This is a genomic window from Pseudomonas sp. CVAP#3 (genome assembly GCF_018986375.1).
Lineage (GTDB): Bacteria > Pseudomonadota > Gammaproteobacteria > Pseudomonadales > Pseudomonadaceae > Aquipseudomonas > Aquipseudomonas helvetica.
Genome location: NZ_JAHMSC010000017.1, coordinates 1 through 57,472 on the forward strand (window position 1 = coordinate 1; position 57,472 = coordinate 57,472).

Sequence of the window (57,472 nt, forward strand, 5' to 3'; positions counted from 1 at the left end):
CCAGCGGGAGCAAGCTCCCTCGCCACAACTGCGGTTGTGCCTGAAACATCGGCTTAAGTGAACAGCATTGCCGAATGATTCGGGGCTTTTCGTACGTGTGTCTCAGACCTCGCTGACTTCAAACACGAACGAGATCTTGCGGCTGCTGGCGCTCTAGACGTAGCGGATGGGCGTACGCACGCCAGTGGTTGTCATCACATCGTTAAACATCGGATACCGTTGCACGGATTCTCCTGGTTCTGATGACCACCGACACATGACTTGCGTTCAGGTTGACACATGCGTCATCTGTGGCAGAAAATCGACCCGAGAGCGCGAAACCGACTGCCTTCAGGTGGTGATAGTCGGCGTTAGGAACCCCGTTGATGGCCTGAAAATCAGCGCTCGGGTGAGACCTCTCCTCCCCTGCTTGAGGGAGCACAATATCAAGCAATCTCATCAAGAAAAGCAGCCTAATCAGGCTAATGCCAGTCAGTTAAGCTGACTGGCATTTTTATTTTTGATCGGATACTTCGGTGATTTCAGCCTGATGGCCCGAGGATAAATGCGCTCCTCTCGCCGATGAGGCAGCACATAGTGCGGGGCTGAGGCATGAAGCTCAGCCAGGTATTTGGGGATGTTCCCGGAGCGGTCGGCCGAGACGCTGTTGATAAACCCTAAAATTGCCCAGGTGCACGCAGTAAAGCTCATTTCGCACGGGTAAATACCCGGACAGTGGCGACTCATCTCCACCATCTGATAACGCAACAGGTTGTAGCCCAGCAACACTCCCCACAGTTCCTGCTCAATCATTTCGGGCGTCTTGCTACGCAACGTATAGCTGCTGTTGAGCAGCGTCTGCTTCATCTCCCGAAACCCTAACTCGATCTCCCATCGCTGGCTGTACAGATCGACGATTTCGTCGGATGGAAAGCGCAGCGGGTCGGTCATCGACGTCAGTATCTGGCACACCTTGCCCTTGACGGTTTTGCTCAGGAGTCGCGCGCTCAGGCGCTCCGGTAACCCCGGCCATTGCTTGCGGGCCTGCGGCGAAGTGCTTAACGAGACCACAGCATCCTGACGCCCCAAACGCTGAACCACTTCGTACTGCGCACCTTTGCGCAGTGGCATCAGCCAATGTCGCTCGGTGCCCGCTTGCTGCCATTGGTGCAGCAACCCCAAGGAGTAGAAGCCGCGATCAAACAGCGTCAGCGAGTGATCAGGCGTGGTGTCGATCAGTTGCTCAGCCAGTTTCATTTCGTTGCTGCGATAGCCGTCAAACGCACTGCCAATGAGCAAATGACTGGTCAACTCCATCTGACACACCATGCGTACCTGAGGAAAACCGGTGTCGCCATGTTGATTACTGGCCGAGTCATAGCGTGCTCGATTTTCTGGCGTATCGGGCGTTCGCCAAACAACGCCATCGACCCCAGTAAACGCAATCCGGCCCAGGTTGGATGGGCGGCTGCTTCATGCCAACTTTTCTGAGTCAGATGGAAGACCTGTCGTACAGCCTCGCAACCCAATCTCTGACGGGCTTGAACCACTGCACTGGGCGCCACCAACGGGCGTTGCCCAGGCAGCATGATGTTCATGCGACTGACCACATCCCAAGCCGACATCCGCCGAAAGAATGCCATGGAGATAACGCACCAGAGCATCATTTCCAACGGCAAGCGCCGCTTGCGCAGGGTCGCTACGCCTGCTTGTTCAAGTGCCTGCTCGACCAAAGAAGGATCGAGCAAGGAATCCAATCCCTCGATTGAGTTGGGAGTGGAGGCAATGTTGTGGGTCAGTTCCAGTGCCCGAGCGAGACGCATAAAAAAATCCGATGCCAATTCAGGCATCGGATTTTGATTTCTTGCGGCCAAAGGTCAAGCAAGAGGGCTTAACTGATCGGCATTAGGCTTGTGGGCGGTATTATTTTCTGATTTTCGCCTTGTTTTGTTGGTTTTTAAGGCGGTTGTTCTTTTTGTCCCCCCATTTGTCCCCCCACCTAGGTCCTGCGTAGGGCGGATTGCAGGGAATAAGTGGACGGCGCCAACACTTCCCCATCCGGGCCGAGAGTGATTCGCTCCACCTATGGGGCGGCAGCTGCGCAATCGCATTCGCCCGCTGCGTTGGCAGCCGCATGAGGGTGTCCTTCAAAAGAGCGGGCGTCAGTGCTATGCGTGATTAACGGTTTTCTATCCTGGCGCCACCTTTTTCAGGTGAAGCCAGGCTGTACTCACCTTCATCACAATGACCCCCAACAGCAGCAAGCCGGTGAGCGTCATGGCGAGCCCTTCCAGCAAGATGTTTGCCGGTACCTTATCGGCCACGACGCCTGTCAGCATGACCGAAACAAGAAAGGCCGCGCCTGTGCCGGTATCCAGCAATGCAATCACACGGGCATAGAAATCCCCAGCAACCTGTTGATAGATGCGCAACAGGCTCAGGGTAATGACCAGCCCCTCCGCCAGCCCCGTCACAGCCACCAACGGCAATGCCAAACCGAGGCTGTCGACTTGCGATACAACCCAGATAGAGGCACATATCAGGGTCAGACTGATCAACATCCATGCGCCATATTGCTGCACGACACGGGACCATGACGACAAAGCAAGTCCAGCCAACATGCCGACACCATAGGCGCCGAATAGCAACCCGACATCGGCCGGTGGACGTTCGAGCACCTGGACCACATAGACAAGCGCAAGAATCTCAAAACTGCCAAGGGCCAGCATCACCAGCATACTGGCCGTCATGGGCAGTATCAGGCTGGCTCCATAGCGTGAAACCGCCGTGCGCAAATCGCGCCAGATACCTGCTTCATCGGCCTGCTCCCGCTTGACATGGGGCGAGGGCAACAACACACACAAGACACTGGCGATGAGCAGCAGCACGCCAATTACCACAACCGCCACCACATGCCCGTAGTGACTGGCCAGCACGCCAGCCAACAGCGTACCGATGGCCATCCCTGACATGCGCGCGGCCATGATGATGGCGTTGGCAGCGGGTAGCCGATCTGCCGAAACCAGTCTGGGTAATAAGGCACTGGCACCCGGCACGAAGAACCGGTTGCATGTCGCCGCCAGGGCAGCGATGGCAAGGATAGGGATAAGCTGCCCACGCATCGCCGGCAGCAAGAGTGCCAGGATGATGAACAGACGCGCCACACAGGCCCAGACCAGTACCCGTTTGAGATCGGTGCGATCGGCGACTGCACCGGCCCATGCGCCGAACAGCAGCATCGGGATCAACTCGCAAATGACCAGCAACATGATGTTGAACGCCGACTGGGTCAGATCGAATACCACGATCTGCAGCAGCACGATCAGCATCCAATCCGCCACCGAAATCACCCACTGCAGACCGGTCAAGAGCAAAAGACCGGCGCCATGTCTGTGTAGCAGCCGCTTCACCGCGGGTCTTCCACAGTCAGGTTTTCCAGCGCGAGCTTGTCCTGGTCGTGCTTGAGCACAAATCGATGCAGGAGCATGCGAAGCAGTCGTCCGAGCCACTTGGGATTGGCTTGCATCCAGGCGTAACAGGCTTGCAGGCGACAGCCCATTTCGACTTTGCCCTGCTCGTTGGAAATACCAAAGTTAATGCTGCGCAATCCTTTGCCGATGGCGTGGCGAACGATCTGGTAGCCCATTGCGCGGTGGATGGACAGGCGACTCGTTGCCTCCAGATCCACGCCGCAATAGGTGGACTCCAGATGGTCGCCCAGAACAAAACAGAGGTCGAACGCATCAATACGTCCTTCCTTGCGCAGCAGCAACCACACCGCATGGTCGAGCTGGCTCATTTGCAGAAAGAAATCTTCGGTGACCATGATTTGGTCAGGCGAGTGATGTTTGCGATACAGCTGTAACCATAAGGCGTGCAAGCGCTGCGCTTCATCAATCGACAGTGCCTGACCCTCGCGAATTTCAAGACGGTAGCCTGCCTTTTCAAGCGATCGCATATCACGGCGTATGCTTTTGCGCTTGGGGTGCTGCTCCAGATACTGCTCAAAGTCTGTCCAGGGCAGCTCCAAATGCGCGCAGCTGTAGAGCTTGTCGAGCGCCTGCTTGTGGAGGTAGTCGGATGTCGGAAAATCCCGCCCGACGAACAATCGGACGCCGCGCTTGATTGAAGCCCGCTCCAGCGCAGTCACCAGACCATATCGCAGGCTTATGGAATTCGCAGTGACCGCTAACATCAGCGGCAACCCAGTATTGACCGGCGTTCCCAGGGTCGTGACGCGCAACGACATCCCATATGGCAGATGAATCCGCCATAGGGTGGCTACAGCAGCGCCGACCAGTTCACCGTTTGAAATGGCCAGCGCATAAAGGTACTGGCATTCCAGACCGCTGGCCTCCAGGGCAGCCATATACTCATGGCTGCAAAACTGATGAGGCTTGCACAGTTGATTCCAGGACGTTCGGTCAATCGTCGCAATCGAGTCCTTGATTTCAATATGTTCCGCCGCCCAAGTGGTGTCATTTGTGCAGGCCGGCAAGCCGATCCGCACCACCTGTTCCATGCGTGTCATATGCGACTTCCTGACCTAGTTCGCTGCCGCTAGCAGACGCTCGCCCAATCGACTGGGTGAGTCATCGCAACCGAGCAGATTTTCCAGACTATGGGCGAACCTCTCGATTTCCGCGTCGGTGTGGTGCCGGTGCAGGATCAGCCGTATCAGTGCCTGATTGGGCTTGACCGCCGGATAGCGGAAGATCGGCACGCAGAAGCCTTGTTGCTCCAACTGCTCCCGAACTTGCTCGGCCTTGCTGTCCTTGCCGATCAACACGGAGGTGATGTAAGACGGTGTGCTATTGAGCTGCAGGCCACTGTCAAGCAATCGCATGCGAAACGCCAAGCTTCTGCGCAGGAAGTCATCCATGATGGAAGGGTCGCGCTTGAGGTGCTCGATGATGGATGCCGCTGCGTCTGCCGTTGGCGGTTGAATGGCGGCAGTGAAGATCGACGTTCCACTCAGTACTTCAAAGGCGTCGATGTACTCCGCGTTGGCGCTGATCGCGCCGCCTTCCAGGCCTACTGATTTCGATAATGAGATCATGATGAAATCGGCGCGGCGAAGGTGCTGGAACTCTTCATAGAAATTGCGCTGCGGCTCGCCATACACCATGAAGCCATTGGCGTCGTCGATATAGCTCAGGGCATTGAATCGTTCACACACGTCCAGGATCGTACCGATAGGCGCCACACTCCCATCGGAGGAGTAGACACTTTCGAAAACCACAATGGCCTTTCGATCTCCGATATTTTGCAGAACACGCTCAAGGTCGGCCACATCGTTATGCTTGAACGACAGCAGCGATTCGCCGTACTTAAGGTGCCCGGCTGCTTTCCAGAGACTCCAGTGGCAATCACGGTCAAAGATCAGCACGGCATCGCGGTTGTCAATGCCGCTGCTGGGGGAGAAATTGAACTTCGCCGTCATGGCATTGATGAAGCCAAGGTTGGCCAGCATGCCTGAGGCAAACGTGAGTGTTTTGTCTTTGCCATGATGCTCGCTGAGCAACGTTTCCAATCGGAAATGTGGCTCGCAGACACCCTGCGTCGCCCGCGACCCACCGGTGGAAAGCCCATAGCGCTTGACCGACTCACAGAACGCATCGAGCACTTGCGGGTCCTGTTGCCAGCCAAGGTAGTTGATCCCCGAGAAATTCACATACGGCAGGCCATTGCGCGTGATACGCGAACCAGACATTCCTTCCATAATGACCGGCTCGCGCAGGAACCCTTCGGACACCGACGACTCAACGAAGCGCTGAAAGCCCCAGCGATCTACATTTGGTGATATTTCCATATGTCCCCCCTCCATTCATCCTGACTGCCAACATTTGATAAATCTTGACAAATGACTAAAAATAAGATTGTCGATTCGTTTTCCAGTAGTAGCAGTTAGTCATCTCAACGATTTACCACCGCATTCAGAAGCGCAATTATCGTTGCACCGCAATATCAAGTAACGATCAACAATCCATCAAGATCGCATGAAGGAGTGACCTGTGAGTTTAGGACGAGTACTGATCGTCGAGGATGATTTCGATGGGGCTGAAGTACTGGAGGCCTATCTTGGCCGGGATGGATTCCAGACGCGACATGCAGCAGATGGTCATAAAGCCCTGGACTACCACGCGCGTTGGCGGCCGGATCTGGTGCTGCTGGACATCATGTTGCCGGGACTCAGCGGCAACGAGGTTTTGACTGCCATTCGCCAACACTCAGCGACCCCAGTCATTATGGTGACCGCTGTTGGGCACGAACCCAGCTGCATCAACTCCCTGCTGTACGGTGCTGATGACTATGTGGTCAAACCCTACAACCCAGGGGAAGTGGTTGCTCGCGTGCATGCGGTGCTGCGGCGTTGGCGTGGGGGTGGCCAGGGTCAGTCGACCTTGCTACGGCATAATCACCTGGTCATTGATTTGAACGCGGCACTGGCGACCATTGAAATCAATGGCACGCGTCAGCCCCTGGAGTTGACTCGCACCGAGTTCAATCTACTGTCCATGATGATGGCAGCGCCATCGCGCATGTACACACGTGCCGAGCTGCTCGCCAACTGCCTGCCCGAAAGTGATGCGATGGAGCGAGTGGTCGATGCCCACCTGTACAACCTGCGACGCAAGCTGGAGCGTGCAGGCATTCACGATGTCGTTCTGACGGTGCGGGGGCTGGGGTATCGTTTCAGCAATCCGGCATGAGCACGGCAAAGAAAGGACTCTCCCGCCAACTCTGGTACTGGATCAGCCTGCGCATGACCGGCCTGGCACTGGCGGCCATACTGGTGGTGGGTGCTGGCATGTGGCTACGCTTCTTCTCGTGGGAAACCAAGCTGCGAAACGCACTGCCCGAGGCCGTGCGCCAGGAACTCAAGGTCCTGGAAGTCGACCATGTCGCCAATGCCGAGCGCCTGCGTGAAATCTATGGGCAATACCTCTATGGCGATTACTTCACGCCAGAGGTCCTCCGGGCGGATCTGCTGTGGTTCAGCGGGCTGGCACTGATTGCGCTCCCCCTGATTATCGGCGGCGGCATCTGGGTCTCGTTGCGCCTGTCGCGCCAACTCAGCGCCGTTGCGATCTCGGCAATGCACATCGCTGGCGGAGACTTCCGGTCACGAGCAGGCAACGTGCGCGATGCACCAGCAGCGCTGCATAGCCTGATGGCCGATTTCAACCACATGGCTGAGCGCCTGGAGCGGCAGGAGCGGGAATTACAGGCATCCAGCGCCGCCATCGCCCACGAGCTGCGCACGCCCCTCACCGCTGCCAAGGGGCGGCTACAGGGTCTGATCGATGGCGTATTCGAGGCCTCACCACAACAGTTGGCCATGATCATGCGACAGCTTGATCAGCTCAATCGGCTCATTGATGATCTGTACTTATTGTCGCTGGCCACAGCAGACCAGTTGCAGTTGACGCCCTCAAGCTTTGCGCTCAAGCCCCTGATGGAAGAGCGAGTGGCCTGGGCGGCACCACGCTTGCAACAGCAACCGGTGAACATCGTCCTCGACTGTCCGGACGGTTTGATGTTGATCGCCGATCGCGACCGCTTAGGCCAGGTACTGTCTATCCTGCTCGACAATGCCCTGTGCTACGCAGCATCCGGGGGCTATCTGGCGCTGCGGGCCAGCAAGCGGCAAGACCGGTTGCTGCTCGACGTCGAGGATGCTGGCCCGGGCTTCGCACCGGAGAATATCGAGCGCTCGTGCGACCGCTTCTGGCGTGCCGAACATTCGCGCTCTCGCCATGCAGGCGGCAGCGGGCTGGGGCTGTCGGTGGCAGTAGCTATCTGCCAAGCCCATGGTGGCAAGCTGAGTGTCCATAATCGTGCCGAGGGCGGCGGTCGCATCCATATCGAGCTGCCTGGCTGATTCAAGGCAAAGGCTGCGCCAGCCTGAAAGCGGGCACAGGCAAAACCTGGCCCGCTGTCCTTGACGAAGTCTTCATCGTTTCTTGGCGCGACCTTGTATCGAGGGCGGCTCACTACCGGGGTACTAAACCTCAAAGGATGAACCGCCATGAGCAAGCCCGTTTCTCGATACAAACACAAGCGGCACATGACCAGCGCTGTCTCGGTCTTCATTGCCGGCAGCCTCTGCTTGCTGATGCCGCTGAAAAGCCAGGCCCAGCAGCAAGTCGCTGACGTATCCACCAGCTTGTTTGGCGAAAAAACCGAGGTCACGGTGGGACTGGGTGCCGCCTACACCCCCCGCTATCTGGGCGCAAAAGAATCGCGAGCCATGCTGGTGCCGACACTGAGTATTTATCGCGGCATTTTCTTTGCCGATTCCGTGCGCGGCCTTGGCGCGGAATACCTGACTCAGAGCGGGTTTTACTCCAGCGTGGCAATCGGCTACGACTTTGGCCGTACTGATGAAGACAGCGTTTGGCGTCCTGGCTCCAAGCGACTCCAGGGGATGGGTGAAGTCACAGGCGCGACCACTGCCACGTTTCTGCTGGCACAGGATCTGACCTCCTGGCTGTCGATCAAGGGTGAAGCAGAGCTGCGCGTTGCCGGTCATAAGCGTGGTAATCGTTACCGGTTGGGCCTGGAAAGCACCGTACTGGAAACGGCAGGTGACGTGATTACCCTTGGCATGAACGTGCATGCCGGGGATAAGCGCTACAACCAAACCTACTTCGGGGTGAGCGATGCCCAGGCCCAGGCTTCCCGGTTCTCTCGTTTCGATGCCGAGTCCGGCGTCTATGCCTACTCGTTGTCAGCGGACTGGCAACATAATTTCAATCAGCATTGGGCGATGTTGGTCGGGTTGAATGTCATGGAGTTCCGCGAAGAGGCGGACAAAAGTCCTGTGGTGGAAGAAAAAACCGGCGTCACCAGTTTTGCCTCATTGCACTATTCATTCTGAGGCGAATAGACATCCATCGTGCGCGCACGTAGACAGCTCATCCCGGCGCGGGGGCCATGGTGCCGGAAACTGATTTGGTTGGCCTGTACCGTGGCGGCAGTCTTGTTATTGGTGACGGGCGCTTGGCTGCTCATGAGCGAGCCGCCCGTTTCAGTGCTGACACCGCTACCGCCTCCAAAATAATCTCAGACGCTCAAGGCAAGGCTGCGCCGTGGGCGTCTGTTCCGCAGACCGGCATTTGGCCGCACTTGATGAAATCTTGATTAAACCTTGAAAGACGATTGACGCGTGAAGAGCACACTTCCCTCCATGCCTCCTATGGATCGGAAACTTCACACCATGTCACGACAGTGCAATGCAGCATTTGTGATGGTGCTGCTATCAGGCTGCACTACGCTAATACCGCCGTATACAACACCCAACAACAGCACCTTGCCTGCGCATTACCAGCAAGGGAGCGGTAAAAGATTCGAGGATGCCGCACTAACCTCGGCGGCCGATAAAACCTGGCAGAGCTATTTTCCCGATCCTCATCTACAGGCTTTGATCCGCCAGGCTCTGCTTCACAACCACGACCTGCGCAGTGCCGCTTTGCGGGTTCGGCAAGCACAGGCTGCCTACCGCATCCAGCGCAGCTCCCTGACGCCCACTGTTGCCCTGGGAGTCGATGCGCAACGCTCGCGCACGCCTGCGGATCTGTCGGAAATCGGTCAGACCTCGACTGGCAACGAATTCAAGGCAGGTGTGGGTATCAGCAGTTGGGAGATCGACTTCTGGGGGCGTATCACCAGCCTGAACGAAGAAGCCTTGCAGCAATTCCTGGCGACCCAGGCCGGGCATCGGGCAGTGACGATCAGCCTGGTGGCGCAGGTGGCCGACGCCTGGATTGGCCTCCGCGAGCTGGATGAGCGCCTGCGCCTGGCTAACGCCGCTCAGGCCAACCAGAGCGAATCGCTGCGCATCTTCACACATCGGTTTGAGATGGGGTCAGTGACCAAGCTGGAACTGACCCAGGTGCAGACGCTGCTGACCCAGGCCGAGGCATTGGCGCTGCAACTGCAACAGCAACGCGACCTGCAACGCAATGCAGTGAATCTGCTGGTCGGACAGGTTGACCTCGTCGATGCCAACGACAGGCCTGTCGCCGATCAGACCCTGGTCCAGCCCCTGGATGCCGGCCTGCCATCCGACCTGCTGATCAACCGCCCGGACATCGTCGCGGCAGAGCATCGCCTGCGTGCCGCCAACGCCCATATCGGCGCGGCCCGCGCGGCCTTCTTCCCGCGCATCAGCTTGACCGCTTTCGGCGGCCTGGCCAGCGCAGAACTGAGCGACTTATTCAACGCAAGCAGCCGTGCCTGGAACTTCGCGCCAAGCCTGTCGTTGCCGGTCTTCGATGGGGGACTGAACCAGGCCAACCTGGATTTGGCGAATGTGCGCAAACACCTTGCCGTCGTTGAGTACGAGCAAATCATCCAGAGCGCCTTTCGCGACGTAGCGGATGCCCTGGCCAACCAGCACTGGCTGCAACAGCAATTATCAGTGCAGCAGCAAGCCGTCGAGATCCAGGAAGAACGCAGTCGGCTGGCGCGCCTGAGCCATGACCGTGGCCGGTCCAGTTTCCTGGAGGTGCTTGACGCCGAACGTGATCGTCTGCAGACCCAGCAACAAGTGGTACAAGCGCAACACGCACTGCTACGCAACCGGGTGGTGCTGTATGCCGCACTGGGTGGCGGCTCACGGCATGTGCCGAGCGCCCCGTTACTCGATCAGCCGCCATCCACCCTGTTTTCAGATATCGCAGAGGAATAACCCAGCCATGAGCGCCCCCATCAAGAAGAAAATCACCGCAGTTGCCATCGTGGCGGCCATTGCCGGTGCAGCCTGGATCGGCTGGGACTGGTTCGATCAACGCGCCGTGCCGGACGGTCTGATGGTCAGCAATGGACGCATTGAAGCCACGGAGGTGGACGTGGCCGCCAAATTTGGCGGTCGCGTCGCGCAGATCCTGGCCGATGAAGGTGACGAGGTACAGGCTGGGCAGGTGTTGGCACACATGCATATCGATTCGCTGCTGGCCCAGATGCGCGAGGCCCAGGCGCAATTGCAACGGGCAGAACATGCCGTGAAGGCCACTCAGGCGCAGGCGAACATGCGCCGCAGCGAGCAGGCCGCCGCCGAGGCTGTCGTGGTTCAGCGCCATACGGAACTGAATGCCGCCCAGCGTCGACTGGTGCGCACCGAGGTATTGGTCAAGGACGGCGCCACAACAGGCCAGGAGTTGGACGATGACCGCGCCAGCGTGGCGAATACCGGGGCCGCGCTCAATGCCGCGCGCGCGCAGGCTAACGCCGCCAGATCGGCCATCGAAGCCACCGACGCCGAAGTCACCGGCGCAATATCGACCGTCGCTGCAGCGCAGGCCACGGTCGAGCGCATCCAGTCCGAGTTGGACGACAGCACTCTCAAGGCCCCGCGCACTGGCCGCGTGCAGTATCGCCTGGCCCAGCCCGGCGAAATGCTCAGCGATGGCGGCAAGGTGCTTAACCTGATCGACCTGTCAGATGTCTACATGAGCTTCTTCTTGCCCACCGAAGCCGCCGGGCAAGTGGCCCTGGGCAGTGAAGTGCGCATCGTGCTGGACACCGCGCCGGACTTGCCGATACCCGCCAAGGTCACCTTTGTCTCGCGCCAGGCCCAGTTCACCCCCAAATTCGTGGAGACCGCCAATGAGCGGCAGAAGCTGATGTTCCGGGTCAAGGCTCGGATCGACAAAGCATTGCTGCGCAAGTACCAGGATTACGTAAAGTCCGGCCTGCCCGGCGTTGCCTGGATCAGGACCGATCCACAGGCCCAATGGCCTGAAGCCTTACAGCTTAGGGACTTGCCATGAACAGCCTCGTTGAACCCGTGGTTCGCTTGCGGGACGTAAGCCTGCATTACGGCAAGACCCAGGCGCTGGCGGGCATCACCCAGGACATCCCTGGCGGTTGCATGGTAGGGCTGATCGGCCCGGATGGCGTAGGCAAGTCCAGTCTGCTGTCGTTGCTCTCCGGCGCGCGTCGGGTACAGCAAGGCACAGTAGAGGTGCTGGGCGCCGACATCGCCAGCAAGGCCCACCGCGACCAGATCTGCCCGCGTATTGCCTACATGCCCCAAGGCCTGGGCAAGAACCTGTACCCCACACTGTCAGTGGAGGAAAACCTGCAGTTCATCGCACGATTGTTCAGTCAAAACGCCAGCGAACGGCGCCGACGCATCGACGATTTGACCCGTAGCACCGGCATGTATCCATTTCTTGCGCGACCCGCCGGGAAGCTTTCGGGAGGCATGAAGCAGAAACTGAGCCTGTGCTGCGCTCTGATCCATGATCCCGACCTGCTGATCCTCGACGAACCCACTACGGGTGTCGATCCGCTGGCGCGCGCGCAGTTCTGGGAACTGATCGCCCGTATCCGTCGCCAGCGAGTCGGCATGAGCGTGATCGTCGCCACCGCCTACATGGATGAAGCACAAGGTTTTGACTGGCTGGCAGTCATGGACGAAGGTCGGGTGCGGGCCACCGGCACGCCTGCCGAACTGCTGGCACGCACCAATTGCGATTCGTTGGAGTCGGCCTTCATCAGTTTGTTGCCGGACGAGAAAAAGCAAGACCACGAGCCTGTGGTCATTCCTCCCTTGCAGACCGACCCGGACGATATCGCCATCCAGGCCCAGGGACTGACAATGCGCTTTGGCGACTTCACGGCCGTGGATCACGTGAGCTTTCGCATCCGTCGCGGAGAAATCTTCGGGTTTCTCGGCTCCAACGGCTGCGGCAAGAGCACCACGATGAAAATGCTCACCGGCCTGCTACCCGCCAGCGAAGGCTGTGCCTGGCTGTTCGGCAAGGAGATCGACTCTCACGACCTTGCCACACGCAGTCGCGTAGGCTACATGTCGCAATCGTTCTCGCTCTATAACGAATTGACGGTAAAGCAGAACCTGGTCCTGCATGCCAAGCTATTCCATGTGCCCGCCACAGAGATCGACGCTCGCGTGCAGCAAATGGCCGGGCGTTTTGAATTGCTGGACGTCATGGATAGCCTGCCGCCCAGCATCCCCATGGGCATGCGCCAGCGCCTATCGCTGGCCGTGGCGATGGTTCACAAGCCCGAACTGCTTATTCTGGACGAGCCGACTTCGGGCGTCGATCCGGTGGCGCGCGACAAGTTCTGGCGCTTGTTGGTGCAACTGTCGCGGCGCGACCACGTGACCATCTTCATCTCCACCCACTTCATGAACGAGGCCGAGCGCTGCGACCGCATGTCGATGATGCATGCGGGCAAGGTGCTCGACAGTGATGCACCGATGCAGTTGGTGGAAAAACGCGGTGCCGCCAGCCTGGAAGAGGCCTTTATCGGTTATCTGATCGAGGCCGATAACAATACCGCGCATGTGCCGGATGAGAGCGCTCCCACACAGCACGGCACGGCCACAACAGCACCCGAACAGGCTCAGTCTTTCAGCCTGCAGCGTCTACTCAGCTACGCCTGGCGCGAGTCGCTGGAACTGCGGCGCGATCCGGTACGCGCCACACTGGCGCTACTGGGATCGCTGCTGCTGATGTTTGTTATCGGCTATGGCATCAGCACCGACGTCAATGACCTGCGCTACGCCGTGCTTGACCGTGATCAGACCGGCCTGAGCCATGACTACACCCTGGCGCTCTCCGGTTCGCCGTATTTTCTTGAGCGCCCGCCGTTGCACAGTTACGCAGAGCTGGACCGACGCATGCAGACCGGCGAACTGAGTCTGGTCATCGAGATCCCGTCCGGCTTTGCCCGCGACACCACGCTGGGGCGCAACGCCCAGGTCGGTGCCTGGATCAACGGCGCCATGCCCAGCCGCGCCGAAACCGTGCAAGGCTATGTGCAGGGCATGCACCTGCTCTGGCTGACGCAAAAATCCCAGCAATTGAACGGCAAAACCTATACCAACCCGGTCGAAGTGCAGACGCGCTTTCGCTACAACCCGGACATCAAGAGCCTGCCCGCCATCGTCCCGGCGGTGGTGCCATTGCTGCTGTTGATGCTGCCGGCGATGCTGACCGCGCTAGCCGTGGTGCGCGAGAAGGAACTGGGCGCGATCATCAACTTCTACGTCACCCCTGTCACCCGCACCGAGTTCCTGCTTGGCAAGCAACTGCCCTATGTGGCGCTGGGAATGCTGAACTTCCTGTTGATGAGCGTGCTGGCGGTGACCGTACTGGATGTGCCCATGAAGGGCAGCTTTGCCACCCTGGCGCTGGCCACCCTGGTGTTTCTGGTGATCTCCACCAGCATGGGGCTGGTCGCATCGGCCGTCACACGCAGTCAGATCGCCGCGATGTTCGCCGCGCTGATCGGCACGCTGGTGCCCGCCACCCAGTTCGCCGGGCTGACTACACCCGTTTCCTCGTTGGAGGGCATCGGCAAGCTGATCGGCGAAGCCTACCCGGCCACCCATATGTTTCTCATCAGCCGTGGCGTATTCGCGAAGGCTTTGGGGCTGGCTGATCTGCAGCAGTCCTTCATTGCCTTGTTGGTGGCCGTACCGCTGGTGATGGGTCTGTCGATTGCGATGCTGCACAAACAGGAGCGCTGAGATGAAACGCACTTTTTCCAACATCTGGCAACTGAGCGTCAAGGAGCTTCGCAGTCTGTGGCGCGATCCGGTCATGCTGCTGCTGATAGTCTTCAGCTTCACGGCGATGGTCTACACGGCCGCCTCGGCCATTCCAGACACCCTGAACAACGCACCGATCGCCTTCGTCGACGAAGATGATTCGCCCCTGTCGCAGCGCATCGCCACCGCTTTCTACCCACCTCAGTTCACGCAACCAGAGCACATCAGTGTTGCCGAGATGGACGCCGGTCTGGACTCCGGCCGCTATACCTTTGTGCTGCACATGCCGCCCAACCTGCAGCGCGATGTTCTGGCGGGTCGTCCCGCGCAGGTGCAGCTCAACGTCGATGCCACACGCATGGATCAAGCCTTCAGCGGCAGCGCCTATGTCGAGCAGATCGTCACCGATGAGGTCAAGACCTTCGTGCAGCGTTATCGAGGCAATTCGGCCCTGTCGGTGGAACTGGCGCTGCGCGCACGCTTCAACCCGGCGTTGGACAAGACTTGGTTCAGCAGCCTGCTGCAAATCATCGACAACATCACCATGCTGGCGATCATTCTGACCGGAGCCGCGCTGATCCGCGAACGCGAGCACGGCACTATCGAACACCTGCTGGTGATGCCGGTCACCCCCACGCAGATCATGCTGGCCAAGGTCTTGGCGATGGGCACGGTGGTGCTGGTGGCGGCGGCGTTGTCGTTGCAGTTCGTGGTACGCGGGTTGCTCGCCGTACCCATCGAAGGCTCGGTCTGGCTGTTCCTGGTCGGCGCCGCGCTGAGTTTATTTGCCAACACTGCCCTGGGCATCTATCTCGCCACCGTGGCCCGCAGCATGCCGCAGTTCGGCCTGTTGCTGATGCTGGTGCTGTTGCCGTTGATCCTGCTCTCCGGCGGCGCCACTCCGCGCGAAAGCATGCCCACGCTGGTGCAGTACCTGATGCTGGCCGCGCCCACCACCCACTTGGTGCAGTTGGGAGAAGGCGTGCTGTACCGCGGCGCGGGGCTGGACGTCGTGTGGGTTCAACTTCTTGCGCTACTACTCATCGGCAGCGTGCTGTTCGCACTTTCGTTGCAGCGTTTTCGCCGGATGCTTGCGCAGATGGATGGAGGCTGATCGATGCCTGGCCCTTCATGGCGCCAATGTGTCATTGCTGGAGATTTAAGCGGCTAGCTCGGCATCCTACGCAATGCCTGCGTTCGGCCTGCTGGAAGGGGCAGGAAGATCAAGAGCCAAAGCGCGTTTTACGCGCTTCTTGTAGCCGCGGCCGAAGGCTGCGAACGGGCTGCGCGGTATTAGTTGACCACTACAGGTGGCGTTAAACACCATTGGATAGAGAAATGCCTTATGGCCCCTGAATAGAGAGGCTATCAGTTGATTTCTCAGAATGGATAGGATTATTTCGGACAATTAAAAAGCCGGCTTGTGGCCGGCTTCTCGGGGACGGGCTTGGTTTATTTTTGGTAAACCGTACCAGCCTTCAAAACGTACACCCGGATCTTGCGTCCGGCTGTGGGACTTGGCGAGAAAGTCATCTGCCTTGTCGGTGCGATCGGACCAGCACAGGGCGGGGCGATGCAAATGTGGGGCGCAGCATACTGATTTTTGTGGGGAATTCCCAGCGTGAAGTGCTATCCAGAGCGTTGTGTTGCTTAAAAGGACGACTTGGTTTCAACTGAACGGCACCGGTGGCCGCTGTTTGTTCAGCGTGGACCACCAGAAGACCCAGCCGAGGATCTCGATGTTTTGTTCTTCGATCTGTTTGGCGCTGAAGATTTCGTCGGGGTAGCCATTGCTGTTGTGGCTGCGCAGTCGCAGGGCACCAGAGGGGAGGCGGTGCAGGTATTTGATGCGCAGCATGCCGGCGTGTTCGAGTGCATAGATCTGGCCGTCGACGACTTGGGTCAGGCTGCGGTCGATGGCGAGGGTCGAGCCGTCTTCGATTTTCTCCGACATGCTGTCGCCGACCATGGGCACGCAGATGGCTTGGGCCGGTTCGACCTCCAGGCTCTCGAGGTGGCTTCGCGGCAGGCGGATGAACTCGCCGGGGATTTCGACGACCTCGGTTTCGCTGGCGCCAGCGGTAATAGGGACTTCTTTATACAGCGGGATTTCTACATCGAGCGAATCGATGTTCACGGTGTATACGCCGCGTGTCTCTTGCGCGTCGAAAACGTTGCCGGTCTGATCGGTCAGTTGACCCGGGCCTGGGCCTGGGTGCCTGGGGCCTTCGCCGTTGAGCAGCCACAGGCTGTTGACGCTTAACAGGCGGGCGATTTCGTCCATGCGCGGATAGGGGACGCCGCGGATGTACCAGTTGTTCACGTGCTGGGGCTCGACGTTGCAGAAAGCCGCGAATGCCGTCGGGGTGATGTTCACCTCTTTCAGGAGCGCTTTGAAGCGTGGGCCGCATTTGTGCTTTTTCATGAATACGGAGTTTACGGGCCAGGGTGGCTGGATTAAATAAACAACCGGATCAATTTTCGCGGGAATATTCTGCTGTAGTGAAGGATATTGTTAGTTCATATTAAACATGTCTAAACGTTAGACTTTGTTTCATTAAACGCACTGTTTAACTTGATGTTTTAACGCTCATAAAAAAACCCCGGATAACCGGGGTTTCTTCAAGAGGTCAGTGGCGTTCAGCCAATGCCGTCTCAGCCTTTATAGGCAGCAACCGACTTCATGATCGCAGCGCGAGCGGCATCTGCGCCGTCCCAGCCTTCGATCTTCACCCATTTGCCTTTTTCGAGATCTTTGTAGTTCGCAAAGAAGTGCTCGATCTGCTGAATCAGCAGCGCTGGCAGGTCGGTGTATTCCTTCACGTCGACGTACAGCTGGGACAGCTTGTCGTGTGGAACAGCGATGACTTTAGCGTCGCCGCCGCCGTCGTCGGTCATGTTCAGGATGCCGACTGGACGCGCGCGGATCACCGAGCCTGGAGCAACCGGGTAAGGGGTCACGACCAGCACGTCGAGGGGATCACCGTCGTCCGCCAGGGTGTTCGGGATGTAACCGTAGTTGGCCGGGTAGAACATTGGGGTGGCCATGAAACGGTCAACGAACAGGCAATCGCTGTCTTTGTCGATTTCGTATTTGATCGGCGCGTGGTTGGCCGGAATCTCGATCGCGACGTAGATGTCGTTCGGCAGGTCTTTGCCAGCCGGAATCTTGCTGTAGCTCATTGGGCGGTGCCCCCGTAAGTGGCCAAATGACTTGGCCGGATTGACCAAAAAGTGGCGGCGATTATAGGCATATTCCGTCGCCTGCGCCACGTACCAGAGGTCGTATAGACCCGGGCAGGAAGCTAGTCGTGTGCCTGATAGCCCGGATGGGTGGCTTGCAGTTGCTCGAGCCTGGCCAGCGGGTCCTGGCGGTAAAACAGCTGCAGTTGCTGATAGACCTGTGGATAAGTGGCGTGCAACAGATCCGGGGCGCTGAAGAAGTATTCGCTGGTGACGGCGAAGAACTCGGCCGGGTTTTCCGCCGCGTAAGGGTCGATGGCGGTGTTGGCGTGCGGATGGCGATCCAGTTGGCGATTAAGGTCGTCGTAGGCGTGTTGCATGACTTTCGCCCACTCACTGACGCGCATGTCGCTGTGCAGCGGCGGCAAGCCGTTGGCATTGCCGTTGAGCATGTCGAGTTTGTGCGCCAGTTCGTGGATCACCAGGTTGTAGCCTTCCCAGCCCCCACTGGCCATCACGCCCGGCCAGGCCAGAATGATCGGCCCCTGTTGCCAGGCTTCGCCGCTGTGCTCGCCGTTCCATTCATGCTCGACGCCGCTGGCATCGCGATGGCGCTGCGGGCTGAGGAAGTCGTCGGGGTAGAGCACGATTTCGTGGAAACCCTGATACCAGTTCAAGTCGCCCAGGTGCAGCAACGGCAATTGCGCCTGAGCGGCGAGCAACAGGCGCTGCTCCTGGTGCAGTTCGACGCCGGGCAGGCAGGTCAGGTGTTTTTCTTGCAGAAAGAGCACGGCGGCTTCGCGCAGCCAGCGGTCTTCGGCCTCGCTGAGGCCGTCGAGGAAACTCAGGTGTTGGCGCACCCGCTGCCAGGTTTCATCGGCAACGGGGTGTTTGGCCAGCGTACGCCGGCGGCGCCAGGCGTTGAGGAACCACATGGACGCTCAGCGCGACGCGGCTTTGGAGCTCGCGTTGGCCAGGCGGTTGCGGATCACGCCAATGATCATCGGTACCAGCGACAGCAGGATGATGCCCACTACCAGCAACGACAGGTTCTTCTTGATGAACGGTACGTTACCGAAGAAATAACCCAGGGTCACCAAGCCGCCGACCCAGAGGATGGTGCCGAACACGCTGAAGGCGAAGAAACGCGCGTAAGGCATTTTGCCTACGCCGGCGACGAACGGTGCGAAGGTCCGGATGATCGGCAGGAAGCGCGCCAGGGTTACGGTCTTGCCGCCATGCTTGTCATAGAAGTCATGGGTTTGTTGCAGGTAGTCGCGACGAAAGATCTTTGAATTCGGATTGCTGAACAACTTTTCGCCGGCTGTTCGCCCGACAAGGTAGTTGGTGCTGTCACCGAGAATCGCCGCCAGCATCAACAAGCCGCCCAGCAGCACCGGGTCCATGCCGCCACCGGCCGCTACCGCGCCGGCGATGAACAACAATGAATCGCCCGGCAGGAAAGGCATCACCACCAGGCCGGTTTCGCAGAAAATCACCATGAACAGGATGGCGTAGATCCATGGCCCGTAGTTGGTCACCAGCAAATCGAGGTAGACATCGAGATGCAGGATTAGGTCGATCGGGTTGAAATCCATGGTGGGCACCTGTGGTAACGACCCGACTCAGCAGGCCTGTGCGAATATTTTGGAAAATTGGGCTACAGGGCTGTGGAGTTTTTCTTACAGCCCGTAAGGTTCGTGATTATACGGACTGAAAGGTGAAAAGCGTGTCGAGTTTGTAGCGAGGGATTTCGAAGGGCGCTCTTGGGGACCAGCGGTTAGCGGAGGTCCTTGTGTTCTTGTGGCGAGGGGGCTTGCCCCCGTTGGAGTGCGAAGCGCTCCTCGCGGTGTGACAGATACAAAACATTGTCTGGTTTACGACTGCTTCGCAGCCGAACGGGGGCAAGCCCCCTCGCCACAAAAGTTCGCTCCCACAGTGTCTGGTGTGGATCAGAGTTCTTCGCTGATCGGCAAAACGTAGTTCTTGAACTCGGTGTCTTCGCGAAAACCGATGGATTCATAGGTTTTCTGCGCAATTTTGTTGTCGCTGCTGGTCGAGACGCGCATGCGCACAGCCTGGGTTTCCTTGGCCATTTTCTTTGCGGTGCGCATCAGGTTGTCGGCAACCAGTTGGCGGCGGGCGTCTTCGGCGACGTAGATGTCGTTGAGGATCCACACGCGCTTGAGCGACAGGGACGAAAAGCTTGGGTACAGCTGACAAAAGCCCAGCAATTTGTTGTCGTCATCATCGGGCAGGGCCAGATAGATCACCGACTCCTTGCGCCGCAGGCGCTTTTCCAGAAAGGCCCGGGATGAGTCCGGGTAAGGCAACGAGCCATAAAACTCGCGGTACTTGACGAACAACGGCGTCAGAAGGTCCAGGTGCTCGAGGGTTGCTTGAGTAATCCGCATGCTAGGCCTCAACTTTCAAGTAGATAGGGCGGCAGTTTCCAATGGATAAGACGGCATTCGGTTCACTACTCGGGCAGCCGCTCGTCGACTCTGCCTGAAAGCGGATCAAAAACGCAATTCGAATGCGGGTCAGGCATCCGGCAGACTCAGTAGGAAATTTCCTTTCATATCAGCGTCATCTTTCGACCCAATAGTCTGGATCTGGGCTTCGTCTTTCAGGTTGACCCCCGACAACTGCCGTCGACAGGCCTCGCGCATCAAGTACAGCAAACGGTGTGCCGCCATGCCATAGCTCAAACCTTCAAGGCGGACATTGGAAATACAGTTGCGATAGGCGTCCGTCAGGCCGACCTTTGGATTATAGGTGAAATACAAGCCGAGACTGTCTGGCGAGCTGAGTCCAGGGCGTTCGCCGATCAGGATCACGACCATTTTTGCGCCGAGCAATTCGCCGATTTCGTCAGCCACGGCGACGCGACCCTGTTCCACCAGAATCACCGGCGACAATGACCAGCCTTCGGCGTGAGTCTGTTCTTCCATGCGCGCCAGAAACGGCAGGGTGTGCCGATGCACCGCCAGCGCCGACAGGCCGTCGGCCACGACGATCGCCAGATCAACGCCGCCCGGGTTGGCCAACGCGTGTTCGCGCAGTTTTTGCGCGGACTCATCACTCAACTTGCGCCCCAGGTCTGGCCGCTGCAGATAACTGTGGCGATCGCTGGCGGCGCTGTGCAGCAGCAGACTGGCGCGTCCGCGCTCAGCCAGTTGCTGGCTGAGCCCGACATGATCGAAGGGCAGGTGCGCGGCATCGCGGGCCTCGGCGTGGGCGTACTGGAAATCCAGTTGCGCGCTGGTCGGCATACTGGTGCCGGTACGACCCAGGGCGATGCGTGCCGGAGTCAGGCGGCGCAGTCCCAGCCAGGGGTTTTGCGGATCGACGGTTGGTTTATCCATCAGCAGATTACTCATCCCAGTTGCGCCATGGCCTGGCGGAAGGCCGGCGGCAGGTTGTTGCCGAAGTGAACCTTGCCGTCACCTTGGGTGAAGATGCCCATTTTCGCCAGCCACACCTCGAACTCCGGCGCAGGTTTGAGCCCCAGGGTCTGGCGCGCGTAGAGCGCGTCGTGGAACGAGGTGGTCTGGTAGTTGAGCATGATGTCGTCGGAGCCGGGGATGCCCATGATGAAGTTGATCCCGGCCACGCCGAGCAGCGTCAGCAAGGTGTCCATGTCGTCCTGATCGGCTTCGGCGTGGTTGGTATAGCAGATGTCGCAGCCCATCGGCACACCGAGCAACTTGCCGCAGAAGTGGTCTTCGAGGCCGGCGCGGATGATCTGTTTGCCGTTGTACAGGTATTCCGGGCCAATGAAACCGACCACGGTGTTCACCAGAAACGGCTTGAAGTGCCGTGCCACCGCATAAGCCCGGGTTTCGCAGGTTTGCTGGTCGATGCCGTGATGGGCGTTGGCCGAGAGCGCGCTGCCCTGGCCGGTTTCGAAGTACATCAGATTTTGCCCCAGGGTGCCGCGATTGAGGCTCAAGCCTGCTTCATAACCTTCCTGCAGTACGCTCAGGCTGATGCCGAAGCTGGCATTGGCCGCTTCGGTGCCGGCAATCGACTGGAACACCAGATCCAGTGGCACGCCACGGTTGATCGCCTCGATGGAGGTGGTGACGTGGGTCAGCACGCAGGCTTGGGTCGGGATTTCGTAGCGCTGGATGACCGCATCGAGCATTTCCAGTATGGCGCAGATCGAGGCGATGCTGTCGGTGGCCGGGTTGATGCCGATCATCGCGTCGCCGTTGCCGTAGAGCAGGCCGTCGAGAATGCTCGCGGCGATCCCGGCGGGTTCGTCGGTGGGGTGGTTGGGTTGCAGGCGGGTCGACAGACGCCCGCGCAGGCCCATGGTGCCGCGAAACTGAGTCACCACGCGGATCTTCTGCGCCACCAGCACCAGGTCCTGCACGCGCATGATCTTCGACACGGCAGCGGCCATTTCCGGGGTCAGGCCAGGGGCTAGCGCCCGCAGGCTCTGCTCGTCGGCCGCATCGCTGAGCAGCCAGTCGCGAAAACCGCCAACGGTCAGGTGGCTGACGGTCTCAAAGGCGCGAGCATCGTGGGTGTCGATGATCAGCCGGGTGACTTCATCGGATTCGTAGGGGATCAGCACTTCTTGCAGGAAATGCTTGAGCGGGATGTCAGCCAAGGTCATTTGCGCGGCGACCCGCTCGCCATCGTTCAGGGCGGCGACGCCGGCTAGAAAATCCCCGGAGCGTGCCGGGCTGGCCTTGGCCATGACTTCCTTGAGGCCATCGAAACGGTAAGTCCGGGCGCCGACGGTATGGGCAAATGCAGCCATGAGCGGTGTCCTCTTGAATCTGTAAGTGATGACCCGTAGGAGCAAGGCTTGCCCGCGGTCGGATCGCCGCGGTGTCTCTGTCAGACCGCGGTGAAGCTATCGCGGGCAAGCCTCGCTCCTACGGGTGTTGCGTTGTTTCAGGGCGGGCGCCGGGAAAACTGCCCGGCGCCGGTGCGACTCAGATACCCGTGAGCATCGCGTCCGCCGGGGCGTCGAAGCGCTGTTTGGCGGTCAACTGGAAGTAGATGAAGCCTGCCACCATGAAACCGAGGAATATCATCCCGATCAGGGTGTTGAACCAGGCCATCGCCACCAGGCAGACCACCGCCAGGAACAGCGCGATGCCCGGCACGATCGGATACCCCGGGGCGCGGAAGGTACGCTCAAGGTTCGGCTCGGTTTTGCGCAGTTTGAACAGGCTGAGCATGCTGATGATGTACATCACGATAGCGCCGAACACCGACATGGTGATCATCGCGGCAGTCAGGGTCATGCCTTGCAGGTTGACCAGCCCATCGCTGTAGATCGCCGCGATGCCGATCACGCCGCCGGCCAGAATCGCCCGGTGCGGGGTCTGGAAGCGCGAGAGCTTGGCCAGGCCGCGAGGCAGGTAGCCGGCGCGAGCGAGGGCGAAGAACTGTCGCGAGTAGCCGAGGATGATCCCGTGGAAACTCGCCACCAGACCGAACAGGCCGATCCACACCAGCATGTGCATCCAGCTGGAGTTGTTGCCGACCACGGCTTTCATGGCCTGAGGCAGTGGATCGTTGATGTTTGCCAGTTGGCGCCAGTCGCCCACACCGCCGGCCATTACCATCACGCCGATGGCCAGGAACACCAGGGTCAGGATGCCGCTGACGTAGGCCCGTGGAATGGTGCGTTTCGGGTCCTTGGCTTCTTCGGCAGCCATGGCCGCGCCTTCGATGGCGAGGAAAAACCAGATGGCAAAGGGGATCGCTGCAAAGATGCCGGGGATCGAGGCGACCGTGAACTCATTGGAGCCGGACCAGCCGTTGAGCACGAAATTGCTGAAGCTGAAGCCCGGTGCAACCACGCCCATGAACACCAGCAGCTCGGCTACCGCCAGAACGGTCACCACCAGTTCGAAGGTCGCGGCAATGCTGACGCCCAGGATGTTCAGGCCCATGAACACGAAATAGGCGCCGACCGCGGCGAGTTTCGGGTCCAGATCCGGGTATTGCACGTTCAGGTAGGCGCCGATGGCCATCGCAATGGCCGGTGGCGCAAAGACGAACTCGATTAGCGTGGCGATCCCGGCGATCAAACCGCCTTTTTCACCAAAGGCCCGTCGGCTGTAGGCAAAGGGCCCGCCAGCGTGGGGAATTGCGGTGGTGAGCTCGGTGAAACTGAAGATGAAGCAGGTGTACATCGTCGCCACCATCAACGCGGTGACGAGGAACCCCAGGGTGCCTGCGGTGCCCCAGCCGTAACTCCAGCCGAAGTATTCGCCGGAAATCACCAGGCCGACGGCAATGCCCCACAAGTGCAAGGTTCCGAGTGTGGGTTTGAGCGTTGTTGAAGAAGTCATAAGTCCTCTCTGTTTTTTATTGTTCGATCTGTTGGACTTTCGGGTGTGGCGGTTTGGGTGGATCGACGCTGTTCACGCAGCGGTTAATCTGTCGAACGGGCACGCAAGGCCCGTGCCAGAGCGGCAGGGCAATGTAGGTTGTGTCAATGAAGGCGCCATCGCTGGCAATCCATGCTCCTACAGGGGGGTGTGATTTGTAGGAGCAAGGCTTACCCGCGATAGCTGTTACGCGATTTCGCGCGGGGTTAGAAGAAACCCAGTGGATTGATGTCGTAGCTCACCAGCAGGTTTTTGGTTTGCTGGTAGTGGTCGAGCATCATTTTGTGGGTTTCACGGCCGACACCGGACTTCTTGTAACCACCGAACGCGGCGTGGGCCGGGTACAGGTGGTAGCAGTTGGTCCAGACGCGCCCGGCCTTGATCGCCCGGCCCATGCGGTAGGCGCGGTTGATGTCGCGGGTCCAGAGACCGGCACCAAGGCCGAACTCGGTGTCGTTGGCAATCGCCAGGGCTTCGGCTTCGTCCTTGAAGGTGGTGATGCTCACCACCGGGCCAAAGATTTCTTCCTGGAACACGCGCATTTTGTTGGTGCCCTTGAGCAGCGTTGGCTGGATGTAATACCCGGTCGCCAGGTTGCCCTCGAGTTTTTCTACCTTGCCGCCGGTCAGCAACTCGGCACCTTCGCCTTTGGCGATTTCCAGGTACGAGAGGATCTTGTCGAATTGCTGCTCGGACGCTTGGGCGCCGACCATGGTGTCGGTGTCCAGCGGGTCGCCACGTTTGATTTGCAGGACTTTCTTCATCACCACTTTCATGAAGTCGTCGTAGATCGACTCTTGCACCAGTGCGCGGGACGGGCAGGTGCAGACTTCGCCCTGGTTGAAGAACGCCAGCACCAGGCCTTCGGCAGCTTTTTCGATGAAGGTCGGCTCGGCTTGCATGATGTCGGCGAAGAAGATGTTCGGCGATTTGCCGCCCAGTTCCACGGTGGATGGAATGATGTTTTCGGCAGCGCATTTCATGATGTGCGAGCCGACCGGCGTCGAGCCGGTAAAGGCAATTTTGGCAATGCGTTTGCTGGTGGCCAGGGCTTCACCGGCTTCTTTGCCGAAACCTTGCACGACGTTCAGCACGCCGGGCGGCAGCAGGTCGCCGATCAGTTCCAGCAGGACGGTAATGCCCAGCGGGGTTTGCTCGGCGGGCTTGAGCACCACGCAGTTGCCGGCGGCCAGTGCCGGGGCGAGTTTCCAGGCGGCCATCAGGATCGGGAAGTTCCACGGGATGATCTGCCCGACCACGCCCAGCGGTTCGTGAATGTGATAAGCCACGGTGTTGCCGTCGATTTCCGCGGCGCTGCCTTCCTGAGCACGCAGGCAACCGGCGAAGTAGCGGAAGTGGTCAGCGGCCAGCGGGATGTCGGCGTTGAGGGTTTCACGTACGGCTTTGCCGTTGTCCCAGCTTTCGGTGATTGCCAGGACTTCGAGGTTTTGTTCGATGCGGTCGGCGATTTTCAGCAGCACCAGCGAGCGTGCCTGAGCAGACGTGCTGCCCCAGGCATCGGCGGCTGCGTGGGCAGCGTCCAGGGCTTTTTCGATGTCTTCGGCCGTGGAGCGGGGGAATTCGGCAATCGGTTGGCCGTTGACCGGGGAGGTATTGGTGAAGTACTGACCTTTGACAGGCGCGACGAATTCGCCGCCGATGTAGTTGCCGTATTTACTCTTGAACGAAACGATAGCGCCTTCAGTACCTGGGTGAGCGTAACGCATGGTGAGTATCTCCTTGGCTTTTGTGCTTATAAGGGAGTACGCGCAGTAAGCGCTTGAGAAGCGTAGAGCAAAGGTCGGGCCAGTGCTTTGCAGGTCAGGTAAATCAAGGGCTTACGGTTTTTTCGAGGGGGTGGTGATACAGGGCCTGTGACAGATGCGGTACAGGCCTTGTGACAGTTTGTACCGCTTGTGGCACAGCCTGTGACTGGGCGGTCTTGCCAGCATTGCAAAGCAATCGAGGCAGGAGGATGCTGGGCGCTCTGTGGCGAGGGAGCTTGCTCCCGCTGGGTCGCGAAGCGGCCCCAAAATGTCTGTCGTAGATGATTTTTTGCGAGCGCTACGCACTCGAGCGGGAGCAAGCTCCCTCGCCACAAGGTGGTGACAGTCCTTCATTGGGCCCAGCACAGTGTTCGGAGAGAATAATAAAAAATGCACAGCAACCATTTGAGTCGCCATGCCCAGCAAGTCTTGACCGTGACCCAGGGCAAATCCCATTTGCACGGTCCCGGTAGCGATCCTTCTATCGCCCGTTCCTGGCTGCGTTGTCTTGAGGATTATCACCTCGACCCGGCCCTGACCATGGCGCCGACGGTGCTTGAACACGGTCGTGTGCTGGAGAGTCGTGAGCGCTTGCAGCAAGTGCTGCAGATTGCTGGCGGTGAAATGACCAGCCTGCATCAACAACTTTCCGGTGCCGGCCACGCCGTGCTGTTGACCGACGCCCGCGGGGTGATCCTCAACTGTGTCACGGCGCCTGCCGAACGGAAGATTTTCGAGCGCGCCGGCCTGTGGCTTGGCGCAGACTGGAGCGAGGCCTGTGAAGGCACCAATGGCATCGGCACCTGCCTGGTGGAGCGTCAGTCGCTAACCATCCACCAGGATGAGCATTTTCGGGGGCGTCATACAGGGCTGACCTGTTCGGCGAGCCCGGTGTTCGACCCGCACGGCGAACTGCTGGCGGTGCTCGACGTTTCGTCGGCGCGCCACGATGTCTCGCGTCAGAGCCAGTTCCACACCATGGCGCTGGTCAATCTCTCGGCGAAGATGATCGAGAGCTGCTACTTCCTGCGTTACTTCGACAATCAATGGCTGCTGCGCTTTCACTTGCAGGCCGAGTCGGTCGGGCTGTTCAGCGAAGGGCTGCTGGCGTTCGACGGAGAAGGGCGGATCAGCGCGGTCAATCAGAGCGCGTTGAACCTGCTGGGGCATATTCGTGGCGGGTTGCTGGGTCAGCCGGTCGAGGCATTTTTCGATTGCTCGCTGGACGAACTGCTGGGGCGCGCGAGCGTCAATGCCGCCGCCAGTTGGCCACTGCGCACTCGCGATGGGCGGGTGTTGTTTGCGCTGTTGCGCGGCCAGCCGCGTAGCGTACCGACCCCGGTGCTGCAGCCGCCGGTCATTGCCGAGCGCCCGGTTCTTACGGGTATTTGTCTGGGGGATGAAGGGCTGCAGGCTGATTTTCGCAAAGCCTTGCGGGTCTTCGAACGTGATGTGCCGCTGTTGATCAACGGTGAAACCGGCTCAGGTAAAGAAGCCTTCGCCAAGGCCGTGCACCAGGCCAGTCAGCGCGCCGACAAAGCCTTCGTTGCGCTGAACTGTGCAGCGATCCCGGAAAGCCTGATCGAGAGCGAACTGTTCGGCTATCGCGGCGGCAGTTTTACTGGCGCACGCAAAGAAGGCATGCGCGGCAAGTTGCAGCAGGCCGATGGCGGCACGCTGTTCCTTGACGAAATCGGTGACATGCCGCTGGCGTTGCAAACCCGACTATTAAGGGTGCTGGAAGATCGGCAGGTGGTGCCCATCGGTGGTGAGCCGCTGCCGGTCAACGTGCGGATCATCAGTGCCACTCACCGGAATTTGCTCGAGCGGGTGCAGGACGGCAGTTTCCGTGAAGATTTGTATTACCGCCTCAATGGCCTGGAAATCGCCTTGCCAGCGTTGCGCGAACGCAGCGACAAGTCGCAGTTGCTGGACTTTTTGCTGGCTGAAGAGTCGGGCGGGGAGGCGGTGCTGATTGACGCTGCGGCGCGACAGGCGCTGCTCGACTACGCCTGGCCAGGTAACGTGCGGCAATTGCGCAATGTGCTGCGAACCCTGGCGGCATTGTGCGATGACGGACGGATCGGGGTTGAGGATTTGCCGGTGATGATTCGGCAGGCCCGACCTGCGCCGGTGTTTTTGGTTGAAGAAACCTCCGAATATCCGCTGGACGATGCCGAACGCCTGGCGTTGCTCAATGCCCTGGAGCAGCAGCGCTGGCACATGACCCATACCGCTGAACAACTGGGTGTCAGCCGCAACACCCTCTATAGAAAACTGCGCAAACACGGCATCGCCCGGTAACTGATCGTTCCCACGCTCCGCGTGGGAATGCGGCCCGGGACGCTCTGCGTCCCAAAAGCAGACGCAGAGCGTCCATTGAGGCATTCCCACACAGAGCGTGGGAACGAGAGAGCAAAGCCAGCCCATCACCTAAAGAGTGCGATTTTCGGCCCTCTACGCTAACCTGCCTCGATGTTTTACGAGGTTGACTATGCACATTCATATTCTGGGTATTTGCGGCACTTTCATGGGTTCGATGGCGGTCCTGGCCAAAGAGCTGGGCCATCATGTGACGGGCTCCGATGCCAACGTCTACCCGCCGATGAGCACTCAGTTGCAGGCGCAGGGCATCGAGCTGACGCAAGGCTATGATCCTGCCCAACTCGATCCGGCCCCGGATCTGGTGGTAATCGGCAATGCGATGTCGCGCGGCAACCCGGCGGTCGAATACGTATTGAACAAAGGCCTGCCATACGTCTCCGGTCCGCAATGGCTGGCTGATCACGTGCTGCAAGGTCGCTGGGTGCTGGCAGTTGCCGGCACTCACGGTAAAACCACCACCAGCAGCATGCTCGCCTGGGTGCTGGAACACGCCGGCATGAGCCCGGGCTTTTTGATCGGCGGCGTGCCGCAGAACTTCTCGGTATCGGCACGTCTGGGTGACACGCCGTTCTTCGTGATCGAAGCCGATGAATACGACAGCGCTTTCTTCGACAAACGTTCGAAATTCGTTCACTACCGTCCGCGTACTGCGATCCTCAATAACCTTGAGTTCGATCACGCCGACATCTTCCCCGATCTGCCGGCCATCGAACGACAGTTCCACCACCTGGTGCGGACCATCCCGAGCGAAGGCCTGGTGATCCACCCGACCACCGAACCTGCGTTGCAACGCGTGATCGAAATGGGTTGCTGGACCCCGGTGCAAACCACCGGCGCCGGCGGGCAGTGGCAGGTCAAGTTGCTCAGCGAAGACGGCTCGAAGTTTGAAGTGATGTTCGAAGGCGTCGCCCAAGGCGTGGTCGAGTGGGACATGACTGGCCAGCACAACGTTGCCAACGCCTTGGCGACTCTGGCAGCCGCACGGCATGTGGGTGTGGTTCCGGGTATGGGCATCGCTGCCTTGAGCGCGTTCAAGAGCGTCAAGCGCCGCATGGAAAAAGTCGCTGAAGTTCACGGTGTCACCATCTACGACGACTTCGCTCACCATCCGACCGCCATTGCGACCACCCTTGACGGTCTGCGCAAACGCATCGGCGACGCACCGTTGATCGCGATCATCGAGCCGCGTTCCAACTCGATGAAGCTCGGCGCGCACCGTGACGGTTTGCCGGAAAGCGTGGTCGATGCCGATCAGGTGATCTGGTACGCACCGGCCAACCTTGGCTGGGACTTGCCCGCCGTTGCTGCGCTGTGCACCGTGCCATCTATGGTCTGCGACTCGCTGGATGGCATTATCGAGCAGGTGAAGAGCCAGGCTAAGCCCGGCACCCACGTGGTGATCATGAGCAACGGCGGCTTCGGCGGCCTGCACGGCAAATTGGCCGAGGCGCTTAAATGAGTAATGGTCCGGATCGCATCACACTGGCCATGACCGGCGCTTCCGGCGCCCAGTACGGTTTGCGCCTGCTCGATTGCCTGGTGCGCGAAGACCGCGAGGTGCACTTCCTGATCTCCAAGGCGGCGCAACTGGTGATGGCGACCGAGACCGACGTCGCGCTGCCGCCGAAACCGCAGATGATGCAGGCCTTCCTCACTGAATACACTGGCGCGGCTGCCGGGCAGATTCGGGTGTATGGCAAGGAAGACTGGATGTCGCCCGTGGCCTCGGGCTCCGGTTCGCCAGCCGCGATGGTGGTGGTGCCGTGCTCGACCGGGACCTTGTCGGCGATTGCCACAGGCGCCTGTAACAACCTGATCGAGCGCGCCGCCGACGTGACCTTGAAAGAGCGTCGGCAGTTGATTCTGGTGCCACGCGAGGCGCCCTACTCAAGCATTCACCTGGAAAACATGCTCAAGCTGTCGAACATGGGCGTGACCATTCTGCCGGCCTCACCGGGTTTCTATCACCAGCCGCAGACCATCGATGATCTGGTGGACTTTGTCGTGGCGCGGATTCTCAATCTGTTGAACATCCCGCAAGACATGCTGCCGCGTTGGGGCGAACACCATTTGAGCAGCGATGAATAAGCTATTGAGTCTTCTGCTCGCCCTGCAATTGGGCGGTTGCGCCACCGCGCGTACATTGGACGCGGCCAAGCCTGGCGCGCCAGTGGTGTACTCGGGGATGCGCCTTGACCTGTACGCGCTGGACGGCGGTTGCTGCGCCAAGGATCATTTTGGCGCCGAAGCACCGAGCTACCCCGGCATCGACCTGCCGGCCAGCGCGCTGCTCGACACGCTGCTGCTGCCGCTGTCGGTGTTGACAGTGTTAGGGGTTGGGTTTCAGGCTACGGGCGGGTTGTAAGGGGCGCGCGATCCCTGTGGCGAGGGGGCTTGCCCCCGTTCGGTGGCGAAGCCGCCGCAATCCGGTCAATTTGATTTACCTGAAGAATCGCGTTGGCAAGTATTGGGGCCGCTTCGCGACCCAACGGGGGCAAGCCCCCTCGCCACAGGTTTGGTGTTGACCTGAGAAATTACTTGCCGAGTTTGCGCAACTCATCCGACTCGACAATCCGCAAGCCATCCTGTTCTTCCAGCGCCAGGCGCCACATGGCGCGGGCCAGTTGGCAGGCTTCGATGCCGTGGTATTTGCCGGGAATCAGTTTGGACAGCGGGCCTGCCAGTTGTTCGGCGAGTCGCGGTTCAAGGCGATCTCCCAGTAGCAGGGAAGGTCGGCAGATAGTGAGTTGCGGCCAGTTCTGTGCGCGCAATGCGTATTCCATCTCGCCCTTGACCCGGTTGTAGAAAACCGAGGATCTGCGATCAGCCCCCAGGGCGCTGATCACGATCAAGTGCCGTGCGCCCATTTCCCGTGCACGTTTGGCGAACGCCACCACCAGGTCCAGATCGACTGCGCGAAAGGCTTGTTCGGAGCCGGCCTGTTTGATCGTCGTGCCCAGGCAGCAGTAGGCAATGTCGACGCGGCCACTGAGTTGGGGGAGAAGCACCGCCGGATCGCCAACCGGGTTTTCCAGATGAGGATGTTCCGCCAGTGGTCGGCGTGACGGTGCCAGTACGCGGCTGATGGTCGGTTCGTTGAGCAGCCGATCAAGTAAGTGTTCACCGACCAGGCCGGTGGCTCCAGCGAGCAATACATGCTGAGGCGTCAAGTACATAATGTTTCCCCCTTGATACTGTTTCAGCTTAGTTGCTCTTTGCTTCCTTGCTGGTTAAAGCAGCACTTTGCAGTGCCTTGCGTGCTTGTTGCTTGCGCAGTAATTGCCAATGCGCCAACACCCCTTTTGGCGCCCAGATCTGTGGTTCGGAGGCCTCGAAGCTGTCTGCCAGTTCACGCTCGGCGACTGTGGCCTTGGCCAGTTTGAATGCCTGCTCCAGATCGTCGGTCTGGTTCAGTGCCTGAACGAACAACGCGTCGCCGAAGTACGTGAAGTCAGCTTCCTCCGAGCAGCCGAACGACACTCGGTCGGCGCGCGAGGCGGTCATGATCAGTGTGCGCTCGTCTTTGAGTGCCGGGATGAAACCGCCGGAGTAGCAGGCTGAAATCACGATGATCTTGTCGCGGTTTTTCAGCGGCGCGAGGACGGCGGCCAATTCGTCAGCCGGCAAATCGGCCAGCTCCATGCGCGGTTGGTCGAGCACCAGTTCGTGTTCGTGGGTGCCGTGGCTGGTCAGGTAGATGAACACCAGATCTTCCGGCCCGCTGCGTTCGGCCAGGGTCAGGGCGGCGCGGCGCAGGTTCTCGCGCGTGGCCATCGGCCGGTCGCCGAGGTGGTCGCGATGGTTGACCAGGCGGATCTGGCCGTAGGCGCCGAAGCGGCTGGCGAGCATGTTGCTGACGTAATCGGACTCGCGCAAAAACACGCTCTGCTTGCCGTCGCCGCCGACGGTCAGGGTGTATAGCTCGATCGCCGGGGTCGAGGCCGGCACATTGGCCAGCGCGTCTTCGAGCAGGTGCCCTTGCGCCAGCAACCCCAGCTCGAGGGTGTCTGGCAGCAACTTGCCATTGGCATCGCGTACACGCTGGCCATTGATCCAGTCGCCGCTTTGCACGGTGCCATCCGTCAGCACCAGCGTGCCGTGCCCTTGATAGCTGTCGTTATCGAACTCGCCGATGTAGAAGCTACCGTCCGCCAGGTTCAAACGGCCTTGACCGGTGAAACGCCAATCACTGAATTGGCCGATATAGTGGCTGTTGTCGGCGCCGATCAATTCGCCTTTTCCGTTCAGCGCGCCTTCCTTGAACTGGCCGACCCACACGTCGCCGTCGGCGTTCTCATAGCGGCCTTTGCCATTCAACTGATTCTGTTTGAAACCACCGACGTAGCTGTCGCCCTCGGCACTGCTGAAGGTGCCGTTGCCTTCCAGTTGGCCGTCGACAAAAGTACCGGTGAACTGGTTGCCGCTGGCATCGCCACGCTGGCCTTCGCCGTTGGGTTTGCCGTTGGCGAACTGGCCCTGATACTGGCTGCCGTCTTCAAGTTCGAGACGGCCGAGGCCGGAATACTGATCGGCCTTGAACTCGCCACGGTAAGTCATGCCATCTTCTTTGAGGGTGCCTTCACCGTCGCGCCGCCCGAGTTTGAAGCCGCCGGTGTAGCTGCTGCCGTTGGTGGTCAGCGTGCCCTGACCATGGAACAGCCCCTGCTGGAACTCCCCGCGATAAACCTCGCCGTTACTGCCGTGCCATTCGCCCTGACCGTGCCACTGACCCTTGTCGAACTGACCGGCGTACCAGCTGCCGTTCGGGTAGTCGATCCGGCCCTGGCCTTGCAGCAACCCATTGACCAGATCACCCCGATAGCGGCCGCCATCAGGCAGGCGTGCGTCGGGCGGCAACAGCGATTCGCCATCACCACACGCGGTGAGCAACAGGGTCAGGGCAAGGGGTGCAAGTGAGCGCATAGCGGGATCCGGGCAATTAGGCGAGGGAGTATGCCGCAGCTATGTGTCTGATATATAGAGACGCGGTGCGAAACAGCAGGAACTGCTTCGCATCCGGCGGGTGTTAAACGAACGCCAGCGACAACGGTTCAGCGATATACGCCGGTTTTTCCTGGCCTTCGATTTCCAGCGTGGCGGTGGCCTTGAGCAGCCATTGGCCGGGTTTCTTTTCGGTGACGTCGCTCAGTTCGACCTTGAGCCGGACTCTGGAGTCGACCTTCACCGGTTGAATGAAACGCACGCTGTCCAGGCCGTAATTGACGACCATCTTCAAGCCTTGCGGCAGGACCAGGATGTCTTCCATCAGCTTCGGGATCAGTGACAGCGACAGGAAACCGTGGGCGATCGTGCTGCCAAACGGGGTTTGTGCGGCTTTTACCGGGTCAACGTGGATGAACTGATAATCGCCTGTAGCTTCAGCGAACAGGTTGATGCGGTCCTGATCGATCGTGAGCCATTCGGAACGTCCGAGTTCCTTGCCGACATAATCTTTGAGCTCTGCAACGGGAACATAGGGCATTGAGACTCTCCTTGGGTTCATCGGTTTTATAGTTTTTTCAGGTGGGGGGTTGGCCCCGGAACAACCACTTTAGATCATCATGGCGATTAGGTCCGGTCAAGCTTCCATACCTTTGGCGAATACCCATGCATAGCGAGTGCCATGCTTATAATGTCCGGCCCGCTTGTGGGGACGAGTTTTGCTGGAGATGACGGATGTTGCTACGTGGCCTGACCTGGCTGGTGCTGTTTCAATTGCTCGGCACGGCCCTCAACCATTTGTTATTGCCGGTGCTGCCAGGGCCGATTATCGGCCTGTTGCTGCTGCTGGGGTTCCTGGTCATTCGTGGCGAAGTGGCTGAACCCCTGAGCCTGGCGGCTGGCAGCCTGCTGCGTTATTTGCCCTTGCTGCTGGTGCCGCCAGCGGTGGGCGTGATGGTATACGCCGCCGATATCGCGGCGGATTTCTGGGCCATCGTTGGCGCACTGGTGTTGTCGCTGCTGCTGTCCATGGCGTTCGCCGGAGTCTTGATGCAACGGCTGATCAAGCGCCACGCCGTGCGCTCGGAGGAGTCGTGATGATCTTCGACTGGCAGGGTGCGCTGGCGGCAGTGATTCATCACCCGTTGTTCGGTATCGGCGTTACGTTGGGCGCCTATCAACTGGTGTTGGCGGTCTTCGAGAAAACCCGCTGGATCTTCCTGCAGCCCGTGCTGGTATCGATGCTGCTGGTGATCGGCGTGTTGCTCGCGTGCGGCCTGACGTATACCGAATACCGCAAAAGCACCGAGATCCTCAGCATTCTGCTGGGGCCGGCAACCGTTGCACTGGCGGTGCCGCTCTACCTGAACCTGCGGCGGATTCGGCAACTGTTCTGGCCGATATTTACTACGCTGGTGATAGGTGGTGTGGTTGCCACCGGCATGGGCGTGCTGCTGGGTTGGTGGTTTGGCGCCGAGCACATGATCCTGATGACCATGGCGCCCAAATCGGTCACCTCGCCAATTGCCATGCTGGTGGCCGAGCAGATTGGCGGAGTGGCGGCGCTGGCGGCGGTGTTCGTGTTGATCACCGGGGTGATTGGCGCCATTTTCGGCCCGAGCCTGTTGAACCGGCTCGGCGTGCACAGCCCTGAAGCCCGCGGCATGGCGCTGGGTATGACCGCCCACGCCGTCGGGACTGCGGTGGCGATGCAGGAAAGTGAAGAGTGCGGCGCCTTCGCGGCGCTGGCGATGAGTCTGATGGGCGTGGCCACGGCGGTGTTCCTGCCGTTGGCGGTGTCGATGGTGGTGTAAGGAAATGTCTATGAGCTTGCCGCTTTTTCCACTGAACACGGTGCTGTTTCCTGGCTGCATCCTCGACTTGCAGATTTTTGAGGCGCGCTATCTGGACATGATCAGCCGCTGCATGAAACAGGGCGGTGGCTTCGGCGTGGTGTGCATCCTCGATGGCGAAGAAGTCGGCATTGCCCCGGAGGGCTACGCGCTGGTGGGATGCGAAGCGCTGATTACCGATTTCAAGCAGCAGGATAATGGTCTGCTGGGTATCCGGGTGCAGGGCGGGCGGCGTTTCCACGTGCTGCGCACCGAGACTCAGCGCGATCAGTTGACCGTCGCTGACGTCGAGTGGCTGGAGGACGAGCCGGAGCAACCGCTACAGGACGAAGACGCCGACCTGGTCGCGCTGCTCAAGGCCTTGGCCGAACACCCGATGGTCGAAGCGTTGAACATGGGCGCCGACGCGGCCGGGCAACAGTCACTGGCCAATCAATTGGCGTACCTGCTGCCATTTTCTGAAGTGGACAAGATCGAACTGCTGCAACTCGACAACCCGCAGCAGCGCCTGGATGCGATTCAGGCGTTGCTGGACGAGTTGCAGGGCGAGTTGTTTGCCTAATGCTTGTCAGTAGGCATACCGCTGCATTGTATGAGGCAAGTGCCACAGCGCGAAGAACCCGAACAATGCCAGCATTACCGGCAACACCGACCACCAGACCTTGGCCGGCATAGGGCTCAAGGGTGTCTGGCGCTGGGTCACGGCCAGGCTGGCAGCACACACGCACGCCGCCAGCATCGCGCCGGCGGTTATATCGGTTGGCCAGTGTGCGCCGAGATAAACCCGCGACAGGGCGATGGCCGCTGCCGGCAAGCAACCGAGCAGCAACCAGGTCAGGCGCATGCGCTGAGGTTTGCCTCGGCCGGCCAGCACTGCGAGGGTCAGGAACAACGCAAACGAACCTGACGCATGACCACTGGGCATGCTGTAGCTGGACAGTGGGTCGGTCAGTACTTCCGGGCGCATCCGGGCGAACAGGTTCTTGGTTCCGGTGTTCAGCAGCGCGGTGATCAGCAGCGTGCAGCCCGCGAAGATCATGTGCCGCCATTGGCGTGTGATCAGTAGCAGGATCGTCAGCACCGCGCTGATCACAAACATGTTTTTGAAATCGCCGACCTGGGTGAGCATTACCGCGATTTCATCCAGCGCCGGGCTGCGGTGTTCTTGAACCAGCGTCATCAAGCCTTGATCGAAGGCGCTCAGGTGCGGGTATCCAATAAACAGTCCGCCGAGTATCAGCAGGCTCAGGCTGGCAATCAGTGCGGTGGCCTGGCGATGACCGCGCAAACTGCTGTTGATGCTCAGGCCCACCAATACCGCGATGCTACCGGCTATCAGACCGGCTTGAGGCCAGAAACCTTCCGGCAGCGGCAGGCGAATCGCCGCGCCCGTGGCCCAACCCGGCAGCAGGTAGGCCACCGACCAGCCGGCGCCCGCCAGCAAGCTGACTGCAAAGAAGCGCGCAAAGGGCATGTCGAACATCCCGGCAACCATTGGCAGCATCGGGCGCAAAGGGCCGATAAAGCGTCCGACCAATAAGCTCGCGATGCCATAGCGCTGGAAATAGTTTTCGGCGCCGTTGATCCATTCCGGATGGTGGCGCAGTCCTGGCAAGCGCCGAATGTTCTGGTGGAAGTGCCTGCCCAGGAAGTACGACAGCAGATCGCCGAACAGGCCGCCAAGGAAACCCAGCAGCAGCGTTTCGCCCAGCGACAGCGCGCCGCTGCCGGCCAGCACCGTGATGGCAAACAGCAACACGATGCCGGGCACGATCAGCCCGACAATTGCCAGGCACTCAACGCAGGCCACTATGAATACCGCCACCGCCAGCCATTGCGGATTTGCCGTCAACCAGACGGTCAGGCTATCGAGCCATGGGCCCATACATACAACTCCATCAAATCATCAAATGAACTGTGGGAGCGAGCAGGCTCGCTCCCACAGTCGGGTTTTTTGCTGCTAGCCGCAGCGCTATTCAGGGAAGCAGGAAATAGTCGCGGTTTTCGACCTGACCGCGTCGCAGGGGGTTCCGGGTGCAGTAGGATGCGTAAGCGCCGTCGACGAAGCGGTACATCAGGTGTTCGTCGCGGCCGTGAGGAATCCCCAGGCGTGTGCTCTGGATGACATGTGGGGGAGGTGCACCGACGTCTTCGACAAACAGTATTTCATGATCGAAGCGCTTGGCATCCCAAATCGGTACTTTCAGGCCCAGCGCCTTGCACAGCAAGGTCTGACCGGCGCAGAGCTTTTGCGAGGGGCGCGGTCGGCCCTTGGCGTCGGGGTTGTTCAGCAGCATCTGCGCCAGGCTCGCCGGGCCGGAGATTTCATCGACCCACGGGTAAGCCGATTTGATCAGCACCGCATTGCCCGGCCCGCGGGCGCTGAAGTTCAGCGAATCACCACCACGGGCGTAATACATATAGATGTGGCCACCATCCAGAAACAAAGCCTTACGTTTTTCTGTATAGCCGAGAGAGGCGTGGCTGCCTTTTTCTTCGCAGTAATAGGCTTCGGTCTCGATAATCCGCGCCGAAAGCCACAGGTCGCCGACGCGATGGCGGATCACTTTACCCAGCAATTCACAGGCAAGCAGCTGAGCGTCACGGTTGAAAAAGCTGTCGGGCAGGGCTTTTGGCAACTTCGCTGTGGTCAAAATAGGCATGGCGGCCGAAGAGATCAGGTAAATATGACGGAATGATAACAACTGCGGACTTAATCGAGGCTGAACACTGCCCATTTCGACCATCCGCCCGTCACTGCTGTTAGTAGGAGCGCGCGACAGCTATAATCTGCCGCTTTCCTCTTTGCCAAGACCACAGAGACCATGACTGAGTCCGTTCTTGACTACATGACCCGTTTGGGTCGCGCTGCCCGCGATGCTTCCCGCGTGATCGGCCGTGCCAGTACCGGGCAGAAAAACCGCGCCCTGCTGGCTGCCGCCAGCGCTTTGGATAACGCTCGCGCCGAGTTGACCGCCGCCAATGAGCTGGATCTGGCCGCAGGCCGGGCCAATGGGCTTGAGCCGGCCATGCTCGAACGTCTGGCCCTGACCCCCGCACGCATTGACGGCATGATCGTCGGTTTGCGTCAGGTGGCGGCGCTGCCTGACCCGGTCGGCTCGATCCGCGACATGAGTTACCGGCCGTCGGGTATTCAGGTCGGCAAGATGCGCGTGCCGCTGGGCGTGGTCGGGATCATCTATGAGTCGCGGCCAAACGTGACCATCGATGCCGCGAGCCTGTGCTTGAAGTCGGGTAACGCAACCATCCTGCGCGGTGGTTCCGAGGCCATTCATTCCAATCGTGCGATTGCTGCCTGCATTCAGCGCGGTCTGGCTGAAGCCGGTTTGCCGGCGGCCGTGGTGCAAGTGGTCGAAACCACCGACCGCGCTGCCGTTGGCGCACTGATCACCATGCCCGAGTACGTCGACGTAATCGTACCGCGTGGCGGCAAGGGCCTGATCGAACGGGTCAGTCGCGACGCTCGAGTGCCGGTGATCAAGCACCTGGACGGCATCTGTCATGTGTATGTCAGTGCCCACGCCGAGTTGCCGAAGGCCCAGCGCATTGCGTTCAACGCCAAGACCTACCGTTACGGCATCTGTGGCGCGATGGAAACCCTGTTGGTCGATCAAGCGGTCGCCAAGGCGTTCCTGCCGGCGATGGCTGAACAGTTTCGCGAAAAAGGCGTCGAACTGCGCGGTTGCGAACGCACCCGGGCGATCATCGACGTCGTGGCCGCGACCGAAGAAGACTGGAGCACCGAATACCTGGCACCGATTCTGTCGATCCTGGTAGTCGACGGCCTGGACCAGGCGATCGAGCACATCAACCATTACGGCTCGCACCACACCGACTCGATCGTCAGCGAACACCAGGGTGAAACCCGGCGTTTCGTGGCTGAAGTCGACTCGGCCTCAGTGATGATCAACACGCCGACGTGCTTTGCCGATGGCTTCGAATACGGATTGGGTGCCGAGATTGGCATTTCTACTGATAAGCTGCACGCCCGCGGCCCGGTGGGCCTCGAAGGTCTGACCTGCGAGAAGTACATCGTGGTCGGTGATGGCCAGTTGCGCGGCCAGGAGCCGGTCTGACTTGGGCGATCTCGGCCAGAGCGCCGCAGTGACCGCCAGTGAAACCGGCCCTCGGCGCATTGGCGTCCTGGGCGGGACCTTCGATCCGGTGCACATCGGCCATTTGCGCAGTGCACTGGAAGTGGCTGAATCACTGGCTCTCGATGAGTTGCGCCTGACGCCCAGCGCCAGGCCGCCGCATCGGGATACGCCGCAGGTTTCGGCGCAGGACCGTCTGGCGATGGTCGAGCGCGCGGTGGCCGGTATAGCACCGTTGGTAGTGGATGACCGCGAGCTCAAACGCGACAAGCCGTCCTACACTATCGACACCCTGGAACTGATGCGTGCGGAACTCGCCGCTGATGACCAGTTGTTTCTACTTTTGGGCTGGGACGCATTTTGCGGCCTGCCCACTTGGCACCGCTGGGAAGAGTTGCTCCAGCATTGCCACATCCTGGTGCTGCAACGCCCGGATGCCGACAGCGAACCGCCGGATGCCTTGCGCAACCTGCTGGCAGCGCGCTCGGTGAGCGACCCGCTGGCCCTCAAAGGGTCGAGCGGACAGATTGCATTCGTCTGGCAGACGCCGCTCGCGGTATCCGCCACCCAGATCCGTCAACTGCTGGCCAGCGGTAAGTCGGTACGTTTCCTGGTGCCCGACGCGGTCCTGGCCTATATCGATGCGCACGGACTTTACCGTGCGTCGAACTGAATAGGAGTGCTTTGAGGCACGTGGCAACAACGTGTATTGAAGCGCCCGAACATACGAGCAAAACGAGTTTTATATGACTGACAAAGACGTAACTAAAGTAAAGCGCAAAGGTTCGTTCAAGAGCGCCCCGCTGCCAGTAGCGGCTGAAACCGGCCCGGCACTCGTCGGCGAAGAGCTGGTCAAGGTCGCCGTAGCGGCTCTGGAAGACGTCAAGTCCCAGGACATTCTGGTGATCGACGTTCGTGAAAAGCAGAGCATCACTGACTTCATGATCATCGCTACAGGTACTTCCAACCGTCAGATCGGCGCGATGCTGGATAAGGTCCGCGAGGCGGTCAAGGCCCAAGGCGTCAAGCCGCTGGGTGAAGAAGGCAAGGGCGACAGTGACTGGGTACTGCTGGACATGGACGATGTCATCGTACACATGATGACCGCCTCGGCCCGCCAGTTCTACGACCTGGAGCGTCTGTGGGAAGGTGCCGAGCTGAGCCGTGCCACCGATGGCAAGCACCACAGCCCTGAAGTCGGCCACGAGCATTTCACCAAGCTCAACAAAGACCAGCAATAAGGGTTCGCTGTGCGACTGCGTCTGATCGCCGTCGGTTCACGCATGCCCAAGTGGGTGGAAGAAGGCTGGCATGAATATGCCAAGCGTCTTCCTTCCGAGCTGGCGCTGGAACTGGTGGAAATACCGCTCAACACCCGTGGCAAGAACGCTGACGTGGCGCGCTTCATTCGCCAGGAGGGCGAAGCCATGCTGGCCAAGGTCGGCCCGAACGAGCGCATCGTCACCCTCGAAGTTCACGGCAAGCCCTGGAGCACCGAGCAACTGGCGGTCGAGCTCGACCGCTGGCGGCTGGACTCGCGCACGGTGAACTTCATGGTCGGCGGCCCCGAAGGGCTGGCGCCGGAAGTTTGTGCACGGGCTGATCAGCGCTGGTCGCTGTCGCCACTGACCTTGCCGCACCCGCTGGTGCGGATTCTGATTGGTGAACAGTTGTATCGCGCCTGGACCGTGCTGTCCGGGCACCCTTACCACAAGTAGTTCAGCGCCCCCATGTCTCAGCCGATCCGCATCAAGGACCACGAGAAAGACGCCCGTCTGGTGCGCGGCCGGGTCGTGTTCGGGGCAATTGCGGTGGTCACGCTGATCGGCGTGCTGATCGCGCGGCTGTATTTCCTGCAAGTGATTCAGTACGAGTACCACTCGACGCTGTCGGAAAACAACCGCGTTCACGTTCAGCCGATTCCGCCGACTCGCGGGCTGATCTATGACCGTAATGGCGTGGTGGTGGCCGATAACCGGCCCAGCTTCAGTCTGAGCATGACCCGCGAACGTTCGGGCGACTGGAAGCAAGTGCTCGATGTCATCGTTGAAGTGCTGCAACTGACGCCTGAAGATCGTGCGGTCTTCGAAAAACGCATGAAGCAGGGGCGCCGACCGTTCGAGCCGGTGCCGATCCTGTTCGAGCTGACAGAAGAGCAGATCGCCCGGATCGCGGTGAATCAGTTCCGCCTGCCAGGCGTCGAAGTGGTTGCGCAGTTGGTACGTCACTATCCGCAGGGTCCGCATTTTGCGCACTCGGTCGGGTATATGGGGCGGATCAACGAGAAAGAGCTGAAGACTCTGGATCCGGTGGCTTACAGCGGTACTCATCAAATTGGCAAAACCGGCATCGAGCGCTTTTACGAGCCGGAATTGCACGGTCAGGTCGGTTACGAAGAAGTCGAGACCAACGCCCGTGGCCGCGTATTGCGGGTGCTCAAGCGTACCGATCCGATCCCCGGCAAGGACATCGTCCTGAGCCTGGACATCAAGCTGCAGGAAGCCGCCGAAGCCGCATTGGGTGGGCGCCGTGGTGCGGTAGTGGCGCTGGACCCGAACACTGGCGAAGTGCTGGCAATGGTCAGCCAGCCGAGTTTTGACCCGAACCTGTTCGTGACCGGCATCAGCTTCAAGGCCTACGCCGAGTTGCGTGACTCGATCGACCGGCCACTGTTCAACCGCGTGCTGCGCGGTCTGTATCCGCCGGGTTCGACCATCAAGCCGGCCGTGGCAATTGCCGGGCTGGACTCTGGCGTCGTGACGGCCTCGACCCGGGTTTTCGACCCGGGTTACTACATGCTGCCCAACTACGATCACAAATACCGTAACTGGAACCGCACCGGCGACGGCTATGTGGATCTGGACACGGCGATCATGCGTTCCAACGACACCTACTTCTACGACCTGGCGCACAAGCTGGGGATCGATCGGTTGGCGGCCTATATGGGCAAGTTCGGTATCGGCCAGAAGGTCTCGCTGGACATGTTCGAAGAGTCGCCGGGGCTGATGCCGTCCCGCGAATGGAAACGCGCGACCCGACGTCAGGCGTGGTTCCCGGGTGAAACGCTGATTCTGGGGATCGGCCAGGGCTACATGCAGTCCACCCCGTTGCAGTTGGCCCAGGCCACGGCGCTGGTCGCCAACAAGGGCAAGTGGAACCGTCCGCACCTGGCGAAAACCATCGAAGGCCAAAAGCCGCAGGACCCGAACCCGATGCCGGACATTGTTCTGCGTGACGCGTCGGACTGGACCAAGGTCAATCACGGCATGCAGCAAGTGATGCACGGTGCCCGCGGCACCGCACGTAAAGCGGCGATCGGCTCGCAATACCGGATTGCCGGCAAGTCGGGTACCGCCCAGGTAGTCGCGATCAAACAGGGCGAGAAGTACGACCGCTCCAAGGTTCAGGAACGCCACCGCGACCACGCCTTGTTCGTCGGCTTTGCGCCGGCCGACAACCCGAAAATCACCGTGGCGGTGATGGTCGAGAACGGTGAGTCCGGCTCCGGTGTCGCGGCGCCTGTGGTGCGGCAAGTCATGGATGCCTGGCTCCTGGGCCTGGACGGCCGACTCAAACCCGAGTACGACAGCCCTATCAGCGCGGAGGCTACGGCCCGTGAAGAGTAATTTTGATCGCATCCTCTCCAGTGAGGATGTGATGCGTCGCCGCGCGACGCTGTTGCAACGCCTGCACATCGATGGCCCCTTGCTGATCCTGCTGCTGATCCTCGCGGCCGGCAGCCTGTTCGTGCTGTATTCGGCGAGCGGCAAGAGCTGGGACCTGCTGGCCAAACAAGCGACGTCGTTCGGGATCGGCCTGGTGTCGATGATCGTCATCGCCCAGTTCGAACCGCGTTTCATGGCGCGTTGGGTGCCGCTGGGCTATGTGCTCGGGGTGATCTTGCTGGTAGTGGTGGACGTGATGGGCCACAACGCCATGGGCGCGACGCGCTGGATCAACATTCCCGGGGTGATTCGCTTCCAGCCCTCGGAATTCATGAAGATCCTGATGCCGGCGACGATTGCCTGGTACCTGTCCAAGCGCACGTTGCCACCGCAACTCAAGCATGTCGGAGTCAGTCTGTTCCTGATCGGCTTGCCGTTCATCCTGATCGTGCGTCAGCCGGACCTCGGCACGTCGCTGCTGATCCTTGCGGGCGGTGCTTTCGTACTGTTCATGGGTGGCCTGCGCTGGCGCTGGATCCTCAGCGTGGTCGCGGCAGCCGTGCCGGTGGCGGTCGCGATGTGGTTCTTCATCATGCATGACTACCAGAAGCAGCGGATCCTGACCTTCCTCGACCCGGAGAGCGATCCGCTCGGCACCGGCTGGAACATCATTCAGTCCAAGGCCGCCATCGGTTCCGGCGGCGTGTTTGGTAAAGGCTGGCTGCTGGGCACCCAGTCGCACCTGGACTTTCTGCCGGAAAGCCACACCGACTTCATCATTGCGGTGATGGGCGAAGAGTTCGGTCTGGTGGGCATTTGCGCCTTGCTGCTGATTTACCTGCTGTTGATTGGCCGTGGGCTGGTGATTACCGCCCAGGCGCAGACTTTGTTCGGCAAATTGCTCGCCGGCAGCCTGACCATGACGTTTTTTGTTTATGTTTTCGTCAACATCGGTATGGTCAGTGGCCTGTTGCCGGTGGTGGGGGTGCCGTTGCCGTTCATTAGCTACGGCGGAACTTCGCTGGTGACGCTGCTGTCAGCGTTTGGGGTTTTGATGTCGATCCATACCCATCGTAAGTGGATCGCACAGGTTTGAATAAGGTGAAGATTTCAATGCAAGTAATGCGTGGCTGGGCGACTCGATACGCTCCGTGGGTCGGCCTGGTAAGCATCCTTGGTGCAGCGCAGGAAGCGCTGGCCGGCGATTATGAAGGCTCGCCCCAAGTGGCCGAATTCGTCGGTGAAATGACCCGCGACTATGGTTTTGCCGGTGAACAGCTGATGGGCGTGTTCCGCGAGGCCGAGCGCAAGCAATCGATTCTCGACGCGATCTCCCGACCGGCCGAGCGGGTCAAGCAATGGAAGGAATATCGCCCGATGTTCCTGACCGACGCGCGGATCGCCCGGGGCGTGGATTTCTGGCGTCAGCACGAAGCGGCGCTGGCCCGCGCCGAGCGGGAATACGGCGTTCCGGCGCAGGTGATCGTCTCGATCATCGGCGTTGAAACCTTTTTCGGCCGAAATACCGGTAATTATCGGGTGATCGACGCGTTGTCGACCCTCAGTTTCGACTACCCTCCACGTGCAGAATTCTTCCGCAAGGAATTGCGTGAGTTCCTGCTGCTGGCGCGTGAAGAGCAGGTCGACCCGCTGACGCTTAAAGGCTCGTACGCCGGCGCCATGGGCTTGCCGCAGTTCATGCCGAGCAGCTTTCGCGCCTATGCGGTGGATTTCGACGGTGATGGCCACATTAATATCTGGACCAATCCGATTGATGCCATCGGCAGCGTTGCCAGCTATTTCAAGCGTCACGGCTGGGAGGCAGGCGAACCGGTGGTCAGCCGGGCCGATGTGCGCGGCGATCAGGTCGACGACGGTCTGACTACCGGCATCGAACCGACGAAAACCGTCGGGGAGTTGCGAGCGTTGGGCTGGTCGAGTCATGATGCGCTGCGCGATGATATGCCGGTCACGGCTTTCAGGCTGGAAGGTGACAATGGCCCTGAATACTGGATGGGCCTGAAGAATTTTTACGCGATTACGCGTTATAACCGCAGCGTGATGTACGCCATGGCTGTACATCAGTTGTCTGAAATGCTGGTCCAAGCACGGGGCGTCAAGTAATGCTGGAATCGCCAATCCGCAAACCCCTGAAGCTGGTGGCTTTCGCCGCGTTGTCGTTGCTCGTGGTCAGCTGTTCGACCAGTCGTGCACCGCAACAAAAATACACGACCGCGGTACGCGCGACACCAGGCCTGGATATCAACCGTGCCCACAAAGACGGTGCGCCGTGGTGGGATGTGGACATTTCGCGGATTCCCGATGCCACGCCGACCCTGCACACCGGCCCGTACAAGGCCAACCCGTATACCGTGCTGGGCAAGACCTACTTTCCGCTGGCCGAATCCAAGCGTTATGTCGCTTCGGGCACGGCGTCCTGGTATGGCACCAAGTTTCACGGGCAGAACACCGCCAACGGCGAAGTGTATGACCTGTACGGCATGAGTGCCGCACACAAGACCCTGCCATTGCCCAGCTATGTTCGGGTGACCAACCTGGACAACAACAAGAGCGTGATCCTGCGGGTCAATGACCGTGGGCCGTTCTATTCGGATCGCATCATCGACTTGTCCTACGCCGCGGCCAAGAAACTCGGGTATGCCGAGATTGGCACTGCGCGGGTCAAGGTTGAAGGCATCGACCCGCAAGAGTGGTGGGCGGCAAAAGGCCGACCTGCGCCGTTGATGCTCAACGAGCCGCAAGTCGCGCAAAATAGCGCACCGGTGATTACCGCGTCGGCCGGCACCGTCGAGCAATGGACGCCACCGCCGCAGCAACATGCCGCGGCCGTTGTGCCGGTGCAGCTCGATGCAAAAAAAAACGCTTCTGTACCAGCCTCTGGCCAGTATCTGCAGGTGGGCGCGTTCGCCAACCCGGACGCTGCAGAACTCCTGAGATCGAAGTTGAGCGGGATGGTGAGCGCTCCGGTGTTCATCAGCTCGATCGTGCGCAACCAACAGACACTGCATCGGGTTCGCTTGGGGCCAATCGGCTCGCAGGGTGAAATCGCGCAAGTGCAAAACAGCGTGCGCCTGGCCAATCTCGGTTCGCCGAGCCTGGTGACGGCTGAATAAGCAATTCCTGATTCAAGGTTCACTTGCGGTTTGGGGGGTGAGCCTGAGTTGTTGGCTCGTTGAACAATAAAAGCCCGGCAAGGGTTAGAGAGTGAACAACTGAACACGCGATAACCCGCAGTTTTCGTAGAGAGCCAAGCAGGTTGTCTGATTAGTTTTGCCCTTAGGGCAGTTTCCATTAGCGATTTCGAGAGACGGATGAACATCACCACCTTTGCCAAACGCCTGTGCCTGCTAGTCCCGCTGCTCCTCTCACCCGCCGCTTTTGCGGTCGAGATGATGCCGTCGCCACCACAACTGGCCGCTAAATCCTATGTGCTCATGGACGCCAGCAGCGGCAACGTGCTGGTCGAGAACAACGGTGACCAGCGTCTGCCGCCAGCCAGCCTGACCAAGCTGATGACAGCGTACATTGCGACCCTGGAAATCCGTCGCGGCCAGATCGGTGAAAACGATCCGGTGACCGTCAGTGAGAACGCCTGGCGCACCGGCGGTTCGCGGATGTTCATCAAGGTCGGCTCGCAGGTCACGGTCAGCGACCTGCTGCACGGCATCATCATCCAGTCGGGCAACGACGCCAGCGTCGCGCTCTCCGAGCACATCGCCGGCAGCGAAGACGCGTTCGCCGACCTCATGAACAAGACTGTTGCCGACCTGGGCATGAACAACAGCCACTTCATGAACCCGACCGGTCTGCCAAACCCTGAGCACTATTCCACGGCTCACGACATGGCCATTCTGGCGCGTGCGATCATCCACGAAGACCCGGCTCACTATGCGATCTACTCGCAGAAAGAGTTCTTCTGGAACGGCATCAAGCAACCCAACCGCAACCTGCTGCTGTGGCGTGACAAGACCGTTGACGGTCTGAAAACCGGTCACACCGAAGAAGCCGGCTATTGCATGGTGTCCTCGGCGGTACGTGATGGCATGCGCCTGATCGCCGTGGTATTCGGCACCAACAGCGAAAGCGCTCGCGCTGCTGAAACCCAGAAGCTGCTGACCTACGGTTTCCGCTTCTTCGAAACCCAGACCTTCTATCAGAAAGGCGCCGAGCTGGCTCAGGCTCCAGTCTGGAAGGGCACCACCAACCAGGTCAAAGCCGGCCTGGCTGAAGACCTGACCATGACTTTGCCAAAAGGCCAGCTGAAAAAGCTCGCTGCCAGCATGACCATGAACCCGCAACTGGTCGCGCCGATCGCCAAGGGCGACGTGATTGGTAAAGTCGAAGTGAAACTGGACGACAAGGTCGTGCACAGCGCTGATCTGATCGCGCTGGACGCGGTCGACCAAGGTGGTATCTTCCGCCGCATGTGGGATAGCATCCGTCTATTCTTCTACGGCTTGTTCAACTGAATTAGTGTGGACCTGCATGGCCCCGTTCCAATCCAGAGCGGGACCATGTCCGTTGCCACGGCTTACGCTTACGAGGCCGTTACGCCATGACCGATACTGAAGTAAAGGCGCCCAAGATCGAATTCCCCAACGTTGACTACCCGGTTAAGGTGATCAGCGATACCGGTGTGGGCAACAAAGACAAGATCATCGAAATCGTCAAGAAGCACGCGACGATCAATCATGACCGTGTGGACGAACGCCAAAGCACCAATGGCAAGTACACGACGATTCAGTTACACATCGTCGCGACCGACCAGGACCAGCTGTACAACATCAACAGTGAACTGCGGGCCACCGGCTTCGTGCACATGGTGCTGTGATGTCCGAACCGCTGGGCTTTCGCGAGCTCGGCCAGCTGGCTTACGAGCCGGTCTGGCATGCCATGCAACGGTTTACCAACGAGCGCGGCAGCGACCGCGCCGACGAGATCTGGCTGGTCGAGCACCCACCGGTTTTCACCCAGGGGCAGGCCGGCAAGGCTGAGCATCTGCTGCTTCCGGGCGATATTCCGGTGGTGCAGGTCGATCGTGGCGGTCAAGTGACTTACCACGGCCCGGGTCAGTTGGTGGCGTATCTGCTGCTGGATGTGCGCAAGCTGGGTTTCGGCGTGCGCGACCTGGTCAGCCGGATGGAACAGTGCCTGATCGAACTGCTGGCCAGCTATGGCGTCACCGCCGTGGCCAAGGCCGATGCACCGGGCGTCTACGTCAACGGTGCAAAAATTGCTTCTCTGGGTCTGCGGATCCGCCACGGTTGCTCCTTTCATGGCCTGGCCTTGAACGTGGATATGGATCTTGCGCCATTTCGCCGGATTAACCCCTGTGGATACGCCGGGCTGGCCATGACCCAGCTGCGCGATCACACCGGGCCGATTGAATTTGCCGAGGTAAGTGCCCGGCTGCGTGCGCAGCTCGTCAAACACCTCGACTATGCTGAGCAGACGACCCTAACGGGCGGAATCGACTGATATGACTACTGCGCAAGACGCTGTGCAAACCATGATCCCGACGCTGGATGTTACCGAGCGCCCGGCCCCGCGTGCCAAAGTGGAAGCTGGCGTAAAGCTGCGCGGCGCCGAAAAGGTTGCGCGTATCCCGGTGAAGATCATTCCAACCACCGAATTGCCGAAAAAGCCTGACTGGATTCGCGTGCGCATCCCGGTTTCCCCGGAAGTCGACCGTATCAAGGCCCTGCTGCGCAAACACAAGTTGCACAGCGTCTGCGAAGAAGCTTCCTGCCCGAACCTCGGCGAATGCTTCTCCGGTGGCACCGCAACCTTCATGATCATGGGCGACATCTGCACCCGTCGCTGCCCGTTCTGCGACGTTGGCCACGGTCGTCCGAAGCCGCTGGACGTCAACGAACCGGAAAGCCTGGCCATCGCCATCGCCGACCTGAAACTGAAGTACGTGGTGATCACCTCGGTAGACCGTGATGACCTGCGTGACGGCGGTGCTCAGCACTTCGCCGACTGCATCCGCGAAATCCGCAAGCTGTCGCCGAACGTGCAGCTCGAGACCCTCGTTCCGGACTACCGTGGCCGGATGGACGTGGCGCTGGCCATCACCGCCGCCGAGCCGCCTGATGTGTTCAACCACAACCTGGAAACCGTGCCGCGCCTGTACAAGGCTGCACGTCCGGGTTCGGACTATCAGTGGTCGCTGACCCTGCTGCAGAAGTTCAAGCAGATGATGCCGCACATTCCGACCAAGTCCGGCCTGATGCTGGGTCTGGGCGAGACCGACGAGGAAGTTATCGAAGTCATGAAGCGCATGCGCGAACACGATATCGACATGCTGACTCTGGGCCAGTACCTGCAACCGTCCCGTAGCCACTTGCCGGTGCAGCGTTTCGTGCACCCGGACACCTTCGCCTGGTTCGCCGAGGAAGGTTACAAGATGGGCTTCAAGAACGTCGCCTCCGGCCCGCTGGTACGTTCCTCGTATCACGCCGACGAGCAGGCGAAACTGGTCAAGGCCGAGTTGATGTCGTCCTGATCTGAAATGCCCGCAAGGCGTGAGCCTTGCGGGCATTTTTGTTTAAAAGCTACTCGGTACCACGTCACACTCGGTTTTTTCCTGCACTCTGCGGGACAGCTGAACCTCTTCTGTTTATCCCCGTTCCTGACTACTGTGTGCTGAAGCATTCACACAGGGAGAATCACGGATGACCACTCGCTCGACCCCCGTTATTTCCGAGCACGCCCCGGTTCCGGCATTACCTGCCGAGGGGCTGATCGGTGTCATTGCGCCGGCAGGCCCGGCGGCACTGGATACCGAAAAGGCTTTTCAATGGATGCGTGCACGCGGGTATTCGCTGCGGATTTTTCCGGGCGTCCTGGAGAAAGACGGCTACCTCGCCGGCAGTGACGACGTTCGCCTGAAGGATCTGCATGAGGCGTTTGGCGATCCGGCCATTGATGCGATTCTCTGCCTGCGTGGCGGCTACGGCAGCCCGCGCCTGCTGGACCGGATCGACTTTGAGTTGCTGCGGCGCAATGCCAAGCCGTTTGTCGGCTATAGCGACATTACGGCGCTGCACCTGGCCATCAGCCGTTATGCAGGGTTCGTGACCTTTCACGGTCCGATGCTCAACGCCGATCTGCTGGGGAACAAGCAACAACCTACCGAGTCTTCGTTGCTCAGCCTGCTCAGAGGCCAGTTGAACGCTGGAAGCCTGTTGGCGCACCCGGTGGCGTACCCTTTGACTACGATCGAGCCGGGCATCGCTCATGGGCGTTTGCTGGGCGGTAATCTGTCGATGATTGCCTCGACCCTGGGCACACCTTTTGAAATCGATGCTGACGGGATCATTCTGTTCATCGAAGACGTCAACGAGCCGATATATCGCATCGACCGGTTGCTGACCCATCTGCGCCTGGCCGGCAAGCTGAGCACGCTGCGCGGGGTGCTGGTGGGGGATGTGGCCGGCGTGGACAGCGATGCATTGGCGCAGTTGCTCAAGCAAACCTTCGAGCCATTGCGGATTCCGGTGCTTGCCGGTTGGCGCAGCGGCCATTGCGACCCGAACCTGACGCTGCCCATGGGCGCGCTGGTGAGGCTGGATGCGGGGAACAAGGAGTTGTGGCTGGAGCAGGATGTGGTGATCAAGTAACAGCCTGATCCGTGGCGAGGGAGCTTGCTCCCGCTCGGCTGCGTAGCAGTCGTATAACCGACGAACGCATTCGATTTGGAGGCGCTTCGCACCTCCGCGGGAGCAAGCTCCCTCGCCACAGATTGAGGCCAAGCCTCAGCGGTTACGCAAACCTTCCAGCAACTTGTGCGTCGGGTAACCATCTGCCGGCCAGCCAAACGACTGCTGGGCGCTGCGAATGGCCTTGCGGGTGTTGGCGCCGATGATGCCGTCGGCGTTCCCCGCATCGTAGTTGCTGGCGCTCAGCAAATTCTGCAGTTCGATGCGCTCTGAACGACTCAGGGGCAGGTCATCCTTCGGCCATTCGCCGTTGATCAGGCCCGCTCCGTTAAAGCGTTCAGACAACAGGTTCACCGCCAATGCGTAGGACGACGAATTGTTGTACTTGAGGACTGCGCGGAAGTTATCGAGGATCAGGAACGCCGGGCCACGATAACCGGCGGGCAGCAGCAGGGCGGCTGACAGGTGTTCGGAGCCGGGTGGAACGACGCCGTTGGGCAGTTTGATGCCCATTTGCATCCACTCGGAGACGCTTTTGCGAATCGCACCGTCAGCCAGCGAATAGTCGAAACCACTTGCCAGTTGCACTTCGAAGCCCCAAGGCTGACCTTTCTGCCAGCCGGAGCTTTGCAGGTAATGGGCAGTGGAGGCCAGTGCATCGGTCGGGCTGCCCCAGATATCGCGGTGACCGGTACCGTCAAAATCGACCGCGTGCGTGAGGTAGGTGGTCGGGATGAACTGGGTCTGGCCCATGGCGCCGGCCCAGGAACCGAGCATCTTCTCGGGCGTGATATCACCCTGTTGCAGGATTTGTAGAGCGGCCAGCAATTGGGCGTGAGCAAAGCCTGGACGCCGGCCTTCGTAGGCCAGGGTCGCCAGCGAGCGGATCACCGATTTGTCGCCCTGGAAACTGCCGAAGTTGCTTTCCATGCCCCAGACGGCCACGAGCGCCTGGCGATCAACACCATAACGCTGCTCGATGGAGGTCAAGGTATCGGCGTACTGGCTGAGTAATGCCTGGCCTTTACGCACGCGCGCGGCGGAGAGCGCGCCGTCGAGGTATTCCCACACCGGTCGGGTGAACTCCGGTTGGCTGCGGTCCGCGCGGATCACGCTCATGTCCGGCGTGACACCGGCAAAGGCGCGGTCGAACACATCCGGGCGGATACCGGCGGCGAGGGCATCCTGGCGAAAACCGGCTTCCCATTCCTCGAAGGTCTGGGTCGGCTGGATGTCGAGATTGTCGCCAGTCGGCACTACCGGAGGAATGATGGCCGGAGCAGTCGCAAGGGGGGCGGTTTGAAGCGGTTGCGCGTCGGCAGCGGTGGGTTTTTCCGCGCAGGCGACAAGCAAAACAAGGCTGGAGGCAGCAATCAGTTGGCGCAGGTGCCAACGACGGGAAAGACAAAGGGGCATGCACAGGTCCAGATAATACGAATCAGGTGCAGACCTTATCATGCCGAGAGGGAGCGAGGTGATGTTGAAACTTCATGCCGCCAGAAAGTAAGAAGCCTCCCAGCTTTTAGACTGGAAGGCTTCGCGGCGGTAGCTGCCTTTGCCCTTGCCGGGTTGTTCCTGACGGCTGCGGAACAGTGGCTGGGCGACAATGGATTTGGCCTTGTTGGGCCGCTTGTGTTTGCTCATGGGCAGTGCTCTCGTTGAGTGGTTTTCGCGGGGCAAATCATCGGCCGAAGTTGGGGTTCTGTCTAGTCCCTGCGATGTGTAGGACCATTCAGCTCTGTTTGGAGTGAACTCGGTTAGTGTGGCGAGGGGGCTTGCCCCCGTTCGGCAGCGAAGCAGCCGTGATTGCTGAACGCGCGGTGCGCCTGTAGATATGCGGTTGCAGATTTCAGGGCCGCTTCGCGCCCCAACGGGGGCAAGCCCCCTCGCCACAGGGTTTATTCTGCTGGCAATGCCAAGCGCTGACCCGCCATCAACAACGACAAGCGGCTCAGGCTCATCCATGGCGAACCGGCGGCCTGGCCTTTTATTTGTGCGTCGATCCGCTGGGCATCGAGCAGCAGTTGCGCCCAGCGCTGCGCCGAATGGCGTTGCAGGGCTTTACTCATCAGGGGTTTGCGCTTGTCCCAGACGGGCGGTCGGGCCTGGCTGAAGGCTTTGTCCAGCGGCACACCCTGGCTGTATTGCAGCGACAGGTTGGCCAATAGCCGAAGCTCTCGGGCCAGCGCCCAAAGAATCACCGGTGGTTCGACGCCTTCGCCGCGCAAACCTTCAAGCATGCGTAGCGCATGCGCCGCTTCGCCATTAAGAATCGCATCGGTCAACCCGAAAACATCGAAGCGCGCGCTGTCGGCAACTGCCGCTTGCACTGTTTCGAGCGTGATCTGGCCACCTTCGGCCATCAGCTTGAGCTTTTCGATTTCCTGGGCGGCCGCCAGCAGGTTGCCTTCGACCCTTGCTGCGATCAGCTCGACAGCGTCCTGGCTGGCAGCAAGCCCAGCCTGGGACAAACGCTGACGAATCCACTGCGGCAACTGGTTGGCATCCACCGGCCAGATCTGCACGAACTGGGTCTGCGGGCCTTCGACCAGCGCCTTGCCCCACTTGGTTTTTTGCGCGCTGGCGTCGAGTTTTGGCAGGCTGATCAGCAGCAAGGTATCTTCGGCTGGACGCGAGCAATACTCCATCAGCGCTGCTGCACCTTTGTCGCCCGGTTTGCCGGACGGCAAGCGCAACTCCAGCAGGCGCTTTTCGGCGAACAACGACATGCTGGCGCCGGCTTGCAGCAGCGTACCCCAGTCGAAACTGGCGTCTGCGCTGAATACCTGGCGTTCGTCAAAACCTTGCTGGCGGGCAGCAGAGCGGATGGCGTCGGCGGCTTCCTGACACAACAGTGGGTCATCGCCACTGATGATGTAAACGGGCGCAAGGGCGCCTTGCAGGTGTTTGCCGAGCTGGGCGGGGGCTAGTTTCATAAGACAGGGCGAACGGGGCGCCGGAGCGCCCCGTACGACTTACTCGGTCGGCACTTGCATAGGTGACTGACGCGGAGTGTTCGCTTCAGCTTTACGGGCTGCTTCCAGCGCGTCGGCTTCCGCTTTGGCACGGTCATCGGCAGTCTGTTGCAACTGATCAAGCTGAGCCGGGGTAAGCTGTTGCAGGCGCAGCATCATGCGTTGCACCATGTCGCGACGCATTTCCTTGCGCACCTCGGCGGCTTCCTGGTCGGAGCCAGTGATGTTGTTGCCGTCGTGCATGAAGACCTTCTGCACTTGCAGTTTGTCGTCGAGCAGGGACAGCTTGTTGTGGCCCACGATTTGATAGTTCAGCACGTTGGTCAGCTCATACTCGGCCGAATGGCCGCCGCCGGAGTAGCTGAGGCTGCGCTGGCTTTCCTGTTCGTCGGTCAATACCAGCTTGTAAGGTGCGCCGGCATAGACTTTGACGCCACTGCTTTCAAGCACCTGGCGCATCAGCGTCACGGTTTCGCCATATGAGTTGCGTGCGCTCAGGTCGAGTTCCCTGATCGCCAGTTCGGCGGTGCCGGTACCGCGCAGTTGGAAGCCGCAGGCGCTCAGCAAAACAGCGAGCCCCATCACCAGCAGATTGCGTTTGATCATCTTGTTGCTCCCCTTGAAACCATGTGGGCCGAGCGTGCGACCCGAAAGGTTCTGTTCGGCGCCAGGTATGGACCTTGCGCCTGATCCAATTAGCTAGCGACGATATTGACCAGTTTTCCGGGCACTACGATCACTTTACGAATAGTCAGGCCGTCGACAAAGCGCAGCACGTTTTCATTGGCCCGTGCGGCGGCTTCGACTTCTTCGCGGCTGGCACTGGCCGGCATTTCGATCTGGCCGCGCAGCTTGCCGTTGACCTGAATCACCAGTTGCAGGCTGTCTTGAACCAGTGCGCTGTCGTCCAGAACCGGCCAGCCGGCATCGATCACCGGATCGGCGTGACCCAGGCGATGCCACAGCTCATGGCAGATGTGCGGGGTGATCGGGGCCAGGAGCAGGATCACGGTTTCCAGACCTTCGTGGATCAGCGCGCGGTCCTGTTCGGTGCCTTGCGCGGCTTTCTCCAGCACGTTCATCAGCGTCATCACCTGGGCGATGGCGGTGTTGAATTTGTGGTTCTGGCCGACGTCGTGGCTGGCCTGCTTGATAGCCTGGTGAATCGAACGGCGAATGGCTTTCTGCTCGTCGTTCAAGGTGGCGACGTCCAGTTTGCCCGGAAGGCCTTGGGTGACGTGCGCTTGAGCGAGACGCCAGACGCGCTTGAGGAAGCGGTGCGAACCTTCTACGCCGGAGTCGGACCATTCCGCGCTCATGTCCGGTGGCGAGGCGAACATCATGAACAGGCGGCAAGTGTCTGCGCCGAACTGATCGATCATCGACTGTGGATCGACGCCGTTGTTCTTCGACTTGGCCATCTTCTCGGTCCCGCCGATTTCCACCGGCAAGCCGTCTGCAATCAACTTGGCGCTAATGACCTTGGCCTTGCTGTCGCGCTCGAGTTCCACGTCCGCCGGGTTGAACCAAGTGTAAGCACCGTTGGCTTCGCGACGATAATAAGTCTCGGCGATCACCATGCCCTGGGTCAGCAGGTTCTTGAATGGCTCGTTGGAGCTCACCAGGCCTTCGTCGCGCATCAGCTTGTGGAAGAAACGCGCATAGAGCAGGTGCAGGATCGCGTGTTCGATACCGCCGATGTATTGATCCACCGGCAACCAATGGTCGGCCGCCGATTTTTCCACCAGGCCGCCTTCATAGTGCGGCGAGGCGTAACGGGCGTAGTACCACGAGGACTCGACGAAGGTGTCCATGGTGTCGGTTTCACGCTTGGCAGGCGCGCCGCATTTCGGGCATGTGCATTCGTAGAACTCGGGCATGCGCGCCAATGGCGAACCGGCGCCATCGGGCACGACGTCTTCCGGCAGCACGACAGGCAGTTGATCTTCCGGCACCGGCACGTCACCGCAGGTATCGCAGTGGATGATCGGGATCGGGCAGCCCCAGTAACGCTGGCGGCTAATGCCCCAGTCGCGCAGGCGGAACTGGGTGCGCGAGGCGCCGAGGTTTTTCTTGATCAGGGCCACTTCGATGGCGTCGAACGCGCCCGCGAAATCCAGGCCGTCGAACTCGCCGGAGTTGATCAGCGTGCCGTGTTCGCCATAGGCGTCCTGCCACGGCGCCGGGTTTTCGCCGCCAGCGCTGGTGCGCACCACGGACTTGATCGGCAGGCCGTACTTGGTGGCGAATTCGAAATCACGTTCGTCGTGCGCCGGTACTGCCATGACCGCGCCATCGCCGTAGTGCATCAGCACGTAGTTGGCGACCCACACCGGCAGTTTTTCGCCGGTCAGCGGGTGCTCGACGAACAGCGAAGTCGGCAGGCCTTTTTTCTCCTGGGTGGCAACGTCGGCTTCGGCCACGCTGCCGCCTTTGCATTGTGCGATGAACGCTTGCAGCTCAGGGTTGTTCTGCGCGGCCAGGGTCGCCAGGTGATGCTCGGCTGCCACGGCAACGTAGGTTGCGCCCATCAGGGTGTCCGGACGGGTGGTGAAGACTTTCAGTGCGCCCGTTTCGCCGATCGAGTCGACGTTGTACGGGAACTGCACTTCCATGCCGCGGGATTTGCCAATCCAGTTGCGCTGCATGGTTTTGACTTGCTCAGGCCAGCCCGGCAGGTCGTCGAGACTCTCCAGCAGTTCATCCGCGTAAGCGGTGATCTTGAAGTAGTACATCGGGATTTCGCGTTTTTCGATCAGCGCGCCGGAGCGCCAGCCGCGACCGTCGATCACCTGTTCGTTGGCCAGAACGGTCTGGTCGACCGGGTCCCAGTTCACGGTGCCGTTTTTACGGTAGATCACGCCTTTTTCGAACAGGCGAGTGAACAGCCATTGTTCCCAACGGTAGTAATCCGGCTTGCAGGTGGTGACTTCGCGCGACCAGTCCACCGCCAGGCCCAGGCTGCGCAGCTGGGATTTCATGTAGGCGATGTTTTCGTAGGTCCACTTGGCGGGCGCTACGTTGTTCTTCATTGCGGCGTTTTCCGCCGGCATGCCAAAAGCGTCCCAACCCATGGGTTGCAGGACGTTTTTGCCTTGCATGCGCTGATAGCGGGAGATCACGTCGCCAATGGTGTAGTTGCGCACGTGCCCCATGTGTAGCTTGCCGCTGGGGTAAGGGAACATCGACAGGCAGTAGAAAGTCTCCTTGCCTGGCTGTTCACTGACTTCAAAGGACTTTTGCTCGTCCCAGAACGACTGGGCGGCGGCTTCGATTTCACGGGGCTGGTATTGTTCGTGCATGGCTACTTTTGAACTGAATAGGGGTGGCCTAATCCTCTTCAATGCAACGCTGGACGCTGACGACGCCAAAAGTGGCGTTTTCGATGCCCAGTCGAGCTGGAAGTGGAGTTACAGGAAGCGCCGTAGCATACATGACCGCGCTCTACCGAGGGAAACCTTGATTACACGCGTAGGGCCGTTGGTCGCGGCACCTGAACGGTTTTCTCAGCGAAGCTAAGCTCTAGATGGGGAGTGAGTCTTATCTTCAATGAGGTGAGGGATGGTTGAGTCACAACGAAAAGTAACTAAGCCGCAGTTGTACGAAAAGCTGATAGAGCGCCTGGGGCTGGCCCTGGATGCCGCAAGGACAGCTGGCCGGTTACGCGATGAGCGTCCGGTGGAGCTGGAACTTCGCGGGTTGAGCCGCGCAGAGTTCGAACTGATCATGGCTTATCTGGACCGTAGTGAGCGTGAGGCGCAAGGATGCTTGTTATCAGAAGCAGTGAAGCCTAAGGACGTTCCCCGTTCGGCGAAAATTATCTGGTTGCAAGACAAGCTCTCTCGCAGAGACGCGGTAAAGGTCCGGTCCCTGCTGGTCAAGTAAGCGATCAGGCAAATGTTCGTTGCCCCAAGCGGGCGCATGAAGTCGCCCAAGATGGCTTTTTGAAGGAAAGGCCTTCCATCTTAGTTGTCGCTTTGTTTCAACCCACTTAGGCTTCGGGCATCTCAGGAGATGCCCGATGCCTTTTCGT

The 57,472-nt window shown here is 59.9% G+C and carries 51 protein-coding genes and 1 pseudogene (1 of these 52 cut by a window edge); 29 read left to right on the top strand and 23 right to left on the bottom strand.

All coding sequences use genetic code 11. From position 1 onward, the window contains the following. Positions 1-471 precede the first annotated feature (471 nt). The 4 genes and pseudogenes from KRR23_RS23000 to KRR23_RS23015 form a co-directional block, all read right to left on the bottom strand. Positions 472-1,802: pseudogene (locus tag KRR23_RS23000) on the bottom strand (IS4 family transposase). 366 nt (positions 1,803-2,168) lie between these two features. After that, complete coding sequence (locus tag KRR23_RS23005) at positions 2,169-3,389, bottom strand: MFS transporter (protein WP_216744380.1); 1,221 nt, start codon at positions 3,387-3,389, stop codon at positions 2,169-2,171. After that, positions 3,386-4,510, bottom strand: coding sequence for a GNAT family N-acetyltransferase (locus tag KRR23_RS23010; RefSeq protein ID WP_216744381.1), 1,125 nt, complete (start codon positions 4,508-4,510; stop codon positions 3,386-3,388). Before KRR23_RS23010 ends, KRR23_RS23005 begins: the two co-directional genes overlap by 4 nt. Positions 4,511-4,525: 15 nt before the next feature. Continuing rightward, positions 4,526-5,791, bottom strand: a complete 1,266-nt coding sequence (locus tag KRR23_RS23015) for a pyridoxal phosphate-dependent aminotransferase family protein (RefSeq protein ID WP_216744382.1) — start codon at positions 5,789-5,791, stop codon at positions 4,526-4,528. A 202-nt stretch (positions 5,792-5,993) separates the two neighbouring features. Here KRR23_RS23015 and KRR23_RS23020 point away from each other — a divergent pair, with 202 nt between their 5' ends. The 7 genes from KRR23_RS23020 (at position 5,994) to KRR23_RS23050 (ending at position 15,623) form a co-directional block, all read left to right on the top strand. Further along, positions 5,994-6,692: a response regulator gene (locus KRR23_RS23020; protein WP_216744383.1), complete on the top strand. Its 699-nt coding sequence runs from the start codon at positions 5,994-5,996 to the stop codon at positions 6,690-6,692. Then, positions 6,689-7,864 (top strand): cell wall metabolism sensor histidine kinase WalK, encoded by a 1,176-nt coding sequence (locus KRR23_RS23025; protein ID WP_216744384.1) that lies wholly within the window; start codon positions 6,689-6,691, stop codon positions 7,862-7,864. Before KRR23_RS23020 ends, KRR23_RS23025 begins: the two co-directional genes overlap by 4 nt. Positions 7,865-8,011: 147 nt before the next feature. Next, on the top strand, positions 8,012-8,863 hold the full coding sequence (locus KRR23_RS23030; RefSeq protein WP_216744385.1) for a MipA/OmpV family protein: 852 nt from the start codon (positions 8,012-8,014) through the stop codon (positions 8,861-8,863). 369 nt (positions 8,864-9,232) lie between these two features. After that, positions 9,233-10,675, top strand: a complete 1,443-nt coding sequence (locus KRR23_RS23035) for an efflux transporter outer membrane subunit (protein WP_216744386.1) — start codon at positions 9,233-9,235, stop codon at positions 10,673-10,675. A gap of 7 nt (positions 10,676-10,682) precedes the next feature. After that, positions 10,683-11,756 (top strand): HlyD family secretion protein, encoded by a 1,074-nt coding sequence (locus KRR23_RS23040; RefSeq protein ID WP_216744387.1) that lies wholly within the window; start codon positions 10,683-10,685, stop codon positions 11,754-11,756. Then, entirely contained in the window at positions 11,753-14,488 is a 2,736-nt protein-coding gene (gene rbbA / locus KRR23_RS23045) for a ribosome-associated ATPase/putative transporter RbbA (protein ID WP_216744388.1), read from the top strand. Before KRR23_RS23040 ends, rbbA begins: the two co-directional genes overlap by 4 nt. A gap of 1 nt (position 14,489) precedes the next feature. Then, on the top strand, positions 14,490-15,623 hold the full coding sequence (locus KRR23_RS23050; RefSeq protein ID WP_216744389.1) for an ABC transporter permease: 1,134 nt from the start codon (positions 14,490-14,492) through the stop codon (positions 15,621-15,623). Between the two features lie 555 nt (positions 15,624-16,178). Here KRR23_RS23050 and KRR23_RS23055 read toward each other — a convergent pair. From KRR23_RS23055 to KRR23_RS23095, 9 genes are all read right to left on the bottom strand, one after another. Then, complete coding sequence (locus KRR23_RS23055) at positions 16,179-16,934, bottom strand: S24 family peptidase (RefSeq protein WP_216744390.1); 756 nt, start codon at positions 16,932-16,934, stop codon at positions 16,179-16,181. Positions 16,935-17,164: 230 nt separating this feature from the next. Then, complete coding sequence (gene ppa, locus KRR23_RS23060; RefSeq protein ID WP_019693833.1) at positions 17,165-17,692, bottom strand: inorganic diphosphatase; 528 nt, start codon at positions 17,690-17,692, stop codon at positions 17,165-17,167. A 122-nt stretch (positions 17,693-17,814) separates the two neighbouring features. Beyond that, on the bottom strand, positions 17,815-18,627 hold the full coding sequence (locus KRR23_RS23065; RefSeq protein ID WP_216744391.1) for a zinc-dependent peptidase: 813 nt from the start codon (positions 18,625-18,627) through the stop codon (positions 17,815-17,817). Positions 18,628-18,633: 6 nt separating this feature from the next. Further along, positions 18,634-19,290: a DedA family protein gene (locus KRR23_RS23070; RefSeq protein WP_216744392.1), complete on the bottom strand. Its 657-nt coding sequence runs from the start codon at positions 19,288-19,290 to the stop codon at positions 18,634-18,636. A gap of 354 nt (positions 19,291-19,644) precedes the next feature. Continuing rightward, complete coding sequence (locus tag KRR23_RS23075) at positions 19,645-20,106, bottom strand: N-acetyltransferase (protein WP_054594225.1); 462 nt, start codon at positions 20,104-20,106, stop codon at positions 19,645-19,647. A gap of 129 nt (positions 20,107-20,235) precedes the next feature. After that, entirely contained in the window at positions 20,236-21,060 is an 825-nt protein-coding gene (gene eutC, locus KRR23_RS23080; protein WP_216744456.1) for an ethanolamine ammonia-lyase subunit EutC, read from the bottom strand. Positions 21,061-21,071: 11 nt separating this feature from the next. Continuing rightward, positions 21,072-22,466, bottom strand: a complete 1,395-nt coding sequence (locus KRR23_RS23085; RefSeq protein WP_216744393.1) for an ethanolamine ammonia-lyase subunit EutB — start codon at positions 22,464-22,466, stop codon at positions 21,072-21,074. A 178-nt stretch (positions 22,467-22,644) separates the two neighbouring features. Beyond that, positions 22,645-24,015 (bottom strand): ethanolamine permease, encoded by a 1,371-nt coding sequence (eat, locus tag KRR23_RS23090; protein WP_216744394.1) that lies wholly within the window; start codon positions 24,013-24,015, stop codon positions 22,645-22,647. 245 nt (positions 24,016-24,260) lie between these two features. Further along, positions 24,261-25,781, bottom strand: coding sequence for an aldehyde dehydrogenase family protein (locus KRR23_RS23095; protein WP_054594222.1), 1,521 nt, complete (start codon positions 25,779-25,781; stop codon positions 24,261-24,263). 429 nt (positions 25,782-26,210) lie between these two features. Between KRR23_RS23095 and KRR23_RS23100 the strand changes: the two genes are divergently transcribed. The 4 genes from KRR23_RS23100 (at position 26,211) to KRR23_RS23115 (ending at position 30,570) form a co-directional block, all read left to right on the top strand. Next, positions 26,211-28,124, top strand: a complete 1,914-nt coding sequence (locus KRR23_RS23100; protein WP_216744395.1) for a sigma-54-dependent Fis family transcriptional regulator — start codon at positions 26,211-26,213, stop codon at positions 28,122-28,124. Between the two features lie 190 nt (positions 28,125-28,314). Further along, positions 28,315-29,664 (top strand): UDP-N-acetylmuramate:L-alanyl-gamma-D-glutamyl-meso-diaminopimelate ligase, encoded by a 1,350-nt coding sequence (gene mpl / locus KRR23_RS23105; protein WP_216744396.1) that lies wholly within the window; start codon positions 28,315-28,317, stop codon positions 29,662-29,664. Then, a complete protein-coding gene (gene ubiX / locus KRR23_RS23110; RefSeq protein WP_216744397.1) occupies positions 29,661-30,293 on the top strand; it encodes a flavin prenyltransferase UbiX in 633 nt (210 codons plus the stop codon). The genes mpl and ubiX overlap by 4 nt, the downstream gene beginning before the upstream one ends. Next, on the top strand, positions 30,286-30,570 hold the full coding sequence (locus tag KRR23_RS23115) for a YceK/YidQ family lipoprotein (RefSeq protein WP_216744398.1): 285 nt from the start codon (positions 30,286-30,288) through the stop codon (positions 30,568-30,570). Before ubiX ends, KRR23_RS23115 begins: the two co-directional genes overlap by 8 nt. A 169-nt stretch (positions 30,571-30,739) precedes the next feature. On the opposite strand, the gene KRR23_RS23120 is transcribed toward KRR23_RS23115, so the two are convergent. The 3 genes from KRR23_RS23120 to KRR23_RS23130 form a co-directional block, all read right to left on the bottom strand. Beyond that, entirely contained in the window at positions 30,740-31,381 is a 642-nt protein-coding gene (locus tag KRR23_RS23120) for an oxidoreductase (RefSeq protein WP_054594218.1), read from the bottom strand. A gap of 28 nt (positions 31,382-31,409) precedes the next feature. Further along, positions 31,410-33,128 carry a C13 family peptidase gene (locus KRR23_RS23125; protein WP_216744399.1) on the bottom strand — a complete coding sequence of 573 codons (1,719 nt, stop codon included), beginning with the start codon at positions 33,126-33,128 and terminating at the stop codon, positions 31,410-31,412. 103 nt (positions 33,129-33,231) lie between these two features. Continuing rightward, positions 33,232-33,687, bottom strand: coding sequence for a MaoC family dehydratase (locus KRR23_RS23130; RefSeq protein ID WP_019693819.1), 456 nt, complete (start codon positions 33,685-33,687; stop codon positions 33,232-33,234). Positions 33,688-33,881: 194 nt separating this feature from the next. Here KRR23_RS23130 and KRR23_RS23135 point away from each other — a divergent pair, with 194 nt between their 5' ends. The 3 genes from KRR23_RS23135 to KRR23_RS23145 are packed head-to-tail and all read left to right on the top strand — an operon-like array spanning position 33,882 to position 35,561. Further along, complete coding sequence (locus KRR23_RS23135) at positions 33,882-34,244, top strand: CidA/LrgA family protein (protein WP_103317533.1); 363 nt, start codon at positions 33,882-33,884, stop codon at positions 34,242-34,244. Next, positions 34,244-34,960 carry an LrgB family protein gene (locus KRR23_RS23140; protein ID WP_216744400.1) on the top strand — a complete coding sequence of 239 codons (717 nt, stop codon included), beginning with the start codon at positions 34,244-34,246 and terminating at the stop codon, positions 34,958-34,960. Before KRR23_RS23135 ends, KRR23_RS23140 begins: the two co-directional genes overlap by 1 nt. A 10-nt stretch (positions 34,961-34,970) precedes the next feature. Then, positions 34,971-35,561, top strand: a complete 591-nt coding sequence (locus KRR23_RS23145; RefSeq protein WP_216744401.1) for an LON peptidase substrate-binding domain-containing protein — start codon at positions 34,971-34,973, stop codon at positions 35,559-35,561. A 6-nt stretch (positions 35,562-35,567) separates the two neighbouring features. Here KRR23_RS23145 and KRR23_RS23150 read toward each other — a convergent pair whose 3' ends face one another. Both KRR23_RS23150 and KRR23_RS23155 read right to left on the bottom strand, forming a co-directional pair. Continuing rightward, entirely contained in the window at positions 35,568-36,884 is a 1,317-nt protein-coding gene (locus KRR23_RS23150) for a bifunctional DedA family/phosphatase PAP2 family protein (RefSeq protein WP_216744402.1), read from the bottom strand. Positions 36,885-36,975: 91 nt separating this feature from the next. Further along, complete coding sequence (locus KRR23_RS23155) at positions 36,976-37,662, bottom strand: DNA-3-methyladenine glycosylase (RefSeq protein WP_216744457.1); 687 nt, start codon at positions 37,660-37,662, stop codon at positions 36,976-36,978. Positions 37,663-37,824: 162 nt separating this feature from the next. On the opposite strand from KRR23_RS23155, the gene KRR23_RS23160 reads away from it, so the two are divergent. From KRR23_RS23160 to KRR23_RS23220, 13 genes are all read left to right on the top strand, one after another. Continuing rightward, entirely contained in the window at positions 37,825-39,096 is a 1,272-nt protein-coding gene (locus KRR23_RS23160; RefSeq protein WP_216744403.1) for a glutamate-5-semialdehyde dehydrogenase, read from the top strand. Next, positions 39,065-39,787 (top strand): nicotinate-nucleotide adenylyltransferase, encoded by a 723-nt coding sequence (gene nadD, locus KRR23_RS23165; RefSeq protein WP_237142966.1) that lies wholly within the window; start codon positions 39,065-39,067, stop codon positions 39,785-39,787. Before KRR23_RS23160 ends, nadD begins: the two co-directional genes overlap by 32 nt. Before the next feature lie 73 nt (positions 39,788-39,860). Further along, on the top strand, positions 39,861-40,355 hold the full coding sequence (gene rsfS / locus KRR23_RS23170) for a ribosome silencing factor (RefSeq protein ID WP_216744404.1): 495 nt from the start codon (positions 39,861-39,863) through the stop codon (positions 40,353-40,355). 9 nt (positions 40,356-40,364) lie between these two features. Next, entirely contained in the window at positions 40,365-40,832 is a 468-nt protein-coding gene (rlmH, locus tag KRR23_RS23175; protein WP_003185785.1) for a 23S rRNA (pseudouridine(1915)-N(3))-methyltransferase RlmH, read from the top strand. A gap of 12 nt (positions 40,833-40,844) precedes the next feature. Continuing rightward, the gene (mrdA, locus tag KRR23_RS23180) at positions 40,845-42,740 is read left to right on the top strand and encodes a penicillin-binding protein 2 (protein ID WP_216744405.1); all 1,896 of its coding nucleotides are present in this window, start codon (positions 40,845-40,847) and stop codon (positions 42,738-42,740) included. 31 nt (positions 42,741-42,771) lie between these two features. Next, positions 42,772-43,875, top strand: a complete 1,104-nt coding sequence (gene rodA / locus KRR23_RS23185) for a rod shape-determining protein RodA (RefSeq protein ID WP_054594208.1) — start codon at positions 42,772-42,774, stop codon at positions 43,873-43,875. Positions 43,876-43,892: 17 nt separating this feature from the next. Beyond that, the gene (gene mltB, locus KRR23_RS23190; RefSeq protein ID WP_216744406.1) at positions 43,893-44,903 is read left to right on the top strand and encodes a lytic murein transglycosylase B; all 1,011 of its coding nucleotides are present in this window, start codon (positions 43,893-43,895) and stop codon (positions 44,901-44,903) included. Further along, positions 44,903-45,913, top strand: a complete 1,011-nt coding sequence (locus KRR23_RS23195) for a septal ring lytic transglycosylase RlpA family protein (RefSeq protein WP_216744407.1) — start codon at positions 44,903-44,905, stop codon at positions 45,911-45,913. Before mltB ends, KRR23_RS23195 begins: the two co-directional genes overlap by 1 nt. A 198-nt stretch (positions 45,914-46,111) precedes the next feature. Next, the gene (locus KRR23_RS23200; protein WP_054594205.1) at positions 46,112-47,269 is read left to right on the top strand and encodes a D-alanyl-D-alanine carboxypeptidase family protein; all 1,158 of its coding nucleotides are present in this window, start codon (positions 46,112-46,114) and stop codon (positions 47,267-47,269) included. 86 nt (positions 47,270-47,355) lie between these two features. Continuing rightward, complete coding sequence (locus tag KRR23_RS23205) at positions 47,356-47,631, top strand: DUF493 domain-containing protein (RefSeq protein ID WP_003215438.1); 276 nt, start codon at positions 47,356-47,358, stop codon at positions 47,629-47,631. Then, entirely contained in the window at positions 47,631-48,278 is a 648-nt protein-coding gene (lipB, locus tag KRR23_RS23210; RefSeq protein ID WP_216744408.1) for a lipoyl(octanoyl) transferase LipB, read from the top strand. The genes KRR23_RS23205 and lipB overlap by 1 nt, the downstream gene beginning before the upstream one ends. A gap of 31 nt (positions 48,279-48,309) precedes the next feature. Then, positions 48,310-49,308: a lipoyl synthase gene (lipA, locus tag KRR23_RS23215; protein WP_162491279.1), complete on the top strand. Its 999-nt coding sequence runs from the start codon at positions 48,310-48,312 to the stop codon at positions 49,306-49,308. Positions 49,309-49,477: 169 nt separating this feature from the next. Continuing rightward, entirely contained in the window at positions 49,478-50,425 is a 948-nt protein-coding gene (locus KRR23_RS23220; protein ID WP_216744409.1) for an LD-carboxypeptidase, read from the top strand. 135 nt (positions 50,426-50,560) lie between these two features. Here the strand turns inward: KRR23_RS23220 and KRR23_RS23225 are convergent, their stop codons facing one another. From KRR23_RS23225 to leuS, 5 genes are all read right to left on the bottom strand, one after another. Then, positions 50,561-51,880 (bottom strand): lytic murein transglycosylase, encoded by a 1,320-nt coding sequence (locus tag KRR23_RS23225; protein ID WP_216744410.1) that lies wholly within the window; start codon positions 51,878-51,880, stop codon positions 50,561-50,563. A gap of 72 nt (positions 51,881-51,952) precedes the next feature. Further along, positions 51,953-52,108: an alternative ribosome rescue factor ArfA gene (arfA, locus tag KRR23_RS23230; RefSeq protein WP_019693801.1), complete on the bottom strand. Its 156-nt coding sequence runs from the start codon at positions 52,106-52,108 to the stop codon at positions 51,953-51,955. A gap of 254 nt (positions 52,109-52,362) precedes the next feature. Beyond that, positions 52,363-53,400: a DNA polymerase III subunit delta gene (holA, locus tag KRR23_RS23235; protein ID WP_123584502.1), complete on the bottom strand. Its 1,038-nt coding sequence runs from the start codon at positions 53,398-53,400 to the stop codon at positions 52,363-52,365. Positions 53,401-53,439: 39 nt separating this feature from the next. Then, on the bottom strand, positions 53,440-54,045 hold the full coding sequence (gene lptE / locus KRR23_RS23240) for an LPS assembly lipoprotein LptE (RefSeq protein ID WP_216744411.1): 606 nt from the start codon (positions 54,043-54,045) through the stop codon (positions 53,440-53,442). A gap of 89 nt (positions 54,046-54,134) precedes the next feature. After that, positions 54,135-56,741: a leucine--tRNA ligase gene (gene leuS / locus KRR23_RS23245; protein ID WP_216744412.1), complete on the bottom strand. Its 2,607-nt coding sequence runs from the start codon at positions 56,739-56,741 to the stop codon at positions 54,135-54,137. 259 nt (positions 56,742-57,000) lie between these two features. Between leuS and KRR23_RS23250 the strand changes: the two genes are divergently transcribed. After that, on the top strand, positions 57,001-57,324 hold the full coding sequence (locus KRR23_RS23250; RefSeq protein WP_123584500.1) for a hypothetical protein: 324 nt from the start codon (positions 57,001-57,003) through the stop codon (positions 57,322-57,324). A gap of 136 nt (positions 57,325-57,460) precedes the next feature. Next, positions 57,461-57,472, top strand: the start of a protein-coding gene (locus KRR23_RS23255) for a YdcF family protein (protein ID WP_216744413.1). It continues 750 nt past the right edge of the window; the window shows 12 of its 762 coding nt (coding positions 1-12); its start codon is at positions 57,461-57,463; its stop codon lies beyond the right edge, outside the window.

Excerpts from the sequence above, each read along its gene's own strand:
- KRR23_RS23135 (WP_103317533.1), top strand. The coding sequence starts at position 33,882 with ATGTTGCTACGTGGCCTGACCTGGCTGGTGCTGTTTCAATTGCTCGGC.
- lipB (WP_216744408.1), top strand. The coding sequence starts at position 47,631 with ATGTCCGAACCGCTGGGCTTTCGCGAGCTCGGCCAGCTGGCTTACGAG.
- KRR23_RS23130 (WP_019693819.1), bottom strand. The coding sequence starts at position 33,687 with ATGCCCTATGTTCCCGTTGCAGAGCTCAAAGATTATGTCGGCAAGGAA.
- KRR23_RS23095 (WP_054594222.1), bottom strand. The coding sequence starts at position 25,781 with ATGCGTTACGCTCACCCAGGTACTGAAGGCGCTATCGTTTCGTTCAAG.
- KRR23_RS23115 (WP_216744398.1), top strand. The coding sequence starts at position 30,286 with ATGAATAAGCTATTGAGTCTTCTGCTCGCCCTGCAATTGGGCGGTTGC.
- KRR23_RS23025 (WP_216744384.1), top strand. The coding sequence starts at position 6,689 with ATGAGCACGGCAAAGAAAGGACTCTCCCGCCAACTCTGGTACTGGATC.
- rodA (WP_054594208.1), top strand. The coding sequence starts at position 42,772 with ATGCGTCGCCGCGCGACGCTGTTGCAACGCCTGCACATCGATGGCCCC.
- ubiX (WP_216744397.1), top strand. The coding sequence starts at position 29,661 with ATGAGTAATGGTCCGGATCGCATCACACTGGCCATGACCGGCGCTTCC.
- ppa (WP_019693833.1), bottom strand. The coding sequence starts at position 17,692 with ATGAGCTACAGCAAGATTCCGGCTGGCAAAGACCTGCCGAACGACATC.
- KRR23_RS23155 (WP_216744457.1), bottom strand. The coding sequence starts at position 37,662 with ATGCCTATTTTGACCACAGCGAAGTTGCCAAAAGCCCTGCCCGACAGC.
- KRR23_RS23055 (WP_216744390.1), bottom strand. The coding sequence starts at position 16,934 with ATGAAAAAGCACAAATGCGGCCCACGCTTCAAAGCGCTCCTGAAAGAG.
- KRR23_RS23065 (WP_216744391.1), bottom strand. The coding sequence starts at position 18,627 with ATGTGGTTCCTCAACGCCTGGCGCCGCCGGCGTACGCTGGCCAAACAC.
- KRR23_RS23140 (WP_216744400.1), top strand. The coding sequence starts at position 34,244 with ATGATCTTCGACTGGCAGGGTGCGCTGGCGGCAGTGATTCATCACCCG.
- arfA (WP_019693801.1), bottom strand. The coding sequence starts at position 52,108 with ATGAGCAAACACAAGCGGCCCAACAAGGCCAAATCCATTGTCGCCCAG.
- KRR23_RS23220 (WP_216744409.1), top strand. The coding sequence starts at position 49,478 with ATGACCACTCGCTCGACCCCCGTTATTTCCGAGCACGCCCCGGTTCCG.
- KRR23_RS23100 (WP_216744395.1), top strand. The coding sequence starts at position 26,211 with ATGCACAGCAACCATTTGAGTCGCCATGCCCAGCAAGTCTTGACCGTG.
- KRR23_RS23205 (WP_003215438.1), top strand. The coding sequence starts at position 47,356 with ATGACCGATACTGAAGTAAAGGCGCCCAAGATCGAATTCCCCAACGTT.
- KRR23_RS23010 (WP_216744381.1), bottom strand. The coding sequence starts at position 4,510 with ATGACACGCATGGAACAGGTGGTGCGGATCGGCTTGCCGGCCTGCACA.
- KRR23_RS23150 (WP_216744402.1), bottom strand. The coding sequence starts at position 36,884 with ATGGGCCCATGGCTCGATAGCCTGACCGTCTGGTTGACGGCAAATCCG.
- mltB (WP_216744406.1), top strand. The coding sequence starts at position 43,893 with ATGCAAGTAATGCGTGGCTGGGCGACTCGATACGCTCCGTGGGTCGGC.
- KRR23_RS23200 (WP_054594205.1), top strand. The coding sequence starts at position 46,112 with ATGAACATCACCACCTTTGCCAAACGCCTGTGCCTGCTAGTCCCGCTG.
- rbbA (WP_216744388.1), top strand. The coding sequence starts at position 11,753 with ATGAACAGCCTCGTTGAACCCGTGGTTCGCTTGCGGGACGTAAGCCTG.
- lipA (WP_162491279.1), top strand. The coding sequence starts at position 48,310 with ATGATCCCGACGCTGGATGTTACCGAGCGCCCGGCCCCGCGTGCCAAA.
- KRR23_RS23160 (WP_216744403.1), top strand. The coding sequence starts at position 37,825 with ATGACTGAGTCCGTTCTTGACTACATGACCCGTTTGGGTCGCGCTGCC.
- nadD (WP_237142966.1), top strand. The coding sequence starts at position 39,065 with ATGGCCAGTTGCGCGGCCAGGAGCCGGTCTGACTTGGGCGATCTCGGC.
- KRR23_RS23195 (WP_216744407.1), top strand. The coding sequence starts at position 44,903 with ATGCTGGAATCGCCAATCCGCAAACCCCTGAAGCTGGTGGCTTTCGCC.
- leuS (WP_216744412.1), bottom strand. The coding sequence starts at position 56,741 with ATGCACGAACAATACCAGCCCCGTGAAATCGAAGCCGCCGCCCAGTCG.
- KRR23_RS23145 (WP_216744401.1), top strand. The coding sequence starts at position 34,971 with ATGAGCTTGCCGCTTTTTCCACTGAACACGGTGCTGTTTCCTGGCTGC.
- KRR23_RS23250 (WP_123584500.1), top strand. The coding sequence starts at position 57,001 with ATGGTTGAGTCACAACGAAAAGTAACTAAGCCGCAGTTGTACGAAAAG.
- KRR23_RS23120 (WP_054594218.1), bottom strand. The coding sequence starts at position 31,381 with ATGTACTTGACGCCTCAGCATGTATTGCTCGCTGGAGCCACCGGCCTG.
- KRR23_RS23030 (WP_216744385.1), top strand. The coding sequence starts at position 8,012 with ATGAGCAAGCCCGTTTCTCGATACAAACACAAGCGGCACATGACCAGC.
- KRR23_RS23225 (WP_216744410.1), bottom strand. The coding sequence starts at position 51,880 with ATGCCCCTTTGTCTTTCCCGTCGTTGGCACCTGCGCCAACTGATTGCT.
- KRR23_RS23015 (WP_216744382.1), bottom strand. The coding sequence starts at position 5,791 with ATGGAAATATCACCAAATGTAGATCGCTGGGGCTTTCAGCGCTTCGTT.
- KRR23_RS23050 (WP_216744389.1), top strand. The coding sequence starts at position 14,490 with ATGAAACGCACTTTTTCCAACATCTGGCAACTGAGCGTCAAGGAGCTT.
- KRR23_RS23125 (WP_216744399.1), bottom strand. The coding sequence starts at position 33,128 with ATGCGCTCACTTGCACCCCTTGCCCTGACCCTGTTGCTCACCGCGTGT.
- KRR23_RS23075 (WP_054594225.1), bottom strand. The coding sequence starts at position 20,106 with ATGCGGATTACTCAAGCAACCCTCGAGCACCTGGACCTTCTGACGCCG.
- eat (WP_216744394.1), bottom strand. The coding sequence starts at position 24,015 with ATGACTTCTTCAACAACGCTCAAACCCACACTCGGAACCTTGCACTTG.
- KRR23_RS23070 (WP_216744392.1), bottom strand. The coding sequence starts at position 19,290 with ATGGATTTCAACCCGATCGACCTAATCCTGCATCTCGATGTCTACCTC.
- holA (WP_123584502.1), bottom strand. The coding sequence starts at position 53,400 with ATGAAACTAGCCCCCGCCCAGCTCGGCAAACACCTGCAAGGCGCCCTT.
- KRR23_RS23040 (WP_216744387.1), top strand. The coding sequence starts at position 10,683 with ATGAGCGCCCCCATCAAGAAGAAAATCACCGCAGTTGCCATCGTGGCG.
- mrdA (WP_216744405.1), top strand. The coding sequence starts at position 40,845 with ATGTCTCAGCCGATCCGCATCAAGGACCACGAGAAAGACGCCCGTCTG.
- mpl (WP_216744396.1), top strand. The coding sequence starts at position 28,315 with ATGCACATTCATATTCTGGGTATTTGCGGCACTTTCATGGGTTCGATG.
- lptE (WP_216744411.1), bottom strand. The coding sequence starts at position 54,045 with ATGATCAAACGCAATCTGCTGGTGATGGGGCTCGCTGTTTTGCTGAGC.
- rsfS (WP_216744404.1), top strand. The coding sequence starts at position 39,861 with ATGACTGACAAAGACGTAACTAAAGTAAAGCGCAAAGGTTCGTTCAAG.
- KRR23_RS23035 (WP_216744386.1), top strand. The coding sequence starts at position 9,233 with ATGGTGCTGCTATCAGGCTGCACTACGCTAATACCGCCGTATACAACA.
- eutC (WP_216744456.1), bottom strand. The coding sequence starts at position 21,060 with ATGGATAAACCAACCGTCGATCCGCAAAACCCCTGGCTGGGACTGCGC.
- KRR23_RS23085 (WP_216744393.1), bottom strand. The coding sequence starts at position 22,466 with ATGGCTGCATTTGCCCATACCGTCGGCGCCCGGACTTACCGTTTCGAT.